Below are 55,155 nucleotides of genomic sequence, written 5' to 3'. Positions count from 1 at the left end.
TGCGCGCGTTGAGCGAGCGGGCGATCCTCGACACGCCGCCCGATCCCACCTTTGACGGCATCGTCCAGCTTGCCAGCCACCTGTGCGATACGCCGGTGGCGCTGGTCAGCCTGGTCGACGAGGATCGCCAATGGTTCAAGGCGCGGCTGAACTTTCCCGAATGCCAGACCGATCTCGATCGATCGGTGTGCCGCTTCGTGGTGGCGGCGGCCGACCTGCTGGTGATCCCGGATCTCACCGCCGACCCGCGCACGCGCGGCAACCCGCTGGTGACCCACGATCCACACATCCGCTTCTATGCCGGCGCGCCGCTGATCACCGCGTCGGGCCACGTGCTGGGCGCCCTGTGCGTGATCGACGAGGTGCCCCGGCCAGAGGGGCTTAGCCCGCAACAGGCGGCGGGGCTGTGCGCGCTGGCGCAGCAGACGGTGGAGGCGATCGAGCTGCGCCAGGCGCTGCGCGATCACCAGGTGGCGCTGGCCGAGCGCGACGCCGCGCGCGCCTCGCACCTGCAAAGCGACGAACGCTGGCGATCGCTGTTCCACAACCTGCACGAAGGCTTCATCCTGGCGCGCGTGATGCGCGACGCAGCCGGGCGCATCCACGACTGGCGCTACGAGGACGTGAACGCCGCCTGGAGCGAGCTGGTCGGATTGCCCGCCGATCAGGTGGTCGGGCGCAGCGTGCGCGACGTGCTGCCGGGGTTGGAAGACGAATGGGTTAACGAGTTCGCGCAGGTGGTGGAAAGCGGCGCGGCGCGGCGCTTCACCCGGCAGGTCGGAACGCTAGATCGCTGGTATGACGGCATCTGCCAGCGGATCGACGACGAGACGTTCAGCGTCATCTTTCTGGAAGTAACCGAGCGGATCAAGGCCGTGCAGCGGCGCGAGGCGCTGCTGCAGCTGGGCGACGCGGTGCGCGATTGCGCGGACGAAGCCGAGATGCAGCGGCTGGCGACGCGGATCGTGGGCGAAACGCTGCACGCCTCGCGCACCGCCTATGGCGAGCTCGACGCCGATCGCGAGCGGATCAATGTGGCGGTGGATTGGTCGCCGACCGGATCCGGCGAGCTGCTGGGTCAGCACCCGCTGTCGGATTACGGCGATCTTCGCGACAATTTCCTGCGCGGCGCACCGCTGATCGTCGCGGACGTCCGGACCGATCCGCTGACATTCGGCAAGGCGGCGGCTTGGGCGGCGCTGGGCACGGTCGCTGCGCTCAACCTTGCGGTGCAGGACCGTGGCAAGACGATCGCCATGTTCATCGTCCACCATGCGCAGCCGCATCAATGGACCGCCGACGAAATCGCCTTCGTCCGCAACGCGGCCGAGCGGCTGGAGATCGGCATCGCACGGCTCCGCGCGGAGCAGCAGCAGGCGATCCTGAACAGCGAAATTTCGCACCGGCTGAAGAATTCGCTATCCATGGTCCAGGCGATCGCCTCGCAAACGCTGCGCGGGCAGGTCGGCCCAGCGGTGATCCGCACCCTGACCAGCCGGCTGCAGGCGCTCGGCACCGGGCATGACGTGCTGCTGCAACGCCATATCCAGTCAGCCGATTTTCAGACGCTGATCACGCGGGTGCTGGACGCCGCGGGTGGTACGGATCGCTACGATTGCGTCGGGCCGGCGTTGCAGCTGGGCGCCCGCGCCGCGCTGTCCTCCTCGCTGCTGTTCCACGAACTGGCGACCAACGCGTTGAAATACGGCGCGCTGTCGAGCGAGCACGGGCGCGTCGCGATCACCTGGACAGTGAGCGGCAATGGCGATGACGCGATCGTGACGCTCGACTGGTCCGAAACGGGCGGCCCCCCGACGCAGGCGCCGACGACCACCGGCTTCGGCTCCAAGCTGCTGAATCTGGGGCTGGTGGGAACGGGCGGCGCCAGCCTCCGTTATGGGTCGACCGGTTTCGATGCGACGTTCCAGGCGAAACGCAAGCACCTCGAAGAAGCGTAATGACAAGCAAAAGTAAGTCCCAACGGCCCCCGGCCGTCGTGCTGGTAGTGGAGGATGAGCCGATCCAGCGGCTGGAAATGATCGCGCTGGTCGAGGAAGCCGGGTTCACGGCGGTGGAAGCGTGGGACGCGGACCATGCCGTGTCGATCCTCGAAGCGCGGCTCGACATCCACGTGGTCTTCACCGACATCGAAATGCCCGGATCGATGGACGGATTGAAGCTGGCGGCGGCGATCCGCCATCGCTGGCCGCCGATCGAGATCATCGTCACCTCGGCCGGCACGCGCCCGGACATTGCCAGCCTGCCGGCGCGATCGATGTTCCTGCCCAAGCCGATCGACCCCGACGCGGCCATTCGCGCAATGCAGCAGTTCGCCGCCTAACGATCGATCGCGCGAGAGCGCGACAGCATAAGGGCGCGGTCAGCTGGTCGGGGCGGTGAGCACCAGCGCCAACGCGTCGATCAGTTCCTGGGCGCGGAACGGCTTGGTAAGGCGCGGCAGGTCGGGCGCGACGCCCTCGACATCGGCATAGCCCGAGACGATGAGACACGGCAGGTCGGCGCGCATCTGGCGCGCGCGGCGGGCGAGCTGGGTGCCGTCCATGCCGGGCATCAGGTGATCGGTGACGAGCACGACGACCTCGGGATGCTGGCCGAGCAGCGCCAGCGCCGCCGTGCCCGAAGCGGCCTCGATCACCGAAAAGCCGGCCTCCTCCAGCATGTGCGCGGTGGCGTGGCGCACCGCCTCCTCGTCATCGACCAGCAGCGCGGTGCCGCGGCGATGGGGGCCGATGACGGCCTCCTTCCCATCCGGCGCCAGCGGCTGCGCCGGGGCGGCGGCAGCGGGCAGCCACAGCTCGACATTGGTGCCCAGCCCCGGCTGGCTGAAGATGCGGATGCCGCCGCCGAGCTGGCGCGCCAGCCCGTGCACCATCGACAGGCCAAGCCCGGTCCCCTTGCCGATCCCCTTGGTGGAGAAGAACGGCTCGATCGCGCGTGCCAACGTCTCGGCATCCATGCCAATGCCGGTGTCGGCGACCGAGATCATCACATAATCGCCCGGCTTCAGATCGCCGAGCTCCGGCGTCGGCTGATCGACGTGGCACGCGGCGGCGGTGATGCGCAGCGTGCCGCCCGCCGGCATCGCGTCACGCGCGTTCACTGCCAGGTTGAGCAGCGCCATTTCGACCTGGTTGGTGTCGGCGTGCGCGGGCGGCAGATCGGCCGGCGCCTCGATCGCCACCTGCACCTGCGGGCCGGTGGTGCTGGCGACCAGATCGCCCATGCCGGCGACCAGCGCGCGCACGTCAATCGCCGTGGGCTGCAGGGGCTGGCGGCGGGCAAAGGCGAGCAGCCGCTGCACCAGGGTGCGCGCACGCTCGGCCGATTGCAGCGCCGCGCCGATCAGCTTGCGCTCGCGATCGCTGCCTAGGCCGCGACGGACGAGCAGGTCGAGCGAGCCGATGATGGGGGTGAGCAGATTGTTGAAATCATGCGCGACACCGCCGGTGAGCTGGCCCAACGCCTCGACCTTTTGCGCCTGGCGCAGCTGATCCTCCGCCTCGGCCAGCCGCTGCTGCTCCTCGATCCGCTCGGTCACGTCGTGCGCGATCTGGCAGGCACCGATCAGCCGGCCGTCGGGATCGCGCAGCGTGCTGAAATTGAGGTGAAAGCAGCGTTGCCCCAGTGCGGGATCGCCGAACGCGGCCTGCAGCTCATATTCCTCGCCGTCGAGCGCGCGCGCCCAGGCGGCGCGTACCCGGTCGCGCTCCTCCGGCATGTGATCGAGCAGGTCGAGCATGGAATCGCCGACGCGCGGGGTGATGCCATATACCGCTTGATAGGCGGCAATGGCCGCCTGGTTGATCGCGAGCCAGCGGAAGTTGTGATCGGCGACGAAGATGATCGCCGTGGTATGCTCCACGACATCGGCGAGCAGCTTGCGCTCCGCCAGGCCGGCCGCGACGCGCTGTTCCAGCGTATGGTTCAGCTCCACCAGCGCCTGTTCGGTGCGCTTGCGCGCGGTGATGTCGATCGCGGTGCCGATGACGCGCAGGCAGCGATGATCGTCGAAGACGCCGCGGCCCTTGGCGGCGACCCAGCGGATCACGCCGTCTTCCTTGCCCACCGTGCGATATTCGACATCGTAGATCGCGCGGCGCGCCGGGTCGGCGGCGGCGGCATAAGCGGCGGCGGTGGCCGGCAGGTCGTCCGGATGCACGCCGCCGTAGAAATCGTCCATCGTGACGGGCACGTCGGGCGATACGCCAAACATGGCGCGCACCGCGGGCTGCCAGAACAAGGTGTTGTTCACCTCGTCCACGTCCCACAGGCCGATTTCGGCAGCAAAGAGCGCGAACCGCAACTGCTCCTCGCTGGCGCGCAGATTCGCCTCCGAGGCGACGCGCTCGACATGCGCCCAGGAGCGGTCGGTGACCTGGCGGATCAGCGACAGTTCCGCCTCGCTCCATTCGTGCGGCTGCTGGTGGTGGATCGCCATCAGCGCGCGGAGGCGGCCGTTCTTGATCAGCGGCATGCAGATGGTGGCGCCGATGCCGATCGCCTGGAAGGTCGCGGCTTCGTGGGGCGCGAGCTCGGTCGCGACGTCGTTGACGATCAGCGGCTCGCCCGCGCCGAGCCGTTCCACCGCCAGCGCGCCGAAGTCGGCGAGCCGGTAATGGCCGACGATCGAGGGCATGGCGGGCACGTGCCAGTCGCCGCGGATCGAAAAACCGTCCTCGTCGGCATCCATGTCGGCATAGGCGCAATTGGCGACGCCGAGGTGCCGGCCGACCCGCTCGGTGGTGACGCGCAGCACCGCATCGGCATCGTGCAGGTCGGCGACCGCCTGCCCGAGTTCGTCAAGGAAGCGATATTGTTCGCGGCTGAGCGCCAGGTCGCGCTCGGCGACCACGCGCGCGGTGATGTCGAACACGATCGCGAGGCAGCCGATCGGGGTACCGGCATCATCGCGCAGCGGGAGATATTCGAGGTCCATCCAGACCTGCTCGGCGACCCCGTAGCGCCACAGCTCCAGCGGCTGCGCGTGGAAGCTCAGCGGCTCGCCGGCCAGTCCGGCGGCGATCACCGCGGCGTTGAAATCGCGCGCCTCGGGCCAGATGTCGTTGGCGTTCGCACCCAAAGCCGCTGGGTGGCGCGGGCCGCACACCGCGGCATACAGATCGTTGTAAAGGAGCACGCCGGTCGGTCCCCACAGGATCGCCATGGCGACCGGCGACGACAGCATCGTCTGCACATGTGCGCGCAGCGACGCCGGCCATCGATCGAGCGGGCCGAGCGGCGTTGCCGCCCAATCGTGCGCACGGATCAGATCGCCGGTCTCGCCGCCACCGATCAGCAACGCGCCAGCGGTCGGCGCGTCGGGGGCGCCATGCTCTGATCGTGCGCCGCGCGTGTCCGTCATGGCTGCCGGATGCTCATCCATCAGCAAGGTCTTAGCGGAATGCAGCGGGTTGCGGTAGCGACTTGGATCAAGCGCGCGCCATCTTGCCCGACGCATCGCCCGCGCCTACGATGTAACAATGTATCACGCCCGATCCCGGTCGTCGCAGCAACCGACGCCGCCTAACCCCGCAAACGCGCCGAGCGCCCGCTTTTTTCCTGCCGTCGGGCTAGCGCCGGGGATGCGCGTGCTGGACGTCGGGTGCGGCAACGGCGATCTCAGCCGCATGGTGGCGGCGCTGGTCGGCCCAGACGGCGCGGTCGTCGGGATCGACCGGAGCGAAGATGCGCTGGCCGCGGCGCGGGACATGCCGGCGGCGGCGGGGTCGGCGCCGATCGACTATCGGGTGGCGGACCTTGCCGGCGAGCTGCCCGATCTCGGCCGGTTCGACGCGATCGTCGCGCGGCGCGTGCTGATGTACCTGCCCGATGCCGCCGCCACGCTGGCGCGGCTCGCCCGGTTGGCGAAGCCCGGCGCGATCCTGGCGTTGCAGGAACATGCGCGCGCCGACCTGCCATGCGGCCCCGATCCGCTGCCGGTGCATCGGCAGTATTACACGCTGATGTGGAACACGATCGTCGCCGAGGGCGGCGACGTGACGCTCGGCTATCGGCTCGCGGCGCTCGCGCGGCAGGCGGGCTTCACGATCGAACAGGCGCGCAGCGAAGGCGTGCTGCTGCAGCCGTGGGAGCCGTCATTCCTGCCGACGCTCGCGCGCTTCATGCTGCCGCGCATGATCGACAAGGGCGTGGTGCGCGCGGGCGAGATCGATCACGACGCGCTTGCGCCGCTGATCGAGGAGGAACAGCGCAGCGCGAGCGGCGCGATCTGCTGGGATCTCGCGTTTCTCGTGTCGGCGCGGTTCGACGGCTGATCCGAACGGCACCCTCACATTCGTTCAGCGGCGATCACTCCTGATCGCAGCGCACCGCGGCGGCAAGGTCATCGCGCGCGGCCGCCTCGGCCATGCCGGGCACTTCGGCGAGCTGGCGCAGCGCGGTGAACCGGCCGCGATCCTCGCGATAGCGGACGATCTCGAACCCGTGGCCCTTCAGCGCCGGCACCGCGTCGATCTCGTCGGCGGTGGCGGTGTTGATGTCGAGCGCCATTACAGGTTCGCCTGTTCGTCGACCGGCAGGTCGGCGTCGGGCGGATAATAGAGTTTCGCGCATTCGTCGCGCAGGCAGCCGCCCTCGATCACGATGTCGTCGCGATAGGCGTCGGCGATGAACGACAGCGTGTCGACGTGCTTGGCCTCGAAATACATTGCATGCACGTCGTCGCGGCCGGCGCCGTAGACCACCCGGCCGACCTTGGACCAGATCGAGGCCATGGTGCACATGCCGCACGGTTGCAGCGTGGAATAGAGCGTCGCGCCGCGCAATTCCTCCTCCCCGATCCCCTCGCATGCGCGGCGGATCGCCATCATCTCGGCATGCGCGGTGGCGTCGGGCAATTCGCTGGTCTGGTTGCGCTCGCCGGCGATCTCGCGGCCGTCGCGCACGATCACCGAGCCGAGCGGGGCGGTGGACGGGTGCGAGCCCTTCGACCGGGCGATCTCGATCGCGCGGCGCATCCAGCGTTCGTCTTCCTGTGTCATCCGCGCCCAACGCGCCGCGCGCCAAACGGTGCCCGGACGGAACGGCGGGGGCGGCGGCCCGTTGGTCGGATACACGCAACGCGGGCCGCATGCCTGCGCCGCGGGAGAGGCAAAAAGCGCATGTTCTTCGATAATTGGCACGGCATCCTGCGCGTTCTGGTGGTGGGCACCAGCGCCTATGTCGCGCTGGTCGCGTTTCTGCGGCTGAGCGGCAAGCGGACGCTAGCCAAAATGAACGCGTTCGACCTGGTGGTTACCGTGGCGCTGGGTTCGACGCTCGCCACCGTGCTGCTGACCAAGGATGTGGCGCTGCTGGAGGGGCTGGTCGCCTTTCTGCTGCTGGTGATGCTGCAATTCATCGTCGCTTCGCTGTCGGTACGCTTCGGCTGGGTCGAGGCGGTCGCCAAGTCGGAGCCGAGCGCGCTGCTGGTCGACGGCACGATCGACGACGCCGCGCTGCGCCGTGAACGCGTGACGCGCGACGAGGTGCTGTCGGCGGTGCGGTCCGCAGGGATCGGCGACCTTTCGGCGGTGGCGGCGGTGGTGCTGGAAACCGACGGCTCGTTCAGCGTTGTGGGGTGTAACGCCGCTGGGAATCGATCCGCGCTGCCCGACAGCGCAAGGCGCCGCGCATGAGCGACGAGACGAAGCAAGATCTGGCGCAAGCACGTACAGATTATGCAGAAGATCGTACGCATTTTGCAGAAGACCGGACGATGCTGGCGCATGAGCGCAGCTTTGCCGGCTGGGTGCGGACCGGCATGGCGAGCGTCGGTATCGCGCTGGGCTTCACCGCCTTGTTCAAGGAAATCGAGCCCGTCTGGGTGCCCAAGGCGATCGCCACCGCCTTTCTGCTGATCGCGATCCTCGTCTTTCGCTCGGCCGAGCGGCGCGCGTGCGGCATCCTGTCGCGGCTGGAGGCGCACACGGTGAAGACGCTGAAGCCGGTGCGCATTCGCCTCCTCACCTGGGCGCTGAGCCTTGCCACGCTTGCGCTGATCGGGGCGATCTGGTGGCTGGCGTGACCACGCGATGACGCAACGCGGCGCCGCGGCGGGTTAACGAAAAACATAGGATCGCCGCCATAACCGTACACAATGGAGCGTGAACCTCATCGCAGCGCCGATCCCGCCGAAACGTCATCGGTATGGCTGGCCGCGGCGACGCTATATTTTCTGCTTGCCGCCTCCACCATCCACCTGACCAGCGACGGGCGCGGCATCGCCACCGTCTGGCCGGCCAATGCCGTGCTGGTCGCGCTGCTGCTGATCGGGCCGCGACCGCGCTGGCTTACCGTGCTGAGCGCGGGGCTGGTGGGCAATGTCGCCGCGAACTGGCTGACTCGCGGCGCCATCTCGGGGCCGCTGTTCTACAGCCTGGCGAACGGGCTGGAGGTGGCGATAGCGGTGTTGCTGATACGCGCCGACCAGCGGCGTCTGGAGCTGCTGCGCTCGACCGGCCGGCTGTTGCGCTTCGTGCTGGTTGCCGGGGTGATCGCGCCGACGATCAGCGGCGTTATCGGCGCAGCAACGGCGATGCTGGTGTACGACCAGCCGTTCTGCACCGCCTTTACGACCTGGGTGCTGAGCGACGCGCTGGGTCTGCTGGTGTTCACTCCCTTCTTTTTTTCGACCTTCAACGGCGATTTTCTCGCCTGTTTCGCGAGCAAGAGCCGGCGCCAGCGGCTGGAGGGCGCGGCGCTGATGGCGCTGACCGCGGCGACGGCAGGTATCGTGTTCTTCGTGGCCGAGCAGCCGGCGGTGTTCCTGCTCTATGCGCCGATCATGCTGGTGACATTTCGCGTCGGGCCGCTCGGCACCAAGATGGCCGTCATGCTGGTCGCGGTGATCGGCGCTTGTGCGACCGCGCTCGGCATCGGGCCGGTGACGATGACCAGCGCGGACCCGGGAGTGCAGGCGCATCTCTTCCAGGCGACGCTGGCCGTGATGCTGCTCACCTGCCTGCCGGTGGCGGCAGCGCTTGCGCAGCGCGCGCGGCTGGTCGAGGGATTGGCCGCGCGCGAGCAGGAGGCAGCGCAGGAGGCGGTCACCGATCCGTTGACCGGCGTGCTCAACCGTCGCGGGTTCGAGCGCGCGGTGGCGGAAGCGGCGGCACAGCCAGAAAGTTCGCTGTCATGCGTGATCATCGATCTCGATCGCTTCAAGGAGCTGAACGATCGTTGGGGGCATCAGTTCGGCGATCGCGTGCTGCACCATGTTGCAGCGATGCTGCGCAGCAATACGCGCCCCGGCGACCTGGTAGGGCGGCTGGGCGGCGACGAATTCGCGCTGTTATTGGCTAGCGCGCATGCACCCGCCGATGCGGTGTGCACGCGCATTCAGGCCGCACTGCGCGCCGCGCCTCTGTGCCCCGACGGGCGCACGCAGGTGATGGTGGCCATGAGCTGCGGCGTGGCGACACGGATGGCGGGCGAGGATTTCGAGCGTATGTACCGCCGCGCCGATACCGCGCTCTATCGCGCCAAGCACGCCGGGCGGAACACCGTGCGCGTCGCCTGAGCCACGTCAGCCTTGCGGGGCGAGGCCGGTGGAGCCGCGTACCAACAGGCGGTGCGGCAGGTCGATCGCCCGTTCGTGCGCCTGCCCGTCGATCAGCGCGATCAGCGCGTCGGTGGCGGCATGCGCCATGTCGTAGGTCGGCTGGTGGATGGTGGTGAGCTGCGGCCAGGTGACGCGCGAGATCAGGCTGTCGTCGAACCCCGCGACCGAGACGGCGCCGGGGATGTCGAGGCCATGCTCCTTTGCCGCGACGCACACACCCGCCGCCATGTCGTCGTTGGCGGCAAACACCGCGCTCGGCCGCATCCGCCCGGCGAACAGCCGGCGCCCGGCGGCGAGGCCGGATTCGAACGTGTACATCCCCTGCTCCAGCAGCGCGGGCTCGAACGCCACCCCTGCCTCCGCCAGCGCCGCGCGAAAGCCGCACAGCCGCTGCCCGGTGGAGGCGTGGCCGGGATCGCCCTGCACGAATGCGATGCGGCGATGGCCCAGCGACAGCAGATGCTGCGTCATCGCCTGCGCTGCCGCGACATCGTCGATCCCCACCATCGGCGAGGCATCGAGCGCGGTGGTCGGCGCGATGCGGGTGAACGGCATGCGCCCCTCGCGCAGTTCGGCGACGGTGCGCGGATCGTCGCCGAGCGGCGGGGCGAGCACGATCCCCTCCAGCCCCGAGGTGCGCGCGACCTGCAACAACTTGCCCGACATCGCCCGCGCGCTTTCGCAGGGGAATAGCAGCAAGCGGAACCGCTCGTCGTGCAGCCGGTCGAGCGCGCCGGTCTGCAGGTCGACGACATAGTTCGGGCTCGGGTTTTCGTAGAACAGCCCGATCAGGAACGAGCGGCCACGTACCAGCGAGCGCGCCGCCATGTTGGGATGGTAATCGAGCTCGGCCGCAGCCTTCAGCACGCGCTCGCGCGTTCCGTCACGCACGAACGGTTCGTCGTTGAACACGCGCGACACCGTCTTGATCGAGGTGCCCGACCGTTTCGCCACGTCCGTGATGGTCGCGCGCGCGCGCTGCCTGCCTGCCGCTTCCATCCTGTTCGTTGCCGACCCCCGCTGTGCCCCTGCGTGAAGAGGTGATGCCCTTTTGCACCGCAACAGACAAGCGGCGCTGCCGCGCGGCGTTAAGCGTGTCCGGACAAATTGACAACGTTGCCAATCAGCGCTTAGACAACGTTGTCAAATGAAGCGGTGTAATCGGGGGAGAGGCGCGTGATCGGGGCGAAGGCGTTTGAGTTGAGTGGTTCGCTGGTGCGCGTCAGCCATGCCGTGATGGCACTGGCGATGGTCGCCGCCCTGCCGGCCTGTGCCGCACCGACGCAGGATCGCCCCGCCGCTCCCGGTCAGAACGCTGCCGGTCAGGCCGACGCCGCCTCCACCACCGCGCACCCGCAGGATTGGGCCAAGCCCGCCCTCCCCGCCACGCGCAACGCCACGGTGGAAAAGACCGTGGCCGATCTCCTCGCACGCATGTCGCTGGAGCAAAAGGTCGGCCAGGTGGTGCAGGCGGATATCGCCAGCGTCACGCCCGAGGATGTGTACCGCTACCACCTCGGATCGGTGCTGAACGGCGGCAATTCGAAGCCGGGCGAAGGCCATCACGTCACCGCGCCGGCGTGGGTCGCCGCCGCCGACGCCTTCTACGAAGCCTCCATGCGCCCCAACGGCAAGCTGCCGCGCATTCCGGTCATCTGGGGGTCGGATGCGGTGCATGGCCACAACAATGTCGTCGGGGCCACGCTGTTTCCGCACAACATCGGGCTGGGCGCGGCGCGCAACCCCGAGCTGATGCGGCGGATCGGCGCGGTCACCGCCGCCGAAATGCGCGTGACCGGGCTCGACTGGACCTTTGCGCCGACGCTGGCGGTGGTGCGCGACGATCGCTGGGGCCGCACGTACGAGGGGTTCGGCGAGAACCCGGAGATCGCGACCTCCTATGCGCGGCCGCTGATCGAGGGATTGCAGGGCAAGGTGGGCGCGGCGGACTGGCTGCGCGGCGGGCACATCATCGCGACTGCCAAGCACTTTCTGGGCGACGGCGGCACCGCGGGCGGCAAGGACCAGGGCGACACGCGCACCGACGAGGCGACGCTGCGCCGCCTCTTCGCGGCGCCCTACGTTCCGGCGATCGAGGCGGGCGTGCAGTCGATCATGGTCAGCTTTTCGAGCTGGAACGGCGCCAAGATGCACGGCAACCGATCGCTGCTGCGCGGCGTGATCAAGGATCACTGGGGGTTCGACGGCTTCCTGGTCGGCGACTGGAACGGCCACGGCCAGGTCGACGGGTGCAAGCCCGACAATTGCTACCAGACGTTCGTCGCCGGGCTCGACATGGCAATGGCGCCCGACAGCTGGAAGGGGCTGTGGCAGAACACGCTGGCGCAGGCGAAAGACGGCCGCCTCCCCATGCCGGTGCTCGACGACGCGGTGCGCCGCATCCTGCGCGTGAAGGTGCGCGCGGGGCTGATGGAGGCGGGCAAGCCCTCCTCGCGCCCGCTTGCCGGCCAGTACGATCTCCTCGGCAGCGCCGAGCATCGCGCGGTGGCGCGCGAGGCGGTGCGCCAGTCGCTCGTCCTCCTCAAGAACGCGGGCAGCACGCTGCCGCTGAAGCCGGGCGCGCGCATCCTCCTTGCCGGTGACGGCGCGGACAACATGACCAAGCAGACCGGCGGCTGGACGCTGACGTGGCAGGGCACCGGCACCACCCGCGCCGATTTCCCCAATGGCGAGACGATCGCCGAGGGGATGCGCGCAGTCGCCAAGCAGGTCGGCGCGACCGTCGACGTCGCGGCGAACGGCGCGTTCACGCAAAAGCCCGACGTCGCGGTCGTGGTGTTCGGCGAGGATCCCTATGCCGAATTTCAGGGCGACCGCGCCGATGTCGGCTTCGACGATGCGCAGGGCAGCCTGGCGCTGCTCAAGAAGCTGAAGGCGGCGGGCGTGCCGACGGTGGCGGTGTTCCTGTCGGGCCGCCCGATGTGGGTGAACCCGTACCTCAACACGGCCGACGCCTTTGTCGCGGCGTGGCTGCCGGGCAGCGAGGGCGGCGGCGTTGCCGACGTGCTGTTCGGCAAGAGCGATTTCCGTGGCAAGCTGCCGTACAGCTGGCCGCGCACCAGCGATCAGACCGCGGTGAACGTGGGTGATGCGGATTATAATCCGCTGTTCCCCTATGGCTTCGGGCTGACGCTGAAGGATCGCGGCGAGCTCGCGCCGCTGCCGGAGGATCGCGCAACGCAAGCGAGCGGCGATCGCACGATCCTGTTCGATGCCGGCCGTGCCGGTGCGGGCCGCCGGCTGCTGATCGGCGCACCGGGCGAGCTGTCGCCCAATCCCGGCCCCGACCTCATCACCGCGCGCGGCGCGGACCGGCGCGCGCAGGAAGACAGCGTGCGGCTGGTGTGGACCGGCAAGGCAAAGGCAGAGGCCGCGATCGTCGACAACGCACCCGTCGACCTGATGCGCGAAACCAACGGCGCGCTTGCGGTCGAGATCGACCTCAAGGTGGATGGCGCGCCCAGCCGGCCGGTAACGGCGGGCGTGGCGTGCGGCGACCAATGCGCGGGCTCGGTGCCGATCACCGCGCCGCTGCGCGCCGCGCCCAAGGGCGCATGGACCACGCTCACCATTCCGCTTTCCTGCTTTGCCGCGGCCGGCGCCGACATGCGCCAGATCTCGGCCCCACTTTCACTGACGACCGACGGCACGCTGGACCTCACGATCTCGCGCGCGCGGCTGGTTCAGGCGAACGGCGCGGGCACCGCTTGTCCGAACAACAACCAATAAAAACAAGAAAATACCCAGGGGGTTATCATGACCAAGAGAACGTATCTGCCACTCGCCGCCTTGCTTCTGTCAGGCACCGCCATGCCGGCGTTCGCCCAGGCGATCGAAACGCCGCAACAGGATCAGTCCACCAGCCCCACGACGCCCGAAGCGGCGAACGAGGGCACCAACGACATCGTCGTCACCGCCAACCGCCGCGAACAGAATCTGCAGGACGTCTCGGGCGTGGTGCAGGCGTTCTCCAGCGACGACCTGCGCAAGAGCGGCATCACCGAGCTGCGCAACCTCGCGGTCGCCGTACCGGGGCTGAACATCGCCAACCAGGAAGGCAACGTCGAGATCTTCATCCGCGGCGTCGGCTCGTCGAACAACACCGAGCTGGGCGATCCGGGCGCCGCGCCGCACCTCAACGGCAGCTACATTCCGCGTCCGCGCGGGCTTGGCCTGATGTTCTACGATCTTGAGCGCGTCGAGGTGAACAAGGGGCCGCAGGGCACGCTGTACGGGCGCAACGCGCTTGCCGGCACGCTCAACATCATCACCGCCAAGCCGACGTTCGACCGGATTACCGGCTATGCGCAGGCCGAATACGGCAATCGCGACAGCTATGCCGCCGAGGGCGCGATCAACGTGCCGCTGGGCAGCAACTTCGCCGCGCGCGTCGCCGGCTATTACGTCAACCGCGATTATGGCTTCACCAACGCCTCGCCCGATCCGCAGGCGAGCAAGCTGAAGCCCGCCGGGCTTGAGGAAAATTACGCCGGCCGCGTGTCGCTGCGCTGGGAACCGACCGATCGCCTGTCCGTCTCCGTCGTCGGCGATTACGGCAAGGAAACCGGCACCGGCTATCCGGGCGCGAACATCTATGCCGCGGTGCAGGCGACCGGCCTGCGCCCCGAGCAGCTCGACCTGCGCAAGGTCGTCTATCGCGGCCAGCAGGGCGACATGGAGAACGAGCTCTGGGGCGTGCAGGGCAAGATCGGCTACAGCTTCGACACCTTCTCGGTCGAGGCGACGGGCAGCTACCGCTCGGTCGATTTCATGCAGGCCAATGCCAGTAGCGAAAGCATCGCATGGAACGGCCGTGATTATTCCACGGTGCAGTTCGACAATTTCTCGAACAACTTCTGGCAGACCCGCTCGCAGAGCCAGGTGTACGAGCTGCGCGCCAGCGCGGATTCGACGGAGGCGCTGCGCTGGAACCTCGGCGGCTTCTACTTCAAGGAGAAGCAGCAGGTCGGCTATCTCGCCGTCGCCGATCGCGGCTATTGCTGCTATTCGGGCACCGAATTCACCATGCCCGACGTGGACGGCGAAAGCTTCGCCTTCTTCGCCGACGCGACCTATGACGTGACCGATCGGCTGCGCGTGATCGGCGGCATCCGCTACACCGAGGAAAAGAAGTCGCGCTTCGGTATCGGCGGCAACTGGGCGCTGACGCTGGGCGGCAACAACGGCGATTGCTGCGTCGCGACGCGGCTCGGCACCGAGGGCTTCCGCCCGGCGCTGCTCGATCGGCCGAACTTCAACGTCACCGGCCTCACCTCGCCGCAGCAGCGCGCGCAGTTCCTGATCGAAGGCATCAAGAGCGCCGGCGCCCGCGACACGCTGATCCAGCAGATCGGCTCGATCGCCAACGGCACCAACCCGAACGGCACCTGCTTCACCCGGCCGGATATCGACAACGGCTTCGTCACCTGCCCGGCGAACGGCAGCTTCTCCTACGCCAACCTCACCATCCCGGGGCAGCAGGTCGGCTCGGCCAAGTTCAACTTCGTCGACTATCGCGCCGGGCTCGAGTTCGACGTGACGCCGGACAACATGCTCTATGCCAAGGTATCGACCGGGCATAAGTCGGGCGGATTCAACGACACGTTCCAGACCTCGCCGATCCCCGAAGCGTTCGCGCCGGAAAGCCTGACGGTGTTCGAGGCAGGCTCGCGCAACACCTTCGACGCCTTCGGTCGCCGCGCGTACTTCAACCTGACGGGCTTCTACTACGACTATCAGGACCAGGTGTTTCAGGACCTGACCTGCATCAACCTCGACACGACGCAGACCCCGCCGCAGTGCAACGGCTATTCGCTGGTCAACCGCAACATCGGTGCCTCGCGCATCTATGGCGTGGAGGCCGAGGCGCGTTTCCAGCTGCCGGGCAATTTCTCGCTCGACACCAATGTCGCGTATCTCGACACCAAGATCACGCGCGGCTCGGTGGCCGATGCGCGTGGGCAGAACAACGAGACGGGCGAATCCCCGCTGATCGACCTGACCGGCAACCGCCTGCCGCTCGCGTCCAAGTTCAACGTCAGCGTGAAGCTGGCGCAATGGTTCGAGATCGGCCGCGGCCGGCTCGATTGGCAGGCGCTGCTGAACTATCGCTCGTCGTTCTTCCTGTCGCAGTTCAACGAGGACGACATCGTGTTCCTCGACGGCTCGCGCCAGAATGCGCTGCAGGCGGGCTTCCCCGATCGGCAGCAGGGCTACACGACGCTGAACCTCGGCATCGGCTATACTTTGGGCAATTACCGCCTGGAGGCATGGGCGTCGAACTTCACCGATCAGCAGGCGTCGACCAAGGCGCTGGTCGGCTCGGCGCTCAACATCCGCTTCCTGAACGATGCGCGTACCTATGGCCTGCGCGCGCGGGTGAACTTCTGATCGCTCGCCGGTGGCGCGCCCGTGCGGCGTGTCCACCGGCCGGTCCGCCGCGCCGACGAGCCTCCGGTTATTTGATCTTCCCCGACCGGGGTTCCAGGCAAGCGGCTCTTGCGGGGCGGCACCGTCCAGGCGGTGGCCGCCCCATTTTTTCGTCAGAAGCGCGCGTTACTTCGAGGCGAACTGGCCCGCCTCGGCACCGAACTCGGCCTTGGCAAAGGCGCGCGCGGCGGCGGCGGTCTTGAACGTCTCCTCCTGCAGCGACGAGGTCACGATCGGGTAGCCTTGCGAATTGAACCGCGTATCGCGAACGGTGAGCCGGAAAAGGCCGCTTTCGTCCTTGGCGATCAGGAAGCGGGCAACGGGAATTCTGGACATATCGCCTCACGGATGGCGGAAGGGGAAAAGCGGGTGCGGCGCTCCGCAGCGGCGGCGGGAAGGATGCCCCTCCCCGCGCCACATGTGATCACGCCTCGCGCAGGTTCACCGCGGACGTCTTGCCACGACGATCGGTCTCCAGCTCATAGGTGACGCGCTGGTCCTTATCGAGCGTGCGCATGCCGGCGCGCTCCACGGCCGAAATGTGCACAAAAGCATCGCTGCTGCCGTCCTCGGGCGCGATGAAGCCGAAGCCCTTGTCATTATTGAAGAATTTTACGGTGCCGGTGATCATGAGAATATCCTTGTCCCATGGGTGTCGGGCATGCGCCAACAGCGGCACATCCCGGCGTCGTGAGGCTAGAAAGGGACAAGGGGAGGAGCCGAAGCGGCCCATCATCCGTCGCAGGCGACGTTCAGCCCGCTCGCTATAGGCGAATGGCCGAAAAAAAGGAAGGGTGCGCGCCGCGCTTCATCCCGCCGCTCCTTCGTATACCGTGCCCGCTTCGCCCGCGATGAAGCGATCGGGCGCGATGCCAGCGTCCGCCAGCGCGGCGGCGAGTGCGTCGCGCGGCGCCTCGCGCGGCTCGTCGGTCAGCTGAAACGTGCCCCAATGGATGCCGACCGCCCAGCGAGCGCCGACCGCGTCGAAGATGCGCACCGCCTCCGCCGGGTTCACATGCTGTGCCGCCATGAACCATCGCGGCTCATAGGCGCCGATCGGGATCAGCGCCGCATCGGGGCTGCCCAGCCGCTCGGCCACGGCCGGGAAGATCGCGCCGTCGCCATAACCGGTGTCGCCGACGAACCACACGCTGCCCGCCGGCGTGTGGAGATAATGTCCACCCCACAGCGCCATGCGTACGTCGCTCGGCCAGCGGTTCGCCCAATGGTACGCCGGGGTCAGCGTGGTGGCGATCCCCTCCCCCAGCGCCAGCCGGTCCCACCAGTCGCCCACCACGCAGCGCGCGCCCGGCACGCCCGCCTTCAGGATCGTATCATTGCCGAGCGGCATGGCGAACAGCGGCGCGTCGCGTGCGTGCAGCCGGCGCAGCGTCGCCATGTCGAAATGGTCGTAATGGCAATGGCTGAGGAGCACGGCGTGGATCGGCGGCAGGTCGTCGAACGCGATGCCGGGCCGCGTCACCCGCTTCGGCCCGGCCCAGCGAAACGGGCTGGCGCGCGGCGACCAGACGGGATCGGTGAGGATGTTCACGCCGGCCACCTGGATCAGCACGCTGGCATGGCCCACCATGGTGATGCGCAGCCCGGCAACCGACGCGCCGGGCCGCGCCGGCTTCATCGGCACGTTTGCCGGCCAGCGCGCCGCCGCACCCGCCATCTTCCAGCGCAGCAGTGCGCGCAGGCCGCGATCGGTGGAGGACTGGCCGGGGTTGAAGAAGCGGGTGCCATCGAAATGATCGCTTACCGGGCCGTGGTAATAACGGTTCTGCGCCATGGCGGCGATGCTAGGCGCGTTGCGGGCGGATGTAACGCGCGATCGATGCGACAGCGCTGCTGCCGGGCTTGTCGCAGCGGAAGACGCGTATAGGCTCGGATGAAACCGACACGGGAGATCGGAAATGTCGCTGCTTCTACTGTTGCTCGCACAGGCTGCCTCGAACGACATCGTAATCACCGGCAAGCGGCTGGAGGAGGCGCATGCGATCTGCAAGGAGCGCGGCTGCACGCCGCTGCGCGATGCGCAGGCGAGCATCGCGCTGGCCGAGGCGCGCTTTCGTACCGGCGATTACCTTGCCGCCAAGTCGGTGCTTGCCGGCGCGGTGTCGCGCAACAAGGACAAGGCGGCGAGCGATCCCAAGCCGGTCGCCGCGATCTACGAAGCGTACGCCACCGTCGCGCTGCACGAGGGCAACCAGGGCGATTACCGCAAGGCAGTGGCCAATCAGGTGCGCACCCTGCGTGACAATCTGCCGCCCGACGATCCCAACGTCCTCGCCGCCACCACCGCGCTGGGCGACATGTGGCTGAAGACCGGCACCGCCGCGCGCGCCGAAATGGCCTACCGCAGCAGCGAGGAGGCAGCGCTCGCGGCGGGCAACGATCGCGCGGCAATGCTGGCGGGCATGAAGCGCGCCTGGCTGCTCGCCGCGACCGACAAGCCCAGGCAAGCACGCGCAAAGCTTGACGAGCTCGACGCGCGCGCCATCGCGGCGCAGCCAGGCTATGCCACCGCGCTGCGCGTCCTCCGGCTGCGCCTCGCCGCAAAGGATGCGGAAGGGCCGGAGCTCGACCGGCTGATCCGCTCGCTTGGACAGGGGCAGGACGAAGCGCCCGTGTTGCTCAAGGCGCCGGCCTATGCGCTGGATGCGGCGGCTGAGCGGGCCGCCGCGCGCGACCGTGCCCGCAAGTTCGGCGATGTCGATCCCGATCCGATCCGCAGCAGCGAACTCGATGCCATCCAATGGGCCGACTTCGGCTTCTGGATCCGACCCAACGGGGAGACGGCGGACGCCGAGGTGCTGCGCTCGTCCCGGGGCAATCCGTGGACCGCGCTGGTGCTGGAGCAGATTGCCGGCCGTCGCTACTCCGCCCGCCCCGCCGGCGCCGACGACGATGTGCAAGGCTATTACAAGGTCGAGCGGCTGACGCGCCGCTCGCAATATCGCGTTCCCAGCGGCAGCCTGATCAGCCGTCGCGTCGCGATCGGCGGTTATGAAACGTTGGACCTCACTGAGGAAGCCGACGCCGGCGCCCCGCCGACCCGCTGACGCGCCGCGCGAGTGATCGGGGGCACCGCCCCGGTGATTGCCGGTGTTCGTGCCACCTTGGTGCCGCCACAAAGCCTCGGACGGCACCGGTGCAGGGTCTCACACGCGTCAGGCGCCGGCGGATTGCGCGGGATCACGATCCTGGATCCGGCCGGTGTTGCGTTGCCACACCTGCTCGGCGAGCATCGTGGCGAAGCCGACCCAGGCGACGAACGGCACGCCGAGCAGCGCCGCGGGGCGATCGGCACGCGCGGCGGACGCGACATACCCTGCCCCGCTCGCCACCATTGCGCCCGACGCGGCCGCACTTGCGCCCAGCTTGTGCTTGCGGAAGAACAATTCGGTCCAGCCGCCGATCATGCCGGTGTTGAGCAGCCACAGCCCCAGCGCCAGATTGCGCGTGGCGCCCGCCGGCTGGCGCAGCAGGCGATAGCCGCCCGCCGCCAGCCCGCTTTCCAGCGCCGGCCACACCGCGCCGAATACGCCGTCGGGCGGGGTGATGCCGGGCTTGTCGAGGCGTTTGTACCAGGCACGGGTGCGCGGATGGGCCTTGTCGGGGGCGTTGCGCCGGCCGAGCAGCGCGCTGGCGCCCAGCACGCCGGCCACGATGGCGGCGGCGGCAGGGCGCGAAAACCCCTTCGAGGGCGTGGTGGTCGCCGCGATCATGCCGCCAGATACCGTTCCAGATCGTCGCTGCCGCCGATCCGCTCGCCATCGATGAACACCTGCGGCGTCGTTTCCACGCCATGCTCGGCCTTGAACGCGTCCGTGTCGGCACGCGATGAGAGGATGCGGTCGTCCACCTCATAGCCCGCCTCCTCCAGGATCGCCTTCGCGCGCACGCCGAAGGGGCAGGTGTGATCGGGCAGGATCATGCGATACAGGATCGCTTTCTTGTCGGCCATGAATACTCCATCTCGCCAGGGCCATGCGCCCGGCCGTTACCGTGGCGCCGCAACTACGCCGCCCGATGCTACAGCGCGGCACCGGCGCGGTCGTTCCACGCATCTAGCATGGCAATGCTGCCGATATGCGTCAGCCCGTCCGCGCTATGGCTCGGCACGGCGCGGCGCCCCTCCCCTGCCGACGTGCGCGCGTGGTGAGGCGCCGTCCGCAAGAGAAGCCGAGGTAAGATAGTTTCGCACACCTGCCGTTCGTGCCAGCCTTCGGCGAGGCACGGTTCGGGACATGGCAGCGCGGCTGGCTTGTCGCTCGCATTTTTCGGGAGCAAACGAGCGGTGCGCGTGGCACGGGCACACCAGCTCCCCCACCGCATCAATCCGCTGTTCCGTTTGTGTTCTTCCACTGCTATACCCCGTGCCCATGGACGCTGGCGGCCAGGACGCGGGATCGATTCGCAAGATCATCCATGTCGACATGGATGCCTTTTTCGCGTCGGTGGAGCAGCGCGACGATCCCGATCTGCAGGGAAAGCCGGTCGCGGTCGGGTCGCCGAACGCGCGCGGCGTGGTCGCGGCGGCGAGCTATGAGGCGCGGGCGTTCGGGGTCCGCTCCGCCCTGCCCTCGGTCACCGCCCTGCGCCGCTGCCCTGACCTCATGTTCGTGCGTCCGCGGTTCGAAGTGTACAAGGCGGTGTCGCAGCAGATCCACGCGATCTTCGCCGAGTTCACCGATCTGATCCAGCCGCTGTCGCTCGACGAGGCATATCTGGACGTCACGGCGAACCGCGCCGGGCTGCCCACCGCCTGGGCAACGGCCAAGGCGATCCGCGCGCGCATCCTGGCCGAAACGGGCCTCACCGCCTCTGCCGGAGTCAGCTACAACAAGTTCCTCGCCAAGCTCGCCTCCGATCACCGCAAGCCCAACGGCCAGTTCGCCGTCACCCCCGACATGGGGGCCGCTTGGGTCGAGACATTGCCCGTCTCGCGCTTCCACGGGGTCGGTCCGGTGACCGCGGCAAAGATGAAGCGTCTAGGTATCGAAACGGGCGCGGACCTGCGCGCGAAATCGCGCGCGTTCCTGGAACAGCACTTCGGCAGCGCAGCCGATTGGTACCATGCCATCGCCCGCGCGCAGGATCACCGACCGGTGAACCCGCATCGCACGCGCAAGTCGTCCGGCTCAGAGACGACGTTCAAGAAAGATCTTACCGAGCCGGCCGAGATCGAGGCCGGCGTGCTGCGCATGGCGGACGATGTGTGGCAATGGTGCGAACGCGCGCAGGCGTTCGGCCGCACCGTGACGGTGAAGATCAAGTTCCAGGATTTTCGCCAGATCACCCGCAGCCGCAGCCACACGGGGGCGATCGTCGATCAGGCGCTGCTGCGTCAGGCGAGCCTCGACCTCGTGCGCTCGATCTACCCGCCCGAAAGCGGCATTCGGCTGGTCGGCGTCACCGTCTCCAACTTCGAGCCCCCCGCAGCGCAGGAGGAGGCCCCTGCCCTACCGCTGTTCGCGACCGGCTAAGGCACAAGCGCAAAACCAGACGCCGCGACAATCAATCGGCCCAGTGATTGGCGAGAAGGTCGCGCAGCGCGGCTTCGGCCTCGGCGCGAGAGCCGCCCCCCTTGTGAAAAAGCGTGACGGTAACGCCGCGTCGGTCCTTGGCGTCCACCCGCAACAGGGGCGCGCCCGCTGCGCTATGGACCACCGTCTCGCCGGAACCTGACCTCTTGGGGGCGTGAGCCGGCTTCGCCTTCTTTCGATTTTCCCCCGCAGCGCCAGCCGCGGCGACCAGGGCGCGGATCATCTCCGGCGCGTTGAGCGGCACAGCGCCCTCCCCCGCCGTGCGCGCCGCATGGATCCTCCGCGCCTCGGCCAGCACCTTGGCACGCATGTCCTCGGGCTTGAGGATCGGCTTCAGGCTGGTGATGTGGGAGATCTTCAAATCGAACGGATCGGGAAATGCCTGCACCAGATCGTCGGGCAGTCGCGCGAGGTCGAGGTATCGGCTGAGCCAGGCCTCCGATTGGTTGAGCCGTTTTGCCATCTGCTTCTGGCTGTTATCGTAATAGAGGCCCAGCGCTTTCAGATAATCGCGTGCGCGCTCCAGATCGCTCAGATCCTCGCGTGCGCGATTTTCCAAGTCGGCGATGCGAAACGCCTGCTCGTCAGTTAAATTACGGATCTCAACGAGATAGCGGATCTCCGGATGATTGTGCGCGCGCAGCCACGACACTGCCCAGTGCCGCCGTGCGCCGCAGATGATCTCGAAGTCATGGTCGTCGCTCTGGATGCGCCGGACGATCGCCGGCACCTCCTGCTTGCCCTGCGCAAGGATGCTCTCGATCAGGTCGCCGCAGCGTTCCTCGTTGAGTGCGGCATAGTCGCGGTTATGACGATCCCAGATGCGGCATCGCGCAGGATCGACCAACTCCTGGGGGTTGTTGACGACGGCGCCCGACGCGAGATCGGCGAGCCGGTTGTTGCGGCCGCCCAGAACGCCCACGCCCAGCCGGGTCGGCCGGTCCGGCTGATCGGCAGCCGGTTCGACCGAGGATACCAGATCGGCCATGAAACTCTTGTTCTTGGAGCTCATCGCCAGTTCCTCCCGCGGCAAATTGCAGGGCTGCAATTCCGGTCGCTCATGCATGCCCCTCCTTGCGCAAACGGCCAAGATGGCTCGGCCACGTCTTGCGGATCTCTAGCTCGACCTCGGCATTGACGCCGTCGAGATACGTCAGGCAGCGATCGCGTACCGATCGGCTCGTCATCGGCCCTTCCAGCTCGTAGACGGTCATCAGCCGTGCCGTCGCATTGTCGATCTCGGCCGAATCCTTCAGCGGCGTGCGGATCATCGCGCTGCCGTACACCTGCCGCATCAGTTCCAGCAGACCTTTTTGCATCGATTTGGCATCATCCACCTTCGACGCGACGAAGCGGAGGAACGCCAGTTGCGGGGCGAGCCCGTGTGCCGACAATTCCTGAATCGTCTCGTCCAGCATGGCGAGGAACGCCGCGGTCGAGGAGAAATCCATAACGGTGGGGGGCACGGGCACGACGAGCGCATTGGCGGCGCGCAGCACCGACAGCGAAATTGCCCCCAACGCGGGCGGCGGATCGAGGATCACGACGTCGTACAGGTCTTCAACCGAGGCGATGCCCTGCGCCATGCGGTCAAGCAGATCCCCCTGCCCGCGCGCCATGCGCGCCGCCAGTTCATACTCGGACTGAAACAGCCGAAGGTTGGCCGGGATGAGGTCCAACCCATCGAAATGCGTCTTCTTGATCGCATAGTCGAGCGACAGGCGCTCGCCCTCGCGCAGAAAAGGATAAAGCGTCTCGTCTTCGTCCAGATCGAGATCCGGAACGTAGCCGAACAGCGTCGTCGCCGAGGCCTGGCTGTCGCAATCGATCAGCAGCACGCGATAACCGCGGATCGCAAGATATTGTGCGAGATGGACCGACACGGTCGATTTGCCCACACCGCCCTTGAAGTTCTGCACGGCAATGATCGAGCAGGGGTCGTTCGGATCACGCCACGGCCGGGTGCCGAACGTGCCGCGCATGTCGTTTAACTGGGCAAGCGTATAGCCGACGCGCCGATTGTTCTCGCCACGCGCGGGCGGTACAAGCCGGCCGTCGCTCTCCGCTTCACGGATCGCTGCGGTCGTCCGCCCGACCAGTTCGGCCGCCTTGCCGATCTGGAAAATGGGCTCGCGACGCTCGTCGGCGCGCGCGCTACGCGCCGAGTTGCGCAGCTTCTCCAGCACAGACGATGATCGGGAAGCGAGCGTTGCAACGTCGAGCGTTTCGCCAATCCGTACGTCGTCGATTGCAGACGCCATAGCTACACCTTTCGAAACTGGAGGACAGCATCCTCTATTTTCGTTTTTTGGTCAATCCAGGCCCATAATGCGCAAATCGGCCCGCTACCGATTGGAGATTGCAATTTGCCTGCGTACCTGTCCTCGTGGGGGCCTCTTAGAGGCTTACCGATGAGAATTGCAGCCCTGCAATTCCGGTGATTGGCCGCCCCGAACTTGTTGACCTGACCACGTGGGGGTTACAGCGCCACGACGAGCAATCGCACCTGAAGGCGTTTGTCGGGGCTGATCGAGTAAAGGGAGAGGGGAGGGGGTCGAACCGAAATTGCAGGGCTGCAATTCCGCCTCAAGGTCGCCCACGTCGGTTGGCGAACGTCTCGCACCAACCCTTCCAGGAACGCTCCAGTTTCTTGCCTGAGAGAACCGCCAAGCGGTCGCCCATGTGCTTGCGATACGCGTCGGCGATCACATCGACGTCCCAACCGCCCCCATGCTGCACCCCGATCGCACGGGCGGCCTGTTCGGTCACGCCGAAGTGCAGCGGCCCATCGGGAAAGCGCGCCCATGCCTCGTTGGCCGTGTCACGCCCCCGGTCGGAAGCAGCGAGTGCGGCCGTGACCTTCTTCAAGACGCTCGCCACCTCGGTGCCAGCGACCGGCTCGCTTGCCTCGACTGGCGAAATCATCGGATCCGTGTTCACCAACGTTTCTACCAGCCCCTCGCGCCGCGCCTGCCGGCCTGTCGAGTGTCGCTCCAGTTCGTCAACCGCCGCGATCTGCGCCGGCGCGCCCTTGGGTACGAAGCGGAACTCGATGTCGGTGACAGCGCGGCCGCGCCGCGTTTCGGTCCATTCGACAGTGAAGTGGGAGAGCTGATCGATCTCGGCCTTTGCGACCGTCAGCACCTTCCGGCGCAGCTGTGCAAAATCCTTGTATTTATCCAGGTCGATGCCCAGCGCTGCGCGGAGGCCCACCACGTCGACCTTCCACACCGGTTGACGGCGATGCAGCCGCAGCGCCCCTTCTTCATAAAGCTTCAGTGCGTAGGCCGAACGGAAGCCGAGTACGGCCTGCCGGTTCATCACCGCATAGGTTTGCGACTCCTGGATCAGGCGCCGCGCATCCGGCGTGAATTGCCACTCGATCCAGCCGGTTTCGCGATCCCCGTCCTCGACCTCCTCCCACGACGCCTGGATCAGATTGAAGCGCTTGGTCGCGCGCTTGCCGCGCCACGAGGTGTCGTCTTCGGCAAACAGCGTACGATGCAGTTCCTCGAGCATATCGACGATCCGCTCGTTGCCCTTGTGGCCGCGCCGGATGTCTGCCTTGCGCATCCGGTGCGTGGTGTCTCGCCACGCATCACCCCCGGCGGTCAGGATCATGAGGGCAAGAAGGCGCGACGCCGTCAGGCTCAGCGACTGTCCCTTGACGAACCGTACCTCGACCAGCTTTCCCGGTTTGACGAATTCGTCGCCACCCTTTCGGGTGAGGGCGGCAGCGACGCGCATCGAGCGCACCTGCGGCTCGTCGGCGCCGTCCTGCTGTTCGAACTCAGCTGGTTCTGCCATGCGATCTACCTACCACGTCGGGCGAAATTTTGCCTGTCCTGCCATTGAACGTCAAGGCAGGACAGGTTGATCGTTGTCATGTTCTCGTGGAGACAGGTTGTGGGTGCAGGCTATATGGCTTTCGACGCAACCTCACTCCACGATCAATACGGTCGGTTTGCCGCCCCCAGTCGGACAGGATAGGGCGCCCGCTGTGCCCTTACGTGCCGGCACCGGCAGGGGTGCCCCCAAGGGGACAGGACGACCCCATGGAGGCAGGATAGCGCCCCCGACTGGTCAGGCTTTCGCCCCCGTCGGGACAGGTTACCTCCCCCAGGCAGACAGGATAATGGCAAAGTTTCGCGCCGGCATCAGTGACTTAGCACCTCTGAATCAAGAATCATAAGAATCAGGAATCCTGCCGCTGCAAGCAGCGGTGTTTTTTATGATGATTCTGGAAGAAGGTCGCAGCAGCGAATGATGTTCGGACGTCGGTCGCCTTTCATACCCCGCCTGATTGAACCCGGACAGCACGTGGTGCATATATGAGGCAAGGAGTGCACTCATGCTTGCCGCTTTCCTCGACGACATCCGCGACGCCGACATGATCGCGCCGCGCCGCATGGCCGAGCGGCTGCGTCTCCCCATGTCGCGCCTTGCCAAGCTGGCGCATCTCAACCGCAACACCATGGCCGCCCGGCCGGAAAGCCCCGCGGTACAGGCGAAGCTCGGCGAGATCGCACGCATCATCGCGCGTGCTGCCGAGCTCGCCGGCGACGAGGGCAGGGCGATCATCTGGTTCAAGCATCAGCCGATCGCGGGATTCGGCAAGACCGCCGAAGAACTGGTCGAGGAAGGCCAAGCCGAAGCAGTGATGGGCACGCTGGAGAGCATGGACCAGGGCAGCTACGCCTGAACGGTCGCTGCGCGCCGCCACAAGGCTTCTCCGCATGTCCGACACGCCGCTACAGCCGCTCACGGGCCGTTTCTGGCGTATGCTGGGGATCCGCTGGCAGCACCGGCCGCTCGACAGCGGCTCGCACCTTGCCGGCGGGCGCTGGAACCCGCCCGGCACGCGCGCGCTCTACCTGTCCGCCGATTACAACACGGCGATCCAGGAAATGTACCAGGACCTCGTCCGCCCCGGTACGCTGGTGGCGTTCGACGTGGCCGCCGACGCGATTGCCGACCTGACGCGCGTCGATCCGGCGATCACGCATTGCCTCTGGCGCGACCTTCACATGATCCGCCGCGAGACGCCGCCCAGCTGGACGCTTGCCACCGCGCTGATCGCACAAGGGGCGCAAGGCGCATTGGTACCGTCGGTGCAGCACCGCGGCGGACGCAACCTGGTGCTATGGCGCTGGCACGCCGCGCGCGCGGCGGATGGGGCAGGGGAGGGCGCCGCCCTGACGCTGCTCGATCCGGAGGCGCTGCTGGGGCAGGGCTGACCGCCCGCGCGCTTCACCACCTCAGCGTACGCCGAGCGCGCGATCGAGAAAGGCGACTACCTTCGGCCAGGAGTCTTGCCGCGCCGCCACTATCCCCGCCGTCGTTCCCCCGCCAAACGCGGCATCCTCCGCCGCTTGCTCCGGTGCCAATGGTCCAAGCGTGAAATGGCCGCCATCCGGGTAGCGCAGCATGGTCACGGGATAGCCGAAGCCGCGACGGGCCAGCCGCGCCTGCAGCGCATCCGCCATCGTACGGGACGGCCAAACGGCATCGCTGCCGCTCGCAATCAGCAGGATCGGGCCATGCGCCCGCTCGATCGGGATAGCCGCGGCCGCCACCGCCTCATCGTCCGCGCGGCTGTTTTCGTATAGCGCGCCAAGCGAGCGGCAGTCGGGACACGGCGCAAACGGCACGAAGGGCAGGGGACGTCCGGCTTGCGTCCAGGACGAGCGCACCGCTGCCGACGTACGGCTGATCCCCTGCCACACCACGTCGCTCGGCGATCCGGCGACCACCGCCTTGATCCGCGGGTCCGCACTGGCAAGCAGCAACGCCGCCTCCGCGCCTTTGGAAAAGCCCAGTACGGCCAGCCGCTCATGGTCGACACGCGGGTCGCTGGCCAGTTCGTCGATCCCAGCCTGTAGCCGCTCCAGCGGGATCTGCTGCAATTCTGCATCGAGTCCGGGACTCTTGAAATAGGCTTTGGCTATCGCTGCATAGCCATGCGCGGAAAGCCGCTTCGCCACCACCGTCGCCCATGCGTCGCCGCCCTCTGCGCCACCCAGCACCAGAACGCCGGGCAGCGGATCGGCGTGATTGGCCGGGTAGTAAGTGACGCTCGGCGCGGCTGGTGCGCGCGCCTGATCCGGCGCTGCACCTGCATTCGCAAGACAGAGCGGCACCGCGAGCAGGATGCCAAGCAATCGCGCGCCGTTCGTTCCCATCAGCAACCCGCCCTCCAGACCTGTGTGCTATAGGACTAACACACAGGTCTGGATGTTCAAGCGCGCGGGAAGGGGGTCCGCTCACGCCGGCTGGCGAGTCGCCCGACGGATCACGTCGGCATAGCCGCGCGAGATCGCGTCATGCCCGTCGTAGAAGCCACGCGCGTTCAGCAGGCGGTGCATCTCGGGCAGGCGATAGGGCGGAACGCCCGCCGCCAGGTGATGCTCGACATGGTAATGCACATGGTTGGGCGCGATAAACAGCCGCTCCCACCAGCGTGCGAGCGTCGTGGAGGTGTTCAGCCGCGGGTCGGGCGAGCCGCGATCGGGCACCACGCCGTGCTCGCCGATCTGCCGCAACCGCACGATCACCGGATAGACGAACAATTGCGCCACCCACCACAGGCCATAGGCCCACCAGCCGCCTACCAGCGCCAGCACGGCAAACAGCCCGAGGTGAAACGCCAGCCAGGGCCAGTCCTTGGCCAGCCCGAACCGCGACAGGCTGCGCGTCAGGTCCCTCAGCCCCGTACGCCCGGTGATGTCGCGCACGAACTTGCGGCGCAAGGACGCGCGCGGGATCGGATAGCTGGCGACGAACCCGAGGTCGGGATCCTGCGGCGTGCCGGCATAGCGGTGATGCGCCAGGTGATAGGTGCGATACCCCGCAAGCGAGAGGTTGATCGGCGTCCCGGCCAGCCATTGCCCCACCGCCTCGTTGGTGCGGCGATCGCGAAACAGCGCATGGTGCGCGCAATCGTGCACCAGAATGCCCAAACCCAGCTGCCGCGCGGCGAGGATCAGCACGGCAAGCACGATGGTCAGCGGGTTGGGCCAGGCGATCGCCAGCGCGAAGGCGCCCGCGATCAGCCCCCAATTTACCGCAAAGGTGAACCAGGCACGCGCATCCGATCGTTTGGTGAGCGCCTGAAGCTCGCTTGACGAGAGATAATCTGACACCTTCACGCCCGTTCTCCTCTCCTGCAGTATATAACGCCGAACCACATGATGAGTCAAAGTACGTTACATGATTGGCGCACGCCCGTGTCGCCGCGCTCGCTGGCCTTGTGGCTGCTGTCCGCCAGCGCGCCCGCGCCGTTCACCGCGAGTGGCCTTATCGAGCGCGCGGCGATCTTCGGCATCGAGGACAGCGCGGTGCGAGTCGCGCTGGGGCGGCTGGTGCGCGAGGGAATGGCGGTGCAGCCCGAGCGCGGCGTGTATGCGCTCGGCCCGGCGGCGTCCGCGCTTCATGCCAAGGCGCGCGGCTGGATGCGCGTGGAGGAAACGGTGCGCCCATGGGCGGGCGGATGGCTGGTGGTGCTCACGCATCCGCTCGGCCGCACCGATCGCGCGGGGCTGCAACGGCGCGAGCGCGCGCTGCGCCTGTCGGGCTTCGCCGCGGCCGGGGCGGGCACCTGGGTGCGGGCGGACAATCTCGCGCAGGACATCGCCACGCTGCGCCGCGCGCTGGCCGGGCTGGGGCTGGAAGGGGAGGCGCCGCTCCTCGCCGGGTGCATGGCCGAGCCGGCGCAGGACGCCGCGTGGCGCGCCTTATGGCCGGCGCGTGCGCTGGAGACGGGCTATGATTATTGGCTGAGCGAGATGGCCGCCAGCAGCGATCGCGTGGCGCGCATGGCCACCACCGATGCCGCGCGCGAAACCTATCTACTCGGCCAATCGGTGCTGCGTGCCATCAATTCCGATCCACTGCTGCCCGCCGAGCTGGTGGACGTGGCGCGGCGACAGGAGATGGTCGCGGCGATGCAGCGCTACAATGCGATGGCGCTGGAGCATTGGGGTCGGATCGGATGATGTAGGGAAGGGGAGGGGCTCACTCTCGAACGTGACAACTCTCCCGCGGCATCCGAACCGACGCGTCAATTGCCAACAGCCACGCATTCTGGAATGAAGCTTGGCATCAACGGATAAAAGATCGGACCATCTCCGTGCTGACAACAAGCCTGCTCATCGCGCTGCTCCAAGTATCTGCGGCGCCGCAAACCGCTCAACCGGCGGTTGCGGCAAAGGCGAACGACTTGGACAAGGTAATCTGCCGCAAGATCCCGCGCACCGGATCGATCGCGCAGAAGGACAAGATCTGCATGACGGGGCGCGAATGGCGCCAGCAAGCTGACACGGCGCGCGGCGTCGCAACGACGATGCAGGACGCCAGCAACCGTTAATTCGGCAATGCCGTGGCCATCGCTCACACGATATTGGCCCGGCAGCGTCATGTCCGTCTAGGTATTTGCTGCCTAGCCTCTAAGCCCCAGCCGGCGCCGCCCGAGCGCCGGCTGCCGTCGCTCTTTATTGTGGCGCGAAAAGCTTCGTGCCGACCACCCCGACGATGATCAGCGCCAGAAAGCCGATCTGCACCGGGCTCAGCCGCTCGCCAAACAGGACGACGCCGAAGATGGTGACGCCCACCGCGCCCAGCCCGGTCCACACCGCATAAGCGGTACCCGCCGCCAATCCGCGCATCGCCAGCGCCAGCAGCCCCATGTTCACGAAGCTCAAGGTGATCGGCACGATCGATGCCTGCCAGCTCGCCTGCACGGCAGCCCACTTGAGGCTCAGCGCCCAGATGATTTCGGTAACAACGGCACAGCCGAGAATGACCCACGCCATCCACCAACTCCTTTGCGCGGGCTCTGAAGGAAAGCAGCGGCCGGAAACCCGAAAGAGGCGGCTGCGGCGGGCGCCATAGCAGCCCGGCCGCAGGATGCCAGCGCCGGCCGATCGCGGCCGATCGCCGCGGGGTAGGGCCGATCCGGTTGCAACGGTTAAACGAATGTTTCCGAATGGCTAGGTAGAAGAACATGGGGGGACAAACACGGCGCGATGCGTTTCGATCTGTTTACATTGTATCTGCTGGCGGTGGGCACGCTCGTGCTCAGCGCGGCGCTGACCTATTGGGAGCTGCGCGCGCGTAGCCAGCGGCGGGCCGAATTGCGGCTGCTGACGGCGAGCTACCTGCTGCTCGCCACGGGCTGCGCGATCGGCGGACTTCGCGGGCTGCTGCCGGGCGTGATCGGCGCCGCCATGGGCAATCTGGTGATCGTCAGCGGCTATCTGCTGCTCCTGAACGCTGTCGCGCTGTTCAGCCGGCGCCGGCACGTCCGTGTGTCGATCGCACTATGGGCGGGGCTTGCGTTCGCCTGGCTGGTCGGCGGCGCGCGGCTGGAGGCGACCTTGTGGAGCTATCTCGGCGGTATCCCGATCGTTGTGGCAAGTGCGCTCACCACCTGGGAGATGATCCGTGCCCGTGCGCTGCGCCCCTTGCGTGCCCGGCGGCTGGTGGTGGCAATCCTCGCCGTCCATAGCCTGTTCTATGCCGCGCGCGTCGTGGTGCTGCCGCTGCTGGTCGCGCGTTATGGTGCACCGGCGCTGGCCTTTGCGGGCATGCTCACCATGTACGAGGGCGTGCTGTATTCGGTCGGTCTGCCGATGGCGCTGCTGTCGATGATCCGCGAGGAGGCGCACCGCCAGCTGCTGGAAAGCTCCAGCACCGATTTCCTCACCGGGCTCGGCAACCGACGCTGGTTCTTCGACCAGGGCGAGCGGCTGTTGCGGGCCCGTGACGGGCAGGGCAGCGCGGCGCCCGCGTCGCTGCTCGCGTTCGATCTCGATCATTTCAAGGCGATCAACGATCAGCACGGCCATGCCGCGGGCGATGCGGTGCTGCAGATATTCGCCGACACCGCCCGCGCGACGCTTGGCCCGGATGCGGCGGTGGCGCGGATCGGGGGCGAGGAGTTCGTCGCGCTGTTGCCCGGCTTCGGCCACGGCGTCGCGCGCGATCTCGGCCGCGTGCTGGCCGCGCGTTTTGCCGCCGCCGTGCCGCAGGACCCGCGCACGCCGGGCATTGCGGCGACGGTCAGCATCGGGGTGGCGGAGCAGGACGCGGGGCAGGGGGTTGGCGGCACCAACCTCGGCGAGCTGCTGTCCGCCGCCGATTGCGCGCTGTATCTCGCCAAGGCACGCGGCCGTAACCGTATCGAGACCGCGGCGCCGACGGCGATCCCGGCTGCCGTACCGACCCACACGGCGCCGACGCTCGTCATCGCCGGCTAGGCGAGGTACAAACCCGTTGGGGCGCCTTGCCTACCCGGGAGCACGAGCATCACCTTAACGATCCGCCCCGCCACCATCGAGGACGAAGCGCCGGTCGTCGCGCTGTGGCGATCCTGCGGGCTGATCGTCAGCCACAATGATCCGGTAGCGGATTTCCGCTTCGCGCAGACCGGCGACACGTCCGCGATCCTATTGGGAGAGCAGGGCGAGGTAATCGTCGGCGCGGTGATGGTGGGGCACGACGGGCACCGCGGCTGGCTCTATTACCTCGCCGCCGCGCCCGACCGGCGGGGCCACGGGGTCGGGCAATCGATAGTCGAAGCCGCCGAGCGCTGGCTTGCCGCCCGCGGCGTGCGCAAGGTGCAGCTAATGATCCGCCCCACCAACATCGCCGTGGCGCGCTTCTACGATCGCCTCGGCTATGCCGAGGAGCCGCGCGTCGTCACGGCCAAGTGGCTGACGCCGCCGGCCTGATCGGCATGCCGGAAAAATAGACCTGGGCCGGGCGGCGAAAGCGACGCTCATGCCGCTGGCGTCCGCTATCCAAAGTGGAAGCCATAACATTTTGCCTGGCGCGCAGCGAGATCGGGCGCGCTGCACCGTGCTGCCGGCAAGCCCGTTGTGAAAAGATCGGCGACCCGTCGCGAAAGCGCCGGGATGCGGCTGCGACTTTGTCTACGTCATGGTGCTGCCGCGCGCCCGTGACCGTCACGTGTGACACTCTGCCTGCGCGCCCGTCGGCAAAGTGTCACGAGTGACAAAAGCGACGCCGGCACCGTGCGCGGCGGCGCGGTGGGCAGAACAGGGATTCACCTTTGGTTCCGCATGTGCTTGATTCGCCGGCATGACCGCTGCCGCCGCCACCCGCCCCGATCTCGGCTCGATCCTTGCCGCGCTTGCCGCCGCCTCCAGCCGCCCGCGCTATGCCTTCATGGTGCTCGGCCTCATTGCCGAGGCGGCGCGCGCCGATGGCGAGGCGGGGCCGTGGGTGCAGGTGCCGGCGCCCGCGCGCGACAGCGGGGCAGGGGTGGAGCGTGTCTCGCTACGCGATTGGCTCGCCCGCCAGCTCGTGCCGCTCGCCGCGCGCGATCGCCGCCGCGCGGACCTGCGCGCGCGGGTCGCGGCGCGCATCGGCAGCAGCGATCCCGATCGGGTGGAGGCGGCGCTGGCCGAGGAAGCGCTGGCGATCGGCAAAGCCAATGTCAGCCGCGCGGTTTCCGATCTGGTGCGCGCCGGGCTGGTGCGGCGGCATTATGCCGGGCGGATCACCGATCATTGCAATCGCGGCGGGCGCCGCCTGGCGGTGTATCGCGTCGACCCCCCGGTGCTGAACGCGATCCGGTCCCGCGCCACGTTGGTGTGATAGTCCGGGGTGCGGGCAGGGCATGATGCGCCCGGCCCGATCCCCCCAAGTCCCGTCCGCCACGGCTACGACACGCCTGCCCATGCGGCTCGGCGCACCGCACAAGGCTTGCGTCACCGCGTCCCCCCCGACTACCTCCATTCGTAACATTGCGTTGCCACCTTTCGGCGGCGTGCCGCGTTTCCCGTCGGCTGCTAATCGCGAAAAGAGGCAAGTCTTGAAGGCCACGATTGTGTCGTTCCAGGAAACCTTGCGCGCGACCGGCGCCTGCGGGGCCCGGATCGCGGCGCTGGATTGGTCCGCGACCCCGCTCGGCGCGCTGGACGCCTGGCCGGTCAGCCTGCGCACCGCCGTGCTCACCATGCTGCGCTCCCCCGTCGCCATGGCGCTGTTGTGGGGCGAGGCGGGGATCATGCTGTACAACGATGCCCAGGCCGGCTTCGCCAGCGGCGGGCAGCGCGCCGGGCTGGTCGATCATATCGGCGTGCCGGTGCGCGAGGCGTGGCCGCAGGTGGCCGAGTTCAACACACATGTGCTGTCGGTGGTGCTCGCCGGCGGGGCGCTGAGCTACCACGACCGGCAGCTGACGCTGGATCGCGACGGCGCGCCGACGCCCGCCTGGGTCAATCTCGATTATTCGCCGGTACCCGACGACGAAGGATGTCCGGCGGGTGTTCTGTGCATCGTCAAGGATACCACCGCGCGCAAGCAGAGCGAGCGGCAGCTGCGCGACAGCGAGACGCGCTTTCGCCTGATGGCCGATGCCGTGCCGCAGATCACCTGGATCACCGACGCGCAGGGCAGGGCCGAGTTCTTCAACAAGCATTGGTTCGATTACACCGGCGCCGATAGCATGCCGGCGGATCCGGCTGCCCTGTCGCAAAACTACGTGCACCCCGATGATGCCGCCGCGACCATGGCGACCTTTGCCGAGGCGTATCGCACCGGCACCAGTTTCGAAACGGAGCATCGCATCCGCTCCGCCACCGGCGACTATCGCTGGTTCCTGGTCCGCGCCGAGCCGTATCGCGATCCGCGCACCGGGCGGCTGCTGCGCTGGTTCGGCGCCTCGGTCGACATCACCGATCGCAAGCGCGCGGAAGAGGCGCTGACCGCGCTCAACGCCGATCTGGAGCATCAGGTGATCGCCCGCTCGCGCGAGCGCGGGCTGGTGTGGCAGCACAGCATGGATCTCCTGTCGGTCGCCGATACGGAGACGGGCGTGTTCGATGCGGTGAACCCGGCGTGGCAAAAGGCGCTGGGCTGGCCCTTGGAAGAAGTCGTCGGCCGGCGCTTCATGGATTTCGTCCACCCGGACGATCGCCGCGATACCCAGGCGGCGGTGCAGGATCTGCGGCGCGGCCATGCCGTGCTGCACTTCGAGAACCGTTATCGCACGCGGGACGGGGGCTGGCGCTGGCTGTCGTGGGTCGCGGTGCCCGAAGGGGGCAAGCTGTATTGCGTCACCCGCGACATCACCGCCGAAAAGGAACGCCAGGCCGAGCTGGCGGCGGCGCAGGACGCGCTTCGCCAGGCGCAGAAGATGGAGGCCATGGGCCAGCTGACCGGCGGTGTCGCACACGATTTCAACAATCTGCTCGCTCCTATCGTCGGCTCGCTCGATCTGTTGCAGCGGCGCGGGCTGGGAACGGTGCGCGAACAGCGGCTGATCGCCGGTGCGATCCAGTCGGCCGAGCGCGCCAAGACGCTGGTGCAGCGTCTCCTCGCCTTTGCCCGTCGCCAGCCGTTGCAGGCGGTCGCGGTAGATATCGGCGAGCTTGTGGCGGGGATGGGCGACTTGGTGGCGAGCACCACCGGCCCCGCGATCAAGGTGGAGGTGGTAACCGCCGACGACCTGCCGGCCGCCGAATGCGATCCCAACCAGCTCGAAATGGCGCTGCTGAACCTCGCGGTAAACGCGCGCGACGCGATGCCCGGCGGCGGCACGTTGCGCATTGCCGCCTCGGCGGAGGCGGTCGGCGCCGGCCACCGCGCACAATTGCCGCCCGGATCTTATGTCCGCTTGTCGGTCGCCGATAACGGCATGGGCATGGACGAAGCGACGCTGGCCCGCGCGATCGAGCCGTTCTTTTCCACCAAGGGGGTGGGGAAGGGCACCGGACTTGGCCTGTCGATGGTGCACGGCCTCGCCTCGCAACTGGGTGGCGCGCTTACCATCCGCAGCCGGCTGGGACTGGGCACCGACGTGGAATTATGGCTGCCGCGCAGCGCCGCGGCGCCCGAGCGCGCGTCCGCGGTGCACCTTGCGGCGCGCGTGCCGTTCCCCGGCGGGCAGGTGCTGTTGGTCGACGACGAGGCGGCGGTGCGCGCCACCACCGCCGACATGCTGCTCGACTTGGGCTACCGGGTGACGGAGGAAGGCTCGGGCGAGGCGGCACTGGCGCGGATCGAGCGCGGCGAGCCGTTCGACTTGCTCATAACCGATCACCTGATGCCCGGCCTCACCGGCGCCGAGCTGGCGCGGCGGGTATGGCGCCGCCACCCGGAGATGCTCGTGCTGCTGGTGTCGGGCTATGCCGAGCATGACGACGTCGGCCCCGAACTGCCGCGACTTACCAAACCGTTTCGCAAGCAGGAACTCGCCACCCGCCTGTCGCAGCTCGCCCGCTAGGGGCGCACCGAGCCGCGGGTTACGCTGCGGCTATTCCGCCGATCCAGGTGCCGCGTGGTTTTAAATCTGCGTCCAACCACACAAGGTCCGCCCGCATCCCCGGATGCAACGCGCCGCGATCGGTGAGTGACAGGAACGCCGCCGGCGCGCCCGCCGCCATGGCCGCAGCCTCGGCGATACTCACCCCCAGCAGCCCCACCGCGTTGCGCACCGCGCTGGCCATGTCGAGTGCAGAGCCGGCCAGGGTGCCGTCTTCCTCCATGCACACGCCATCGACGATGCGGATCGTCTTGCCCTGCAAAGTGAAGCTCGTCGCATCGGTTCCCACCGACGCCATCGCATCGGTGACGAGCATGAAGCGATCCCGCGGCCGCGCCGCCAGCGCAATGCGCAGCGCGGCGGGCGCGACATGCTGGCCGTCGACGATCAGTCCGGCGTAGATCTCCTGGTTCTCGATCGCCGCGCCGACCACGCCGGGCGCGCGATGGTGCAGCGGCGACATGGCGTTGAACAGGTGCGTCACGCCCGTCACGCCCGCGTCGAAGCCCGTGCGCATGGTCGCATAATCGGCATCGCTATGCCCGGCCGACACGATCACGTTCGCGGCCGAAAGTTTCCGGATAGCGGCCGGCGTCGTCATCTCCGGGGCCAAGGTGACCATGGTCCGCCCCGCTTTCAGCCCGCTCAACAGCGCGATCGCGGCATCGTCCAGCGTCAGGAACCGGCTCGCGTCATGTGTCCCCTTCTTCGCCGGATTGAGAAACGGCCCCTCGATATGGATCCCCACCACGCCCGGCACACCGTCCGCGATCGCCTGCTCAACGGCACGCATCGCCTGGTCCACCCGGTCCAGCGTGTCGGAGATCAGCGTCGGCAAAAAAGCGGTTGTGCCGAAGCGCGCATGCGCCGCCCCGATCGTGGCGATCGCCGCGACGCTCGGCTCATCGTTGAATAGCACGCCCCCGCCGCCGTTCACCTGCGTATCGATGAAGCCGGGCAACAACCACCCGCCGCCCAGGTCGATGTATCGCGCACCCGCCGGCGCCTCGACCACGATCCGCCCGTCCACCACATGCAGTTGATCGGCGGTGCGGCCATAGCCGGTCATCACCGTACCGTTCTCGAAAACGAGCGCGCTCATCGCGTCTCCGTCACCTTCTTCAGATGCGGCGGCGCATCCGGGTCGATCCCGCGCGCCAGCGCCAGCTCGTTCGCCATGCGGTAGAAGCTCTGGATCATCAGGATCGGCTCCAGCGGCGCGGCGGTGGTGATCGCGGGCAGGTTACCGCCGCCCGCCGCGTCCGCCAGCATGGTTAGTGCGCCCCGCTGGCTGAACTGCGCCACCGCGCTGCGCACCGCATCACCCGACATGTCGGCCGTGGCAAAGGCGAGCACCGGAAAGCCGCGCCCGATAATCGCCATCGGCCCGTGGCGCACCTCGGCGGCGGAAAACGCCTCGGCATGCAAGCCGCAGGTTTCCTTAAATTTTAACGCCGCCTCCTGTGCAATGCCGAAGCTATGCCCGCGCCCCAGCACGAACAGGTTGGTTGCGCCCAGCAGGCGCGTGCGCGCCGCGCTCCAGTCGAGATCAAATGCGCGCGCCATGGTGCCGGGCAGCACGGCGAGCTGCTGCGACAGGCGATCGTTGCGCGACCACGCCGCCGCGAGGGCGGCCTGAGCCGCAAGCGCGGCGATAAACGACTTCGTCGCCGCCACCGACCGCTCCGGTCCAGCGCACAGCGGCAGCAATTCGTCCGCCAGTTCGGCCAGTGGCGAGCTTTCGTCATTGACCAGCGCCACCACGAACGCGCCCGCCGCCTTGTAGGCGCTGACGCTGGTGAGCAGGTCGGGGCTGCGACCCGATTGTGAGATGGCAAGGCACAAGGCGCCTTTCGCGCGCAGCGGCACGCCGAAGATCGACGCGACCGACAGCGCGGCAGAGGAGACGGGCGTGCCCGTCATCGTCTCGAAGAGATATTTGCCATAGGTCGCGGCGTGATCGGAGGAGCCGCGTGCACAGGTGACGACGAACGGCGGCGGGTTGGTTCGCAGCCGCGCGGCGATGCGATCGAGTGTCGCGGCGTTGCGTTCAACGAGGCGCGCCACGACAGCGGGCGCTTCCGCCGCCTCGGCATGCATCAGCGTGCTATTGGACGCGCGCACCGGCGTGCGGGTCGACGCCGGAGTCACCACCGCTGCCGGACGGCCGAGCGCGGCGCGCATTGCCGCCACTTCACCCGCATCGGTAACGCGCGACAGCTCGGATTCGAGCCCCAGCTCCACCGCACGGGGCGAGGCGTTGGCAACCGGGCGCGAGCACAAGGCGTGTATCGCGCGCACCCCGGTCGCCGCGACCACCGCGGCGACATTGCCGGGGTGGAGCCCGCCGCCGGCCGAGATCGTCACCCGGTCGTCGGCCAGCCAGCGCATCGTCTTGATCGTCTCCAGCCCCTCGATCGCGGTGCGTGCGCCGCCAGAGGTCAGGATCGTGCCGATGCCCAGCTCGGCGGCGATGGGCACTGCCGTCACCGGATCGGCCAGCAGGTCGACCGCACGGTGCAGCGTCACGGCGAGCCCCGCGGCATGCGCGACCAGCGCCTCGAGCATGGCGATGTCCAGCGTGCTCTCGGGTGTCAGCGCACCGATCGCGACGCCCTCCACGCCAGCCGCGCGTGCCGCATCGATATCGCGGAACATGGCGGTGCGCTTGCGCTCGCCATAGATCATGTCGCCTTCGCGCGGTCGGATCAGCGCGCGCATCGGTACCGGGCAATCGCGCGCCAACCCCAGCAGCCCGGCGGAGGGGCTGAGCCCGCCCAGCGACAGGGAGGAGGCCAGCTTGATGCGATCGGCACCGCCCCCGATCGCGGCGGCAAGCCCTTCCGGGCTGTCGACGCACACCTCCATCAGAACGTCCGGCATCGATCGTGTCCTTTGTTCCGTGCGTCGCAGGCGCCAGGCGCCCCGGTCGATCATCCAAGGTTTCATGGGGTGCCGTCGCGCCGGCGCGACCATCCCCGCGCACGATCGCCGTCGCGGCTATAGCGGCAGGCGGGCATCAGCTTCATCGGGAACACGGTCGAAAATGGCGCATGTGCCGCGGCCCCTTTCACAGCGGAAGAGCGAAATACCGCCGCTACGAGCGCTGCCACCAGATCGTCAATCGCTGCGTCGTTGCATCTGGTATAACCAGGCGCCACGTCAACGGACGCGCGATAACATTTATCCATGTCATGATGGTTTTGGCGCTGGGCCGGCGCAACACCGATATCTTGTTTTAGCGGTGGGGCCGCTGCTCGCGTCGCGGCGGGACCGCGTCGATCCGATCGAGCTTGGAAAGAAGATCGTCGAAATCAGACATATCCTGTACCGGAAAGGCACGCGAGAATCCTGTGCCGAGCACTTCCAGATCACGCTGGGTCAACAGGCCAATCGCAACGATCCGGTTGTCAGTCATTAACCTGAAACGCGTGATAACAATTAAGGTCCCGGCGAATGGCTGTTTTACGCCGCCGCGACGTAAATCAGCCACAATGGCCTACCTCTTGCGCGACTTGCGACTTAGGCCAGCTACACCCATATCAGGTTCATCGGCGGCAGTTCCGATCCGTAGGCGCCGCTGACTGAGAGACCATCGTGCTCCCGCTTACGTGAGGAGACGATCCATTGGATTTGAACGAGCTTTTCTATCGCCATCAGGTGTCGCTGGCGCGGGCTGATGATGCCACCTGCGCCGAGGCGCGTCATTCTCATCGCGCGCTTGCCAAAGGTTATGCTCGCCGCATCGCCGAAGTCCAGGTCGATGCTCGCTCGCCGATGATCGCGCAGTGCAGCGCATGACCGACCCCGTTACGCAGAACGTTGCCTCGGCCGTGCCCTCGCCAACCGAGGAGCCGAAGTCGTCGCGGCCGGCGCGCCGCATGTTCCGCCCCGCGCGTGTCGCCTCACGCCTGTCGGGTGATGAGGCCGAGCGAGAGGGACGCATTGTGCGCATCGCCTTTGCGCGGCTCGGCACGGAGGCCGCGCGCGTATTTCTGAACACGCCGCACGAGGCACTGGGCGGTCGCCCGCTCGATCTCGCTACTTCGTCTGCCGAAGGCGCCGCGGCGGTGGAGCAAACCATCGCTGCCATGCCGCAGGCCGATCCGATCGCGCCCTCTCGCGCCTAGCGTATTCTTTGGCGCGTGGGTAACGCCGCTTTGCCCTATTCGCGCGAGGCGCGCTGGTCGATCCGCGCCGCTTCGCCCGTGTTCGCGCTGACGCCAAGGCCCAGAAGGTCGAACAGCGCACCGTCGAGACCCGCCTGTGTCGCGGGGGAGAGTGCGGCGTTCCAGTTTACCTGCGGACGCAGGAACGCCTTGCTGTAATAGCCGAACAGAAGCGCGCGATCCTCGTCGGCGGTGATGTTGGCGCCCGAGGTATGCCACAGCCGGCCGTCCATGGCGACGACCGACCCCGCCTTGGCCTCGAACGGGCGGAGGTGCGCTGCAGCGTCTTCAGGCACCTCCTCATGCGTGCGCCAGCGGTGGCTGCCGGGAATGAATAGGGTGGCACCATTCTCGAATCGCACGTCGGACAGGCACCAGATGACGTTGACCGCCCAGGCTGCGTGCCACGGCGCCGGCACCACGATCGACTGATCCGAATGGAGCGCCATGGAGCGTGCGCCGGGCCGCGCTATGTTGGCGGTGAAGTTCGATATCAGGAAATCGCGCCCCAATAGCGCGCGCACCAGCGCCAGCGCGTCGGGGTGGCGGATCAGGTCGCGGAAAATCGCGTCATGCTCCAGCAGGTAGAAGACGCGCACGTTGCTGGCGTTAGGGTCCAGCACCGGCATGAAGGTGGCGATCCCCTGCTCTTCGCTGCGCGCGGCCGCAGCGAGGAGCCGGTCGAGCGCAGTACGCGTGGTTGCGGCGTCGATCACGTCGGGGATGACGCACCACCCCTCATCGTGCAGTTGCTGCAATGCCGTGTCGGGCACGCGTGTCGGGCTGTCGGGCGTCATTGCCTCGTCGCGCAGGGCTGTCGCCATAATCACTCTCCTGCCGCGCCGCTTGGTGGACTCGATCAGGCGGCAGGTTCCGCCGAAGCTCGGACAGTGTCAACGCTCGATCGGCAACGCCTCTCCGGCACTGACACCCGCATCGCTGCCGCGCAGATCAACGCTGTCGTCTTCTCCACACCCGATCATGCCAACGGTTGAATCGTGTCGCCAGAAACCGGCGACGGCGACCATCAAGGGCGCGCGGGCAGGTCTGTCGCAACACCGAACATGCGGGCCAAGGTGCGCCGCAGGACATGTCGGTGATCGAGGTCGGCTGAAAGTGCCGGATCGGCCAACCGCGGACAAATGCCGGCAGGGGCACCGCCAGCCAGATGTTCTTCGCACATGACCATCCAATCCGCCGACGCCGCCTCGCCCCGGCGATAGAGGTCGGTCGCCTTGCCGCACAGCTGCGGCATCTGATCGGTGCAGCCCATCGCATAAGCGAGATAGCGAATGTATGGGCGCGGCCAGGCAATGTGGTTTGTATCCATCACGTCGGCAGTAGGTAGATCGTCCGCCAGTGCCGCGCAGCCGCGGCCGTCGATATAATGGTCGTCATTGTGGGTGAAGCAGGCGCGCACGAAGCTGAAGGTGCTCTCACGCAATTGTCTGGGACCGCCCAGACCGTCACGCTGCATGATCCCCAGGAAAGTGCACCCATAAGGACCCATGCCGATGTCCGGCGACGCACACACGCGCGCCATCCGCGCCCGGGCCACTTGATAGTCGCGCAATCGCGGATCGGAAAAGGCGATCTTGCCGGCCTCGTAACAGCCGTAGATCGTTAGCCCGGCCGTGCAGGAGCGATCGTACGCCGCCAATGCTGCGGCTTGATCGTCGCGACGTTCCGCAACAACGCCTTCCTTCCAGCAACTGTCCACGTCATCTACCGGAGCACAGACGGCGGTTGCCATGGGCGAGGACACGCTGCCGGCCGGCGCGGGAACAATCGGAACCGCCAGAGCGATCAACAACAGCGAAAGCCAGCGTATTGATGCCATGTCAGGTGCGCCTCATGCCGTAAAAAATGGCGATCATCGCCACCGTCAGTGGCGCCCAGAAATGGCGCAGGCCAACCGAACTGACGAGCTCGAACCGCTCGCGGCAACTGGTCGTGTTCATGGCGCATCCCAGTGGCACCAGATAAAAGAACCAGACAAAGGTTGCGATGGCGAGCAGGATACCGAACAGCAGCGCGAGCCTCTTCATGCCTCCCCCATTTTCTTTGCCTTCATAAGCGTCCAATGCTCGTGGTCACGGGAGCGTTCACGCCAGTACCAGCCGCTTCGACATGCGATAGTTATGAATGGCGACGCCGTTCCGCGCGAAATCGTTGCGCGCATCCAGCGCAAAGCCGCGGCGCTCGAACAGCGGGCGGGCGTTCTCGCTCGCCTCCACATACAGCCGCGCGATCCCGTCGCGCCGTGCTGCCTCTTCTAGCGCGTGGTAAAGCGCGGCGCCGACACCGGTTCCGATCACGTCGGGGTGACAATACAGGTGATCGAGGTGCCCGTCGGGCTCCAGATCGCCATAGCCGACCACGCGCCCGTCCGCGTCCTCCGCCACCAGAAAGATGCGCCCCGCCGCCTGTTGCAGGTAGCGCGCGGGATCGGCGGGAGCGGGGCTCCAGACGGCGAGCTGCGCGGGCGTGTAATACCGCCCGCCCGCGCCGTGCACCGACGCATGGTATAGCGTGGCAAGCAGCGGCGCATCGGCGGGACGGAACGGGCGGATCAGCATGCAGCTATTTCAGGTGTAGCGCTCAGGACGCGGGGTAGGCGATCTTGAGCTGTTCCAGATAGCTGCGGTACTTGGCCGGATCGTAGTACAGCGGCTTCTGCTGCGGCCGCACCCGCTCCATAATCTCGGCATTGAGGTGGATGGCCGGCTTGTCCTCGGCGGTCAGCAGTGGATCGTATTTCTGGTCTTTGAACTGCACGTCGCGCTGGAACGCCTTGGCCTCGGCGATCAGCGCGGGATTGGTCATCAGGTCGATCACCGTGGCGCTCACCGCCTTGGCGCCCTGCACCGCGCCCTTGTGCGCGATCGGTGTTGCCATGGCGATCGCGGAGAGCACATTGTGGCCGATCATGTTGGGGATGTTGGACGGATAACGCACGGTGATCGTCGGTACCGTCCACATCACGTCGCCGATGTCGTCCGATCCGCCGCCGGTCGATTTCTCGCGCGTGTCGGGTGTGGAGAGCGGAGCGATCTCGCTCGCGAGCGGCTTCAGCTCGCGCGCGTTCGCCTGTTGCACAGACTTTGCGAAGCTCTGGTCGCTCGCGCTCCATTGCGGCATGCCGACCGCCTTGATGTTCGCCCAGGCCGCCTCGGCGAGCGGCTTGTTGCCGTAATTTGGTGCGGCATAGCCTAAAGTGCGCTGCGTCACCGTGGTGCCGGTGCCCATCGCCGCGGCTTTGGCGATCTCGTTCCCCGTCTCGAACAGGTGGCGCACGCTGGCAAAGGCGGTGTCGCGGAAATAATACCAGACGGTGGCGGTGTCGGGCACGATATTGGGCTGCTTGCCGCCATCGGTGATGACGTAATGCGAACGCTGGCTGAGCGGCAGATGCTCACGCCGCATGTTCCAGCCGACGTTCATCAGCTCCACGCCATCGAGCGCGCTGCGCCCCTCCCACGGCATGCCCGCAGCATGCGCGGTTTTGCCATGGAAAGTGTATTCCACAGACACCGCGGCATTGTTGCCCGTGTCGCCCCAGGCGGTGCTGAACTCGTTTGACACATGGGTGAAGATGCAGGCGTCGACGTCCTTGAACAGCCCGGCGCGCACGTAATAGGCCTTGGCGCCGATCAGCTCCTCCGCGACGCCCGGCCACAGCAGCAGGCGGCCCGGGATCTTGTTCTTCTGCATCACCTGCTTGGCGGCGATGGCGGCCGCGATCTGCAGCGGCATGCCCGAATTATGCCCCTCGCCATGGCCGGGGGCGCCCGCCACCTGCGGTTTCAGCTCGGGCGAGCCGGGCACCTGGCTGAGGCCGAGCAGGCCGTCGACGTCGCTGCCCAGCGCGATCAACGGCCCGCCGCTGCCCCAGGTCGCCGTCCAGGCGGTGGGCATGCCGGCGACGCCGCGGGTGATGGTGAAGCCGTGTTTCTCGAGAATGCCGGTCAGATATTCCATAGTCTGGAATTCCTGAAAGCCGGGCTCGGCGAAGCTGTAGACCGAATCCACCATCTCCTGCACCAGCTTCGCCTGTTGTTCGACCCCGGCGATTGCTTCGGCCTTCAGACGGGTATTGGCGGGGGTGGAGGCTGGGGCGGGCGCCGGCATGGCGGATTGGCCAAGCGCGGGCGGTGCGGCAAGCGCAGCGATCAGCGCGGCGGCGATGGTTCGGCTCAGGTACACGGTTCGTCTCCCCCCGGGTTCGTTCAGTCAGGCCTTGTCGTAGTGCAGTTTCACCTTGCCCGCCGCCTCGGCCGCGATGCGGCGCGCGTCGTCTGTCGTTTCGGCGCGGGCGAGCGCCACGCCCATGCGGCGATAGGGCCGCGTCGTCGGCTTGGCGAAGATCCGCACGTCCACCGCGCTGCCCGGCGTCGCCAGCGCCTCGGCGAGCCCTTCGTATCGCACCGTTTCCGACACGCGATCGGCCAGGATCACCGCGGATGCCGCCGCACCGTGACTGGTGATTGCAGGGATCGGCAGGCCGAGGATCGCGCGGGCGTGGAGGTCGAACTCGCTCAGATCCTGCGAGATCAGCGTCACCATGCCGGTGTCGTGCGGGCGCGGCGACAACTCGGAGAAGATGACGTCATCGTCCTTCACGAAGAACTCGACGCCGAACAGGCCATAGCCGCCAAGGTCGTCCACCACCTTGCGCGCCATGTCCTGCGCCGCCGCGATCGCGGCCTCGGACATGGCGGCGGGCTGCCAGCTTTCCTGGTAATCGCCGCGTTCCTGGCGGTGCCCGATCGGCGGGCAAAAGAGGACGCCCTCGCGCGTGCGCACCGTCAACAGCGTGATTTCATAGTCGAAATCGACAAATTCCTCGACGATCACGCGCGCCCGGTCGCCGCGCATGTTGGCGACGGCATAATCCCATGCGGCCGCCAGATCCGCCTCGGCGCGGACCGTGCTTTGCCCCTTGCCGGAGGAGGACATGACCGGCTTGATCACGCACGGCAGGCCGGTATGCGCGGCGCCCGCGCGGACTTCCTCCAGCGTTTCGGCGTAGCGGTAACGCGAGGTGCGCAGGCCGAGATCGACCGCCGCGACCTCGCGGATGCCGTCGCGGTTCATGGTCATCATCGTCGCTCGGGCGGAGGGGACGATGGTGGTGCCGGCGGACTCGAGGTCGGCGAGGACTTCGGTGCGGATCGCCTCCACTTCGGGGACGATGAAGTCGGGGCGGTGCTTGTCCACCGCGGCGCGCAGGCGGTCGGCGTCGAGCATCGAGAACACCTCGCGCGCGTCGGCGAGCTGCATCGCGGGGGCGTTGTCGTAGCTGTCGCAGGCGACGACGTAGCAGCCTAAGCGTTTGGCAGATATAACGAATTCGCGGCCGAGCTCGCCCGATCCGAGAAGAAGGATTGTTGCCGTGAACGCCATGACCGCACCCGTTTTCGTGTCGCTGGCAACAGGAGTGGCCGGAACCGCGCGGCTTGTCCACGGGGGGCGGGGCGCCTAGCACCGGGCAGAAGCTGGGAGAGGATCGATGACGCACGGCCGCCTGCCAAGGGTGCTCGCCTTCGATGTGTTCGGGACGGTGGTGGACTGGCGTGGCCCCATCGCCAGCGAGAGCGGCCTGTTTCTGGAGAAGATTGGCCACGGGCAGATCGACGCCGGCCAGTTCACCGACGACTGGCGCAAGAAGTATCTGAGCGGCATGGCGGCCTACGCCAAGTCGGGTCGCGCCTTCACGATCCTCGACGTGCTGCATCGCGAGATGCTGGAGGCGACGCTGCGCGATCACGATGTCGATCCGGCGACGCTCGACCCCGCGCTGCTGGAGGACTGGACCTTTGCGTGGCGGCGGCTGACGCCGTGGCCGGATACGGTCGAGGGGCTGACGCGGCTGAAACGGCGCTTCCCGATCGTGACGCTGTCCAACGGCAATATCGCGCTGATGCTGGAGATGGCGCGGCGCGGCGGGTTGCCGTGGGACGCGATCATGGGGGCGGAGGTGACGCGGGCGTACAAGCCCGATCCGCGCGCGTATCTCGGCACGGCGGAGATCCTGGGGCTAGCGCCAGAAGACGTGTGCCTGGTCGCGGCGCACCACCACGATCTGGCGGCGGCGCGGGAGTGCGGACTCAAGACCGCGTTTGTCGCGCGGCCGATGGAATATGGCGGGCGGGCGGCGCCCGACGCGAAGCTGGCGCAGGATTGGGAATGGTCGGCTGAGAGCCTGACCGACCTGGCGGATCAGCTCGGCTGTTGAGCGGGTGGGACAGATTGTCCCAGTGACATGAGCAACGCCGCCCCGTAGCGCGGGCGCCGTGCAGCCCATCCGGCTCTTTCTGGCGCAACGTCATCTTGCCGTGCTGCTGCTCGGGGCGGCGCTGCTGCTGAAGCTGCTGGTGCCGACCGGCTATATGATCGATGCGAGCGGCGGGCGGCTGGCGGTGATCGTCTGTCCGGGCGTGGTGCCGGCGCCTTCTAGTGTCAGCCAATCGGCGGGCGGGCATCATCAGATGGTCGGACATCAGGCAGTGGCGGATCACGGCGCGCCGATGAAGCATGACGGCTCGGGCGGGCATGGCCAGGTGGAGATGCCGTGCGCCTTTGCCGGGCTGTCGGCGGCGGCGCTCGGCGCAGTCGATCCGATCCAGCTTGCCGCGCTGATCGCCTTTGTGCTGGCGGTGGGTTTCGCCGCAATGGTGCTGCCGGCGGTGGCGCGGCCGGTTTACCTGCGGCCGCCGCTTAGAGGGCCGCCGGCTTTCCTTTGATATTTGAGGTCTGATCCAGCGGGCTGTTGAGGCAAGCGCGGTCTACCCAATCCCCGTCGTCATGTCGGGCTTGTCCCGGCATCCATGGCGCCGCGAGTTCCATTGAGTCGATCTCGCGGAACAGTGGACCCCGGCACAGGGCCGAGGTGACGTAGTGCGCGGGAGGGGCGGCGCGGCCCGTCACCGGAATCGGATCAGGCTTCATCGTTCGCGCGCCGTGTGGCGCGTCCATGAACTGCGGCTTGCGGGCGCCTGGCGCAGCGGGCCGGTTAAAGGTGTTGTTCCATGTTCCGTTTCCATCTGCTGGCGAGCGCCGCGGCGTCGTGCCTGCTGCCTGCCGTTTCGCTTGCCGCCACGCCGGAGGCGGGCGAGCAGGCCGACCCCGCGATCATCGTCAACGGGCAGCGCGATCCGCTGCAGCTCGACGCGCAGCCGCAGGCCGCCAGCCGCCTTGGCCTGTCGGTGCGCGAGACGCCCGCCAGCGTCGAGGTGCTGACGCAGGACGATCTGCAGGTGCAGGGGCTGCGGACCGCGCGCGAGACGTTCAACCAGGTGGTCGGCGCGATCGCCGGCAACGTGCCGGGCAATCCGGCGGTGGTCTCGATGCGCGGCTTTGCCGGCAACACCGTGTCGATCCTGCAGGACGGGGTGCGCGTGTCGACCTCCACGGTGGTGCAGCGCGACAGCAACAATTGGCATTACGACCGGATCGAGGTGCTGAAGGGGCCGGCCTCGGTCCTGTATGGCGAGGGCGCGCTGGCCGGCATCATCAACAAGGTGACGCGCAAGCCGGTGCTGGGCGAGCGGCGGCTCGACACGCTGTTTTCGGTCGGCAGTTTCGACACGGTGATGGCGGCGGGGGGCATGAACCTGCCGGTGACGGGCACGCTCGCGGTGCGCGCCGACGCGAGCTACCAGCGATCCGACAGCCTGTACGACGTGGAGAATAACGACACCTTCTCCGCCGGGCTGACGGCGAGCGCGCTGTGGCGGCCGAGCGATGCGGTGTCGCTGCTGATCGCGGTGGATCATTTCGAGGATCGCTACGACGCGACCTATCAGGGGCTGCCGCTGATCCCCGGCCAGTATGCGCTGAACCCGAGCGATGCGGTGACGAGCGCCGCCGGGCTGGTCGCCGATCGCGCGCTCAGGCGGCGCAACTACAACCCGGACGGCGCCTATTCGAGCGCGGACGAGACGACGATCCGGTCGCGGCTCGACTGGGCGGTCGGCAATGGCTGGTCGCTGGCGCTGGACCTCACCGCTTATACCGCCGATCGCGCGTTCCTGCTGGCGGACAGCCAGAGCTTCGTCGCGCCGAGCGCCGCCTTTCCCCACGGCAGCTTCCGCCAGAGCTATCAGGATTTCCGCCACGATCACCAATTCTGGAACGCGCGCGGGGCGATCGCCAACGACAGCGTGGTCGCGGGAATGCGCAACCGCTTCACGCTGGGCGTCGAGCATAACGACACCGATTTCGTGAGCCTGCGGCAGCAGGCGCCGGCATCGGCGCTGCCGGCGGTGGACGTGCGCGATCCCGCCGTGGTGCCGCGGCCGACCGGCACCGCGATCTTTACCAGCGGCAACGTGTTGTTCGATTCGAAGCTGCGGCAGACGAGCGTGTTCGCGGAGGATGCGCTGAACATCACGCCCAAGTGGCTGCTGGTCGGCGGAGTGCGCTGGGATCACATGGCGCTGACGCGCGCGACGACGCAGAATTTGTCGGGCGCGGTCGATCGCAACAGCCCGACATTCGATCCGGTGTCGTGGCGCGCGGGGACGAGCTGGGAAGCGACGCCGGGCATTACGCTCTATGCGCAATATACCACTGCGGTGTCGCCGGTGTCGTCGATCCTGCTCGCCTCGATCGCCAACAGCCGGTTCCGGCTGACCAAGGGCCGCGCCTATGAGGCGGGGTTCAAGGCGAGCGGATGGGGCGGGCGCGCGAGCGTGACGGGCGCGGCCTATCGCATCGAGCAGCGCGACATCCTGACGCGCGATCCGGCCAATCCGTCGCTGAGCGTGCAGGGCGGGCGGCAATCGTCGCAGGGGCTGGAGCTTTCCGCGGTGGTGAACCCGGTGAAGGCGCTGCGGCTGTCGGCGGGCGCGTCTTATACCGATGCGCAATATGACGAACTGTCCGAGCTGATCGGTGGGGTGCGCGTCGACCGCGCGGGCAACCGGCCGATCAACGTGCCCGAAACGACGCTGACCGCCTCGGCGCTCTATACGATCGGTGGCACGGTGACGCTGGGCGGGTTCCTGCGCCATGCCGGCGCCTTCTACACCGACACCGCGAACACGATCCGCGTGGCGGGGCATGAGGTGGTGGACGCGAGCATCTCGGTGCCGGTGGCAGCGAATGCGACGCTGACGCTGCGCGGGCGCAACCTGACCGATGCGTTCTACGGCGAGTATTCGGGCTATCCGTCGACCAACGTTTATATCGGCGCGCCGCGATCGTTCGAGCTGTCGCTGGCGACGCGGTTCTGATGGCGGGGGCGGTGCTTCTTGCCGAGCCGCCGGGCGTGGCGCCGCGCGCGGCGGGATCGCGGGTGCGGCTGGCGGTGCGGCGGGTGCATCTGTGGCTCGGGCTGACGCTGGGGCTGCTGTTTGCGGTGATCGGCGCCACGGGATCGGCGCTGGTGTTCTACACCGCGATCGACGCCGCGCTGCATCCGGTGGTGCAGGCGGAAGCGGGCGATCCGCCGCGTGATCTTCGCGGGGACGGCGGCGTGGCGGGAGCAGGGGCGGGGCTGGGCGCCACGCTCGATCGCGCCTTTGCGACCGGCAGCGCGCGCTTTCGGCATCCGGGGGGCAAATGGACCTTCGAGGTGACCGGCGAAGCGGGCGCGATCCCGGCGCGTTATTATCCCGCGGCGATGCCGGGGCATCATGCCGACCGGCTGATGGTGTGGTTCTCCTCCGATGGCGGGCGGATCGTGCGCGTCGCGCCGTGGGGCGGCTATCTGATGAGCTGGATCTATCAGCTGCACATGGAGCTGTTGGCGGGGGAGCTGGGGCTTCAGATCGTCGGCTGGTCGGGGGTCGCGATGCTGGCGTTGCTGGTGTCGGGCGTGATCGCGTGGTGGCCGCGGGGCAGCTGGCGCAAGGCGCTGGCGTTCAAGCGTGAGGCGGCGCCGATCCGGCGGCTGCGCGACCTGCACAAATTGTCGGGCGTGTGGAGCATGGCGCTATTGTTCGTGCTGGTCGCGACGGGGGTGCTGCTGGCGCTGCCGAGCGTGACGCAGGCGCTGCTCGCGCCGGGCACGCCGGCCGTGCCGGTGTCGGCGGCGGTGCCGGCGGGCGGGCGACCGGTGGCGATCGGGCAGGCGCTGGCCGCGGCGCAGCGCGCGCTGCCCGACGGGCGGCTGGTGTTCGTCGACGTGCCGATCGGCGGGACGGCGCCAATCCGCGCGCGCTATCAGGTGCCGGGCGATCCGCATGCGCGCTTTCCGGCGAGCTATGTCTATCTCGACCAGGTGTCGGGGCGCGTGCTGGGGGTGCACGATGCGCGGCGCGGCGGCACGGGCGCGCGGGTGAACCTGTGGGTGCGCACCCTGCACGATGGCACCGTCGGCGGGCTGGCGACGCGGGTGCTCGCCGTGGTCGCCGGGCTGGTGCCGGGGGCGCTGTTCGTCACCGGCCTGCTGCACTGGCTGCGGCGGCGGCGTCAGGCGAGGAGGTGCTCCACCTTGTAGAAGCGCGCGGCGGCGCCGGCGAACAGATCGCGCTTCTCGTCGGCGCTGGCGCCCTTCGCCACCAGCTTGAAGGTGTTCCAAAGCGTGCCGTAATCGGCGCCCCAGCGGTCGACCGGAAAGTTGCTTTCGAACATCGCGCGCGCCGGGCCGAAGGCGTGGATGCACGCCTCGACATAGGGGCGGAACAGGTTGGCGAGCGCCTGCGCGGTGGGGCGGGTGTCTGGGCCGAGATCGCCGAGCTTGCAGAAGGGCATGGCGAGGCCGCCGAGCTTCACGGCGACGTTGGGGCAGGTGGCGAGGTCTTCGATGGCCGCCTTCCAGGTGGCGAAGCGGTCGTCCTGCCGGCCGGCGTAGCGACCGAGGCCGAGCGGGGTGCCGACGTGATCGAGCACGATCGGCTGATCGGGAAAGGCGCGGGCGAGCGCGGTCACCTCGGCGATCTGCGGCTCGAGCACCCAGGCGTCGAAGGTGAGGCCGCGGCGCCCGAGTTCGGCAAAGCCTTCGCGGAAGCGCGGGTCGGCGTAAAGGTTCGCGGGCGCGTGGCCGAGCGGGCCGAGCACCTCGGGATCGGGATCGTGCGCGCCGATGTGACGGATGCCGCGATACCGGCCGTTGCCTGCCGCGATCGAGGCATCCAGCACCGCGCCGACGCGCGCGCCCAGCGTCAGGTCGGCCTGGCCGACGATGCCGGCGCAGGCGCGAAACGGGCCGTAGATGCCGCTGGCCGATTGCGCGGCGACGCCGTTGACGAACTCCACTTCTCCGACGGGCTTCAGCTCCTCGGGGCCGTCGGCGCGGTAGAAGGCGCCGCATTGCAGGAACACGGTGCCGACGACGTTGTGCCCGGCGGCGCGGCAATCGGCGAGCAATTCGTCGAACAGGTAGCGCGGGCTCTGGCGCGTGATGCGGCCGAACGGGTGCGCGATCTCGGGCATGCGCGGCAGCGCGGGGGTGAAATCCCACAGGTGATGGTGCGGATCGATGATCGGCAGATCGGGCTCGATTACGTCGTCGGTCATGGCCATCCCCTCGCATCCGGCGCAGGCTGCCTTCCATGGGCGCCGCTGCCGAACCCGCATTGTGTCGCGCCCGGCGCGCGGGTGCAACCGCTTGGGCCGGGAGGGGTACATAACGGCGGGCGCCCTCCTATCTGGGGCGGCATGAGGCGCCGGCCCTCGGCGCCGCGGCTTTCGCACGGAGAATGCATGACCTATCCCGACACGCAGCTTTTCATCGACGGCGCCTGGCAGGATGCGGCGGACGGCCGATCGCTGGCGGTGCAGAACCCGGCGAGCGGCGCGGAGATCGGGCGGGTGGCGCATGCCGGCCTTGCCGACCTCGACAAGGCGCTGGCGGCGGCGGATCGCGGGTTCGAGGTGTGGCGCGACTGCACGCCGGCCGAGCGCAGCAAGATCCTGCGCAAGGCCGCCGGGCTGATGCGCGAGCGCGCGGGCGACATCGCCGCGCTCTTGACGCAGGAACAGGGCAAGCCGCTGGTCGAGGCCAAGGGCGAGGCGATGGCCGCCGCCGACATCATCGAATGGTTCGCCGAGGAAGGCTTCCGCGTGTACGGCCGGCTCGTCCCGCACCGCTCCAACCTCGCCATCCGGCAGATGGTGGTGAAGGACCCGGTCGGGCCGGTGGCGGCGTTCACGCCGTGGAATTTTCCGATCAACCAGATCGTGCGCAAGATCGGCGCCGGCCTCGCGGCGGGCTGCTCGATGATCGTCAAGGCGCCGGAGGAAACGCCCGCCAGCCCCGCCGCGCTGATCCGCGCGTTCCAGGATGCCGGGCTGCCAGACGGCGTGCTGGGCCTCGTCTTCGGCGAGCCGGCGCAGATCTCCGAATATCTCATCGCCAGCCCGATCATCCGCAAGATCACCTTCACCGGCTCGACCCCCGTGGGCAAGCTGCTGGCGGGGTTGGCCGGCAAGCAGATGAAGCGCGTGTCGATGGAGCTGGGCGGGCATGCGCCGGTGATCATCTGCGAGGATGCCGACCTGGACCTCGCGGTGAAGAGCGTCGGGCGCGCCAAGTTCCGCAATGCCGGGCAGGTGTGCATCTCGCCAACGCGCTTTCTGGTGCACAACAGCGTGAAGGCGGATTTCGCCAAGGCGCTGGCGTCGTTGGCCGAGGGGATCAAGGTCGGCAACGGGATGGACGAGGGGACCGAGATGGGCCCGCTCGCCAACCCGCGCCGGCTCGCCGCGATGGCCGAGTTCCAGGAGGACGCGGTGGCAAAGGGCGCGACGGTGCTGACGGGCGGCGCGCGGATCGGCGACACGGGCAATTTCTGGGCGCCGACGATCCTGGCTGACGTGCCGCTGGAGGCCAAGCTGTTCAACGAGGAGCCGTTCGGGCCGGTCGCGGGCATTCGCGGCTATGACGACCTCCACGAGGCGATCGCGGAGGCGAACCGGCTGTCCTACGGGCTGGCGGGTTATGCCTTCACCCGGTCGCTGGCGAACGCGGACCTGCTGGCGCGGCGTGTCGAGGTGGGCATGTTGTGGGTCAACACGCCCGCGGCGGGCAGTGCCGAGCTGCCGTTCGGCGGGATCAAGGATTCGGGCTATGGCACCGAAGGCGGGCCGGAGGCGCTGGACGCCTATCTCAACACGCGCGCGGTGGTGATCAACAACGTGTGAGGCGCGAGCGGGCGGGCGGCTGACGCAGCTGCCCGCCTGCCGCTCAGCGCAGCAGCATCCAGAGCGCCATGCCGACCATGAACAGGTTTTCGGTGAGCGAAACGAAGCCGAGCGGCACCGCGCTCGATCCGCCGACGCAGGCGCATTTCAGCGCGCGCTTCTCGATGTACACCGCCTTGAACACCGACACCGCGCCGATCCCGCCGATCACGAGCGCGACCGGGATCGACAGCCAGTCGAGCACGCCGGCGGTCATCAGCACGCCCGCCAGCGCCTCGCCGAACGGGTAGAGATAGGCATAGGGCACCCAGCGTTTGGCGAGCAGATCGTAGTTCAGGAACATGGTGGAGAAGCGCTCCACGTCCTGCAGCTTCAGGATCGCCAGCACGCACATCGACAGGCTGACGAACCACATCGCCGCACGCTCGGTAAATGGCGTGCCGAAGGCGGCGGTGCTGACGGCGAGCGCCATCAGCGCGGTCATCGCGAACACCGCGATCACCGGGCGGTAGCTGGTCTCGTCTTTGGCCGGCACGTGCCCGCCGAAGAAACGGACGAGATCGTCATAGCCACCGACCCGCCGGCCATCGATAAAGGTTTGCGGCGTGGTTTTTACATCATGCTCCGCCTTGAACGCGTCCGTCTCGGCGCGGGTGCGCAGAAAATGATCTTCGACGCTGTAGCCGTGTCGTTCGAGCTGCCATTTCGATTTCACGCCATAGGGGCAGGTGTGCTCGGGCATCACCATGCGGTACAGCACGGCCGTCTTCTGCCCGGCCGCGGCGCCTTGGGTTTCCTGGGTCATCGGACCTCCTGCGGGCGTCTTGCCCGGTGTGTGACCCGCCCTAGATAGGGTGCGTACCATGGTACGGAGTCAAGAGGCGCCAAGCGATGAGCATGACGATCGGCGGGCTGGCGAAGGCCGGCGGGGTGGGGGTGGAGACGGTGCGCTATTACCAGCGCCGCGGGTTGCTGCCGCTGCCCGAGCGGCCGGGGGCAAGCGGCAGCGCGGGCGGCGTGCGGCGGTACGACGACGAGGACGTGCGACGGCTGCGCTTCATCCGCGCGGCACAGGGCGCGGGCTTCACGCTGGAGCAGATCGCCGCGCTGCTGCGGCTCGATGCGACCGAGGAGCGCGCCGCGGCACGCGCGCTGGCGCGGCAATGCCTCGACGATCTCGACCGGCGGATTGCGGAGCTGGACGCGGCACGCGGCTGGCTCAGCCGGCTGGAGGCGGATTGCGCCGAGGGTGGGGCGGGGCCGTGCCCGATCCTGGCGGCGTTCGAGCGGTGACGGGCGCGGGTGTGCGCCCGAGTCACATTGCTCCGTTAGATGGCCGGGTCGCCATTCTCGTGTCGGGGGTGCAGCCTGGCGTAGCAATAGAGCGCGCCGAGGATCAGCAGGACGCCCAGTATCGCGATTTGAAGGATGAGCGTGGCGTCGAGATCGGCCCTGATCGCTTGCGAGATGGGCCAGCGCTGTTTCCACGCCAAGTCGGCATCAACGACGATCAGTTCGGCGTCGCTGAGCCCCTGCTGGTAAAAGGTCAAGGCGAGGTACAGCACGGCTAAAGGTTGAGTAAGAACTTTGGACAGCGTCTCCGGGCTGCGTGGTACCGTGAGCACGAACCCAATAGCTCCGTAGATCAGTACGACAGCGAATGCGCCGATATGCAGCATGTTCATCACGAGAGCCCTTCGCCAGCAAACAGCGCCCGGGCGCGACAACGACCCGAGATTGCCCGACCATAATTCGCGGTGCACCCGACGCAATCGGCGCAGTGGCGAAAAGGGTGAGCTACCGTGTGGTCTTCGATGCACCTCGCGGTCGCTCGGGCACGCAGATCGTCTACGTGCGGAATGCGTTCTTGTGTTGGTGACGGTCGCATGAGAGCCAAGACGGCATGCATTCCAGCCTCAAGCTCCTTGTCCTGTTCCTTCTTGCCGCGCTGTTCTGGCTGGGCGTGGCGCGGGGGTCGGGGGTGGGCGAGCCGTGGGATGCGGCGGGGTATTGGAC

The 55,155-nt window shown here is 67.7% G+C and carries 54 protein-coding genes (1 of these 54 only partly in view); 26 read left to right on the top strand and 28 right to left on the bottom strand.

The annotated features are described in order from the left end of the window. On the top strand, window positions 1-1,958 hold the 3' portion of the coding sequence (locus SPDO_RS14520; protein ID WP_088368236.1) for a GAF domain-containing protein. It extends 25 nt beyond the left edge of the window; only the last 1,958 of its 1,983 coding nucleotides appear in the window; its start codon lies off the left edge, out of view; it ends in the stop codon at window positions 1,956-1,958. Beyond that, the gene (locus SPDO_RS14515) at window positions 1,958-2,341 is read left to right on the top strand and encodes a response regulator (RefSeq protein ID WP_088368235.1); all 384 of its coding nucleotides are present in this window, start codon (window positions 1,958-1,960) and stop codon (window positions 2,339-2,341) included. The genes SPDO_RS14520 and SPDO_RS14515 overlap by 1 nt, the downstream gene beginning before the upstream one ends. 39 nt (window positions 2,342-2,380) lie before the next feature. Here SPDO_RS14515 and SPDO_RS14510 read toward each other — a convergent pair whose 3' ends face one another. Next, on the bottom strand, window positions 2,381-5,404 hold the full coding sequence (locus SPDO_RS14510) for a PAS domain-containing protein (RefSeq protein ID WP_211280099.1): 3,024 nt from the start codon (window positions 5,402-5,404) through the stop codon (window positions 2,381-2,383). Window positions 5,405-5,501: 97 nt separating this feature from the next. Here SPDO_RS14510 and SPDO_RS14505 point away from each other — a divergent pair, with 97 nt between their 5' ends. After that, entirely contained in the window at window positions 5,502-6,296 is a 795-nt protein-coding gene (locus SPDO_RS14505) for a methyltransferase domain-containing protein (RefSeq protein ID WP_088368234.1), read from the top strand. A 34-nt stretch (window positions 6,297-6,330) separates the two neighbouring features. Here the strand turns inward: SPDO_RS14505 and SPDO_RS14500 are convergent, their stop codons facing one another. Next, complete coding sequence (locus SPDO_RS14500) at window positions 6,331-6,531, bottom strand: helix-hairpin-helix domain-containing protein (RefSeq protein ID WP_088368233.1); 201 nt, start codon at window positions 6,529-6,531, stop codon at window positions 6,331-6,333. Then, the gene (locus tag SPDO_RS14495; protein WP_088368232.1) at window positions 6,531-7,022 is read right to left on the bottom strand and encodes a nucleoside deaminase; all 492 of its coding nucleotides are present in this window, start codon (window positions 7,020-7,022) and stop codon (window positions 6,531-6,533) included. The genes SPDO_RS14500 and SPDO_RS14495 overlap by 1 nt, the downstream gene beginning before the upstream one ends. Window positions 7,023-7,142: 120 nt before the next feature. Between SPDO_RS14495 and SPDO_RS14490 the strand changes: the two genes are divergently transcribed. The 3 genes from SPDO_RS14490 to SPDO_RS14480 all read left to right on the top strand — a co-directional run bounded on the left by SPDO_RS14490 (window position 7,143) and on the right by SPDO_RS14480 (window position 9,541). Then, window positions 7,143-7,658, top strand: a complete 516-nt coding sequence (locus tag SPDO_RS14490) for a DUF421 domain-containing protein (RefSeq protein WP_088368231.1) — start codon at window positions 7,143-7,145, stop codon at window positions 7,656-7,658. Beyond that, on the top strand, window positions 7,655-8,047 hold the full coding sequence (locus SPDO_RS14485) for a DUF202 domain-containing protein (RefSeq protein ID WP_088368230.1): 393 nt from the start codon (window positions 7,655-7,657) through the stop codon (window positions 8,045-8,047). The genes SPDO_RS14490 and SPDO_RS14485 overlap by 4 nt, the downstream gene beginning before the upstream one ends. 72 nt (window positions 8,048-8,119) lie before the next feature. Further along, complete coding sequence (locus SPDO_RS14480) at window positions 8,120-9,541, top strand: GGDEF domain-containing protein (RefSeq protein WP_088368229.1); 1,422 nt, start codon at window positions 8,120-8,122, stop codon at window positions 9,539-9,541. Window positions 9,542-9,547: 6 nt separating this feature from the next. Here SPDO_RS14480 and SPDO_RS14475 read toward each other — a convergent pair whose 3' ends face one another. After that, window positions 9,548-10,537, bottom strand: a complete 990-nt coding sequence (locus SPDO_RS14475; RefSeq protein WP_245829528.1) for a LacI family DNA-binding transcriptional regulator — start codon at window positions 10,535-10,537, stop codon at window positions 9,548-9,550. 222 nt (window positions 10,538-10,759) lie between these two features. Here SPDO_RS14475 and SPDO_RS14470 point away from each other — a divergent pair, with 222 nt between their 5' ends. Continuing rightward, on the top strand, window positions 10,760-13,333 hold the full coding sequence (locus tag SPDO_RS14470; protein WP_342746684.1) for a glycoside hydrolase family 3 protein: 2,574 nt from the start codon (window positions 10,760-10,762) through the stop codon (window positions 13,331-13,333). A gap of 27 nt (window positions 13,334-13,360) precedes the next feature. Next, window positions 13,361-15,994: a TonB-dependent receptor gene (locus tag SPDO_RS14465; RefSeq protein WP_088368227.1), complete on the top strand. Its 2,634-nt coding sequence runs from the start codon at window positions 13,361-13,363 to the stop codon at window positions 15,992-15,994. A 165-nt stretch (window positions 15,995-16,159) separates the two neighbouring features. Here SPDO_RS14465 and SPDO_RS14460 read toward each other — a convergent pair whose 3' ends face one another. The 3 genes from SPDO_RS14460 to SPDO_RS14450 all read right to left on the bottom strand — a co-directional run bounded on the left by SPDO_RS14460 (window position 16,160) and on the right by SPDO_RS14450 (window position 17,828). After that, the gene (locus SPDO_RS14460) at window positions 16,160-16,369 is read right to left on the bottom strand and encodes a hypothetical protein (RefSeq protein ID WP_088368226.1); all 210 of its coding nucleotides are present in this window, start codon (window positions 16,367-16,369) and stop codon (window positions 16,160-16,162) included. A gap of 88 nt (window positions 16,370-16,457) precedes the next feature. Then, window positions 16,458-16,664, bottom strand: coding sequence for a cold-shock protein (locus SPDO_RS14455; protein WP_088368225.1), 207 nt, complete (start codon window positions 16,662-16,664; stop codon window positions 16,458-16,460). A gap of 177 nt (window positions 16,665-16,841) precedes the next feature. Then, the gene (locus SPDO_RS14450) at window positions 16,842-17,828 is read right to left on the bottom strand and encodes an MBL fold metallo-hydrolase (protein ID WP_088368224.1); all 987 of its coding nucleotides are present in this window, start codon (window positions 17,826-17,828) and stop codon (window positions 16,842-16,844) included. 124 nt (window positions 17,829-17,952) lie between these two features. On the opposite strand from SPDO_RS14450, the gene SPDO_RS14445 reads away from it, so the two are divergent. Then, entirely contained in the window at window positions 17,953-19,101 is a 1,149-nt protein-coding gene (locus tag SPDO_RS14445; RefSeq protein ID WP_088368223.1) for a tetratricopeptide repeat protein, read from the top strand. Between the two features lie 108 nt (window positions 19,102-19,209). Here the strand turns inward: SPDO_RS14445 and SPDO_RS14440 are convergent, their stop codons facing one another. From SPDO_RS14440 to SPDO_RS16855, 3 genes are all read right to left on the bottom strand, one after another. Continuing rightward, window positions 19,210-19,767 (bottom strand): TspO/MBR family protein, encoded by a 558-nt coding sequence (locus SPDO_RS14440; protein WP_088368222.1) that lies wholly within the window; start codon window positions 19,765-19,767, stop codon window positions 19,210-19,212. Then, window positions 19,764-20,006, bottom strand: coding sequence for a glutaredoxin domain-containing protein (locus SPDO_RS14435; RefSeq protein WP_211280098.1), 243 nt, complete (start codon window positions 20,004-20,006; stop codon window positions 19,764-19,766). Before SPDO_RS14435 ends, SPDO_RS14440 begins: the two co-directional genes overlap by 4 nt. Before the next feature lie 68 nt (window positions 20,007-20,074). Next, window positions 20,075-20,218 (bottom strand): hypothetical protein, encoded by a 144-nt coding sequence (locus tag SPDO_RS16855; protein ID WP_158212205.1) that lies wholly within the window; start codon window positions 20,216-20,218, stop codon window positions 20,075-20,077. 206 nt (window positions 20,219-20,424) lie between these two features. Here SPDO_RS16855 and dinB point away from each other — a divergent pair, with 206 nt between their 5' ends. Continuing rightward, window positions 20,425-21,528 carry a DNA polymerase IV gene (gene dinB / locus SPDO_RS14430; protein ID WP_088368221.1) on the top strand — a complete coding sequence of 368 codons (1,104 nt, stop codon included), beginning with the start codon at window positions 20,425-20,427 and terminating at the stop codon, window positions 21,526-21,528. A 31-nt stretch (window positions 21,529-21,559) separates the two neighbouring features. Here the strand turns inward: dinB and SPDO_RS14425 are convergent, their stop codons facing one another. From SPDO_RS14425 to SPDO_RS14415, 3 genes are all read right to left on the bottom strand, one after another. Next, entirely contained in the window at window positions 21,560-22,600 is a 1,041-nt protein-coding gene (locus tag SPDO_RS14425; RefSeq protein WP_088368280.1) for a ParB/RepB/Spo0J family partition protein, read from the bottom strand. Between the two features lie 46 nt (window positions 22,601-22,646). Next, window positions 22,647-23,849 (bottom strand): AAA family ATPase, encoded by a 1,203-nt coding sequence (locus SPDO_RS14420; protein WP_088368220.1) that lies wholly within the window; start codon window positions 23,847-23,849, stop codon window positions 22,647-22,649. 325 nt (window positions 23,850-24,174) lie between these two features. Continuing rightward, complete coding sequence (locus tag SPDO_RS14415; RefSeq protein ID WP_088368279.1) at window positions 24,175-25,335, bottom strand: replication initiation protein; 1,161 nt, start codon at window positions 25,333-25,335, stop codon at window positions 24,175-24,177. Between the two features lie 604 nt (window positions 25,336-25,939). On the opposite strand from SPDO_RS14415, the gene SPDO_RS14410 reads away from it, so the two are divergent. After that, on the top strand, window positions 25,940-26,290 hold the full coding sequence (locus tag SPDO_RS14410) for a hypothetical protein (RefSeq protein ID WP_088368219.1): 351 nt from the start codon (window positions 25,940-25,942) through the stop codon (window positions 26,288-26,290). Window positions 26,291-26,324: 34 nt separating this feature from the next. Beyond that, window positions 26,325-26,825, top strand: coding sequence for an RES family NAD+ phosphorylase (locus SPDO_RS14405; protein ID WP_088368218.1), 501 nt, complete (start codon window positions 26,325-26,327; stop codon window positions 26,823-26,825). Window positions 26,826-26,846: 21 nt separating this feature from the next. On the opposite strand, the gene SPDO_RS14400 is transcribed toward SPDO_RS14405, so the two are convergent. Then, a complete protein-coding gene (locus SPDO_RS14400) occupies window positions 26,847-27,770 on the bottom strand; it encodes an acyl-CoA thioester hydrolase/BAAT C-terminal domain-containing protein (protein ID WP_088368217.1) in 924 nt (307 codons plus the stop codon). Window positions 27,771-27,851: 81 nt separating this feature from the next. Continuing rightward, on the bottom strand, window positions 27,852-28,736 hold the full coding sequence (locus SPDO_RS14395) for a fatty acid desaturase family protein (RefSeq protein ID WP_088368216.1): 885 nt from the start codon (window positions 28,734-28,736) through the stop codon (window positions 27,852-27,854). A gap of 39 nt (window positions 28,737-28,775) precedes the next feature. Between SPDO_RS14395 and SPDO_RS14390 the strand changes: the two genes are divergently transcribed. After that, entirely contained in the window at window positions 28,776-29,582 is an 807-nt protein-coding gene (locus SPDO_RS14390) for a hypothetical protein (protein WP_143559661.1), read from the top strand. A gap of 224 nt (window positions 29,583-29,806) precedes the next feature. Next, the gene (locus SPDO_RS16850) at window positions 29,807-29,953 is read left to right on the top strand and encodes a hypothetical protein (protein ID WP_158212204.1); all 147 of its coding nucleotides are present in this window, start codon (window positions 29,807-29,809) and stop codon (window positions 29,951-29,953) included. A gap of 124 nt (window positions 29,954-30,077) precedes the next feature. Here the strand turns inward: SPDO_RS16850 and SPDO_RS14380 are convergent, their stop codons facing one another. Continuing rightward, window positions 30,078-30,398 carry a DMT family transporter gene (locus SPDO_RS14380; RefSeq protein WP_088368213.1) on the bottom strand — a complete coding sequence of 107 codons (321 nt, stop codon included), beginning with the start codon at window positions 30,396-30,398 and terminating at the stop codon, window positions 30,078-30,080. Between the two features lie 213 nt (window positions 30,399-30,611). On the opposite strand from SPDO_RS14380, the gene SPDO_RS14375 reads away from it, so the two are divergent. From SPDO_RS14375 to SPDO_RS14360, 4 genes are all read left to right on the top strand, one after another. Continuing rightward, window positions 30,612-31,844, top strand: coding sequence for a GGDEF domain-containing protein (locus tag SPDO_RS14375; RefSeq protein ID WP_088368212.1), 1,233 nt, complete (start codon window positions 30,612-30,614; stop codon window positions 31,842-31,844). A gap of 48 nt (window positions 31,845-31,892) precedes the next feature. After that, a complete protein-coding gene (locus SPDO_RS14370; RefSeq protein ID WP_088368211.1) occupies window positions 31,893-32,318 on the top strand; it encodes a GNAT family acetyltransferase in 426 nt (141 codons plus the stop codon). Between the two features lie 370 nt (window positions 32,319-32,688). Continuing rightward, window positions 32,689-33,207 (top strand): hypothetical protein, encoded by a 519-nt coding sequence (locus SPDO_RS14365; RefSeq protein WP_088368210.1) that lies wholly within the window; start codon window positions 32,689-32,691, stop codon window positions 33,205-33,207. 217 nt (window positions 33,208-33,424) lie between these two features. Beyond that, window positions 33,425-35,839, top strand: coding sequence for a PAS domain-containing hybrid sensor histidine kinase/response regulator (locus tag SPDO_RS14360; RefSeq protein ID WP_245829524.1), 2,415 nt, complete (start codon window positions 33,425-33,427; stop codon window positions 35,837-35,839). Window positions 35,840-35,858: 19 nt separating this feature from the next. Here SPDO_RS14360 and nagA read toward each other — a convergent pair whose 3' ends face one another. From nagA to SPDO_RS14340, 3 genes are all read right to left on the bottom strand, one after another. After that, complete coding sequence (gene nagA / locus SPDO_RS14355) at window positions 35,859-36,980, bottom strand: N-acetylglucosamine-6-phosphate deacetylase (RefSeq protein ID WP_088368208.1); 1,122 nt, start codon at window positions 36,978-36,980, stop codon at window positions 35,859-35,861. Continuing rightward, window positions 36,977-38,761, bottom strand: coding sequence for a copper homeostasis protein CutC (locus SPDO_RS17330; protein WP_158212203.1), 1,785 nt, complete (start codon window positions 38,759-38,761; stop codon window positions 36,977-36,979). Before SPDO_RS17330 ends, nagA begins: the two co-directional genes overlap by 4 nt. Before the next feature lie 355 nt (window positions 38,762-39,116). After that, window positions 39,117-39,371, bottom strand: coding sequence for a hypothetical protein (locus tag SPDO_RS14340; RefSeq protein WP_245829522.1), 255 nt, complete (start codon window positions 39,369-39,371; stop codon window positions 39,117-39,119). A 134-nt stretch (window positions 39,372-39,505) separates the two neighbouring features. Here SPDO_RS14340 and SPDO_RS16980 point away from each other — a divergent pair, with 134 nt between their 5' ends. Beyond that, window positions 39,506-39,679 (top strand): hypothetical protein, encoded by a 174-nt coding sequence (locus SPDO_RS16980; RefSeq protein ID WP_169716272.1) that lies wholly within the window; start codon window positions 39,506-39,508, stop codon window positions 39,677-39,679. Next, the gene (locus SPDO_RS14335) at window positions 39,676-40,008 is read left to right on the top strand and encodes an antitoxin Xre/MbcA/ParS toxin-binding domain-containing protein (protein ID WP_088368204.1); all 333 of its coding nucleotides are present in this window, start codon (window positions 39,676-39,678) and stop codon (window positions 40,006-40,008) included. The genes SPDO_RS16980 and SPDO_RS14335 overlap by 4 nt, the downstream gene beginning before the upstream one ends. A 35-nt stretch (window positions 40,009-40,043) precedes the next feature. Here the strand turns inward: SPDO_RS14335 and SPDO_RS14330 are convergent, their stop codons facing one another. The 6 genes from SPDO_RS14330 to purT form a co-directional block, all read right to left on the bottom strand. Further along, on the bottom strand, window positions 40,044-40,871 hold the full coding sequence (locus tag SPDO_RS14330) for a phytanoyl-CoA dioxygenase family protein (protein WP_088368203.1): 828 nt from the start codon (window positions 40,869-40,871) through the stop codon (window positions 40,044-40,046). A gap of 203 nt (window positions 40,872-41,074) precedes the next feature. Continuing rightward, on the bottom strand, window positions 41,075-41,887 hold the full coding sequence (locus SPDO_RS14325) for a hypothetical protein (RefSeq protein WP_088368202.1): 813 nt from the start codon (window positions 41,885-41,887) through the stop codon (window positions 41,075-41,077). A gap of 1 nt (window position 41,888) precedes the next feature. Next, window positions 41,889-42,095, bottom strand: a complete 207-nt coding sequence (locus SPDO_RS14320; protein ID WP_088368201.1) for a hypothetical protein — start codon at window positions 42,093-42,095, stop codon at window positions 41,889-41,891. 57 nt (window positions 42,096-42,152) lie between these two features. Further along, complete coding sequence (locus tag SPDO_RS14315) at window positions 42,153-42,626, bottom strand: GNAT family N-acetyltransferase (protein ID WP_088368200.1); 474 nt, start codon at window positions 42,624-42,626, stop codon at window positions 42,153-42,155. A 22-nt stretch (window positions 42,627-42,648) separates the two neighbouring features. After that, on the bottom strand, window positions 42,649-44,178 hold the full coding sequence (locus tag SPDO_RS14310) for an amidohydrolase (RefSeq protein ID WP_088368278.1): 1,530 nt from the start codon (window positions 44,176-44,178) through the stop codon (window positions 42,649-42,651). 102 nt (window positions 44,179-44,280) lie between these two features. Next, window positions 44,281-45,453 carry a formate-dependent phosphoribosylglycinamide formyltransferase gene (gene purT / locus SPDO_RS14305; protein WP_088368199.1) on the bottom strand — a complete coding sequence of 391 codons (1,173 nt, stop codon included), beginning with the start codon at window positions 45,451-45,453 and terminating at the stop codon, window positions 44,281-44,283. Window positions 45,454-45,559: 106 nt separating this feature from the next. Here purT and SPDO_RS14300 point away from each other — a divergent pair, with 106 nt between their 5' ends. The 4 genes from SPDO_RS14300 (at window position 45,560) to SPDO_RS14285 (ending at window position 50,494) form a co-directional block, all read left to right on the top strand. Then, window positions 45,560-46,285, top strand: coding sequence for a haloacid dehalogenase type II (locus SPDO_RS14300; RefSeq protein ID WP_088368198.1), 726 nt, complete (start codon window positions 45,560-45,562; stop codon window positions 46,283-46,285). 58 nt (window positions 46,286-46,343) lie between these two features. Then, window positions 46,344-46,793 (top strand): hypothetical protein, encoded by a 450-nt coding sequence (locus SPDO_RS14295; RefSeq protein ID WP_245829520.1) that lies wholly within the window; start codon window positions 46,344-46,346, stop codon window positions 46,791-46,793. A 285-nt stretch (window positions 46,794-47,078) separates the two neighbouring features. Further along, window positions 47,079-49,286: a TonB-dependent receptor gene (locus tag SPDO_RS14290; protein WP_088368197.1), complete on the top strand. Its 2,208-nt coding sequence runs from the start codon at window positions 47,079-47,081 to the stop codon at window positions 49,284-49,286. Next, window positions 49,286-50,494 carry a PepSY-associated TM helix domain-containing protein gene (locus SPDO_RS14285; RefSeq protein ID WP_088368196.1) on the top strand — a complete coding sequence of 403 codons (1,209 nt, stop codon included), beginning with the start codon at window positions 49,286-49,288 and terminating at the stop codon, window positions 50,492-50,494. The genes SPDO_RS14290 and SPDO_RS14285 overlap by 1 nt, the downstream gene beginning before the upstream one ends. On the opposite strand, the gene SPDO_RS14280 is transcribed toward SPDO_RS14285, so the two are convergent. Continuing rightward, window positions 50,467-51,513, bottom strand: coding sequence for an amidohydrolase family protein (locus SPDO_RS14280; RefSeq protein WP_088368276.1), 1,047 nt, complete (start codon window positions 51,511-51,513; stop codon window positions 50,467-50,469). The two genes, SPDO_RS14285 and SPDO_RS14280, sit on opposite strands and share 28 nt — an antisense overlap. A 186-nt stretch (window positions 51,514-51,699) precedes the next feature. Between SPDO_RS14280 and SPDO_RS14275 the strand changes: the two genes are divergently transcribed. Then, complete coding sequence (locus tag SPDO_RS14275; RefSeq protein ID WP_088368195.1) at window positions 51,700-53,139, top strand: NAD-dependent succinate-semialdehyde dehydrogenase; 1,440 nt, start codon at window positions 51,700-51,702, stop codon at window positions 53,137-53,139. 43 nt (window positions 53,140-53,182) lie between these two features. On the opposite strand, the gene SPDO_RS14270 is transcribed toward SPDO_RS14275, so the two are convergent. Continuing rightward, a complete protein-coding gene (locus SPDO_RS14270; protein ID WP_088368194.1) occupies window positions 53,183-53,944 on the bottom strand; it encodes a MauE/DoxX family redox-associated membrane protein in 762 nt (253 codons plus the stop codon). An 86-nt stretch (window positions 53,945-54,030) separates the two neighbouring features. Between SPDO_RS14270 and SPDO_RS14265 the strand changes: the two genes are divergently transcribed. Next, window positions 54,031-54,432, top strand: a complete 402-nt coding sequence (locus SPDO_RS14265) for a MerR family transcriptional regulator (protein ID WP_169716271.1) — start codon at window positions 54,031-54,033, stop codon at window positions 54,430-54,432. A 35-nt stretch (window positions 54,433-54,467) separates the two neighbouring features. On the opposite strand, the gene SPDO_RS14260 is transcribed toward SPDO_RS14265, so the two are convergent. Continuing rightward, entirely contained in the window at window positions 54,468-54,824 is a 357-nt protein-coding gene (locus SPDO_RS14260) for a hypothetical protein (RefSeq protein ID WP_088368193.1), read from the bottom strand. Window positions 54,825-55,155: the final 331 nt, after the last annotated feature.

The organism is Sphingomonas dokdonensis, from assembly GCF_002197685.1.
GTDB classification, from domain to species: Bacteria; Pseudomonadota; Alphaproteobacteria; order Sphingomonadales; family Sphingomonadaceae; genus Sphingomonas; species Sphingomonas dokdonensis.
The sequence above is the reverse complement of the archived record's forward strand: the minus strand, read 5'-3'. Positions and strand labels throughout refer to the sequence as shown.

What these genes read in the sequence shown, in the direction of transcription:
- nagA (WP_088368208.1), bottom strand. Translation starts at nt 36,980, where the DNA reads ATGAGCGCGCTCGTTTTCGAGAACGGTACGGTGATGACCGGCTATGGC.
- SPDO_RS14375 (WP_088368212.1), top strand. Translation starts at nt 30,612, where the DNA reads ATGCGTTTCGATCTGTTTACATTGTATCTGCTGGCGGTGGGCACGCTC.
- SPDO_RS14310 (WP_088368278.1), bottom strand. Translation starts at nt 44,178, where the DNA reads ATGCCGGCGCCCGCCCCAGCCTCCACCCCCGCCAATACCCGTCTGAAG.
- SPDO_RS14515 (WP_088368235.1), top strand. Translation starts at nt 1,958, where the DNA reads ATGACAAGCAAAAGTAAGTCCCAACGGCCCCCGGCCGTCGTGCTGGTA.
- SPDO_RS14465 (WP_088368227.1), top strand. Translation starts at nt 13,361, where the DNA reads ATGACCAAGAGAACGTATCTGCCACTCGCCGCCTTGCTTCTGTCAGGC.
- SPDO_RS14495 (WP_088368232.1), bottom strand. Translation starts at nt 7,022, where the DNA reads ATGACACAGGAAGACGAACGCTGGATGCGCCGCGCGATCGAGATCGCC.
- SPDO_RS14380 (WP_088368213.1), bottom strand. Translation starts at nt 30,398, where the DNA reads ATGGCGTGGGTCATTCTCGGCTGTGCCGTTGTTACCGAAATCATCTGG.
- SPDO_RS14325 (WP_088368202.1), bottom strand. Translation starts at nt 41,887, where the DNA reads ATGGCATCAATACGCTGGCTTTCGCTGTTGTTGATCGCTCTGGCGGTT.
- SPDO_RS14280 (WP_088368276.1), bottom strand. Translation starts at nt 51,513, where the DNA reads ATGACCGACGACGTAATCGAGCCCGATCTGCCGATCATCGATCCGCAC.
- SPDO_RS14415 (WP_088368279.1), bottom strand. Translation starts at nt 25,335, where the DNA reads ATGCGCGTCGCTGCCGCCCTCACCCGAAAGGGTGGCGACGAATTCGTC.
- SPDO_RS14400 (WP_088368217.1), bottom strand. Translation starts at nt 27,770, where the DNA reads ATGGGAACGAACGGCGCGCGATTGCTTGGCATCCTGCTCGCGGTGCCG.
- SPDO_RS14365 (WP_088368210.1), top strand. Translation starts at nt 32,689, where the DNA reads ATGACCGCTGCCGCCGCCACCCGCCCCGATCTCGGCTCGATCCTTGCC.
- SPDO_RS14480 (WP_088368229.1), top strand. Translation starts at nt 8,120, where the DNA reads ATGGAGCGTGAACCTCATCGCAGCGCCGATCCCGCCGAAACGTCATCG.
- SPDO_RS14510 (WP_211280099.1), bottom strand. Translation starts at nt 5,404, where the DNA reads ATGGATGAGCATCCGGCAGCCATGACGGACACGCGCGGCGCACGATCA.
- SPDO_RS14505 (WP_088368234.1), top strand. Translation starts at nt 5,502, where the DNA reads ATGTATCACGCCCGATCCCGGTCGTCGCAGCAACCGACGCCGCCTAAC.
- SPDO_RS14275 (WP_088368195.1), top strand. Translation starts at nt 51,700, where the DNA reads ATGACCTATCCCGACACGCAGCTTTTCATCGACGGCGCCTGGCAGGAT.
- purT (WP_088368199.1), bottom strand. Translation starts at nt 45,453, where the DNA reads ATGGCGTTCACGGCAACAATCCTTCTTCTCGGATCGGGCGAGCTCGGC.
- dinB (WP_088368221.1), top strand. Translation starts at nt 20,425, where the DNA reads ATGGACGCTGGCGGCCAGGACGCGGGATCGATTCGCAAGATCATCCAT.
- SPDO_RS14450 (WP_088368224.1), bottom strand. Translation starts at nt 17,828, where the DNA reads ATGGCGCAGAACCGTTATTACCACGGCCCGGTAAGCGATCATTTCGAT.
- SPDO_RS14405 (WP_088368218.1), top strand. Translation starts at nt 26,325, where the DNA reads ATGTCCGACACGCCGCTACAGCCGCTCACGGGCCGTTTCTGGCGTATG.
- SPDO_RS14260 (WP_088368193.1), bottom strand. Translation starts at nt 54,824, where the DNA reads ATGAACATGCTGCATATCGGCGCATTCGCTGTCGTACTGATCTACGGA.
- SPDO_RS14490 (WP_088368231.1), top strand. Translation starts at nt 7,143, where the DNA reads ATGTTCTTCGATAATTGGCACGGCATCCTGCGCGTTCTGGTGGTGGGC.
- SPDO_RS14420 (WP_088368220.1), bottom strand. Translation starts at nt 23,849, where the DNA reads ATGGCGTCTGCAATCGACGACGTACGGATTGGCGAAACGCTCGACGTT.
- SPDO_RS14425 (WP_088368280.1), bottom strand. Translation starts at nt 22,600, where the DNA reads ATGAGCTCCAAGAACAAGAGTTTCATGGCCGATCTGGTATCCTCGGTC.
- SPDO_RS14410 (WP_088368219.1), top strand. Translation starts at nt 25,940, where the DNA reads ATGCTTGCCGCTTTCCTCGACGACATCCGCGACGCCGACATGATCGCG.
- SPDO_RS14460 (WP_088368226.1), bottom strand. Translation starts at nt 16,369, where the DNA reads ATGTCCAGAATTCCCGTTGCCCGCTTCCTGATCGCCAAGGACGAAAGC.
- SPDO_RS14445 (WP_088368223.1), top strand. Translation starts at nt 17,953, where the DNA reads ATGTCGCTGCTTCTACTGTTGCTCGCACAGGCTGCCTCGAACGACATC.
- SPDO_RS14440 (WP_088368222.1), bottom strand. Translation starts at nt 19,767, where the DNA reads ATGATCGCGGCGACCACCACGCCCTCGAAGGGGTTTTCGCGCCCTGCC.
- SPDO_RS14320 (WP_088368201.1), bottom strand. Translation starts at nt 42,095, where the DNA reads ATGAAGAGGCTCGCGCTGCTGTTCGGTATCCTGCTCGCCATCGCAACC.
- SPDO_RS14315 (WP_088368200.1), bottom strand. Translation starts at nt 42,626, where the DNA reads ATGCTGATCCGCCCGTTCCGTCCCGCCGATGCGCCGCTGCTTGCCACG.
- SPDO_RS14390 (WP_143559661.1), top strand. Translation starts at nt 28,776, where the DNA reads ATGATGAGTCAAAGTACGTTACATGATTGGCGCACGCCCGTGTCGCCG.
- SPDO_RS14285 (WP_088368196.1), top strand. Translation starts at nt 49,286, where the DNA reads ATGGCGGGGGCGGTGCTTCTTGCCGAGCCGCCGGGCGTGGCGCCGCGC.
- SPDO_RS14330 (WP_088368203.1), bottom strand. Translation starts at nt 40,871, where the DNA reads ATGGCGACAGCCCTGCGCGACGAGGCAATGACGCCCGACAGCCCGACA.
- SPDO_RS14435 (WP_211280098.1), bottom strand. Translation starts at nt 20,006, where the DNA reads ATGGCCGACAAGAAAGCGATCCTGTATCGCATGATCCTGCCCGATCAC.
- SPDO_RS14270 (WP_088368194.1), bottom strand. Translation starts at nt 53,944, where the DNA reads ATGACCCAGGAAACCCAAGGCGCCGCGGCCGGGCAGAAGACGGCCGTG.
- SPDO_RS14485 (WP_088368230.1), top strand. Translation starts at nt 7,655, where the DNA reads ATGAGCGACGAGACGAAGCAAGATCTGGCGCAAGCACGTACAGATTAT.
- SPDO_RS14335 (WP_088368204.1), top strand. Translation starts at nt 39,676, where the DNA reads ATGACCGACCCCGTTACGCAGAACGTTGCCTCGGCCGTGCCCTCGCCA.
- SPDO_RS14455 (WP_088368225.1), bottom strand. Translation starts at nt 16,664, where the DNA reads ATGATCACCGGCACCGTAAAATTCTTCAATAATGACAAGGGCTTCGGC.
- SPDO_RS14300 (WP_088368198.1), top strand. Translation starts at nt 45,560, where the DNA reads ATGACGCACGGCCGCCTGCCAAGGGTGCTCGCCTTCGATGTGTTCGGG.
- SPDO_RS14265 (WP_169716271.1), top strand. Translation starts at nt 54,031, where the DNA reads ATGAGCATGACGATCGGCGGGCTGGCGAAGGCCGGCGGGGTGGGGGTG.
- SPDO_RS14500 (WP_088368233.1), bottom strand. Translation starts at nt 6,531, where the DNA reads ATGGCGCTCGACATCAACACCGCCACCGCCGACGAGATCGACGCGGTG.
- SPDO_RS17330 (WP_158212203.1), bottom strand. Translation starts at nt 38,761, where the DNA reads ATGCCGGACGTTCTGATGGAGGTGTGCGTCGACAGCCCGGAAGGGCTT.
- SPDO_RS14290 (WP_088368197.1), top strand. Translation starts at nt 47,079, where the DNA reads ATGTTCCGTTTCCATCTGCTGGCGAGCGCCGCGGCGTCGTGCCTGCTG.